Consider the following 57,671-nt stretch of genomic DNA (forward strand, 5'->3'; position numbering starts at 1 on the left):
TGGGTGTTCTCCCACGTTGTGTCGATGGCCTCGCTGTCGGTGGGGGCGGAGTGGGCGCTGGGGTGGGGGGGCTGGGGGACGGCCGCTTCTGTTTCTGCTTGCCCTCTGTCTCTGCCCCGGCCGGGGTCAGCAGCTCTTCTTCGCGGTGGGTGCGGGCTTGTTGGGGGCGTTCAGCGCGGCGAGGGTCCGGTCGGCGTCCGCCTCGGCCGTCAGCCGGGTGAAGGCGTCGCCGATGATCAGGTCGATCTCGCCGCCCTTGCGGGATGCCTCGGTGCGGCGTTCGGCGTCGGCGAACTGGGCGCCGAGCACCGGCAGCGAGGTCTTGAGAGCGGACGCGGGGCCGAGGAGCACTCCGGTGCCCTTGACCTTCTTGTCGTACTCCTTGGCCGCGTTGCCGACGTCGCCGATCTTGAAGCCGCGCTTCTTCAGCTCGTCGGCGGTCTTCTTGGCCAGGCCGGACCTGGTCGTGGCGTTGAGGACGTTGACCGTGATCCGGCCGGGTTCGGGGAGCGCGACACCGGGGCTCGGGCCGGGCGAGGGGCTCGCCCCGGTGACGCAGCCCGCCTTGACGCCGACCGCGGAGGCGGGGTTGCCGCCCCCGGTGAAGACATCGAAGAGCTGCAGCGTGCCCCAGCCGGCCACGCCGAGCGCCGCGACGGAGGTGATGGCCAGGACGACGAGCCTGCCGCGGCGTCGGGGTCGGCGCATCCGCGGGTACTTGTCACCCCGGATCTGGTACTGGCCGCCCATGCCGGGAGGAGTCAGCATGCTCATGGGCGCAGCGTAATGCGCTCCGGCGACTATGCCTACTAGATGATCATTCGATAGGGCGCAGTCCAACCCGAAAGGGTCAACCCCTGTGTCGGCAGGGGGGCGTCCGGCGGGAGCGAAGGGACCCGCCGCCGTACTGGCGTGCCGGCAGGCGTCCGGGCCGCAGGACCACGGGCGGGGAGTGTCAGCCCAGTTCGAGGACGCGGGCGTGCAGCACCTGACGCTGCTGGAGCGCCGCCCGTACCGCGCGGTGCAGCCCGTCCTCCAGGTACAGATCGCCCTGCCATTTCACGACGTGCGCGAAGAGGTCGCCGTAGAAGGTCGAGTCCTCGGCGAGGAGGGTCTCGAGGTCGAGCTGCTGCTTCGTCGTGACGAGCTGATCGAGGCGGACCGGGCGCGGTGCGACGTCCGCCCACGACCGGGTGCTTTCCCGGCCGTGGTCGGGGTACGGCCGGCCGTTTCCGATGCGCTTGAAGATCACACGGGAAGCCTACCGGCCCAGACGTTCCGGGCGCAGCCTCCTGGCTGTGGCGGCACGGGCAAGTGCGTACAGATCTTGACCGATTTCAATGAAAGGGGGCGCGTGTGTCCGGATTCGGGTGCGGCCGGTTCGGTCGGGTCCGTGCGGGCACCACGCGCGGCCTGTCGTGCGGAGGCGTCGTCCCGTGACCATCGGTGCGTGGGCGGGTGCCGAGCGGTGCGTGGGCGGGTGCCGGGCGTCGGCGGTCAGCTCGCGCGCCAGTACCCCAGGGCATGCATCCGCTGCCTGGGCACGCCCAGTTCCTTGCGCAGGAACGCCGACAGCGTCCGGGTGGTCGCGGTGTCGCAGGCGACCCAGACGTACGGGTCGGGGTGGGCCCGCAGCAGCCCGGGCAGGTCCGCCCGGACCCGCTCGACGAGGTGGGTGCCGGAGCCGAGGCGCGGAACCTCGCGCACCTCGTGCCGCTCCGGGTCGGCGAGGCAGGGCAGTCCGTCCAGGGTGCCCTCGAACCAGATGGTCGCCGGTGCGGATCCCAGGGCGCCCAGCAGGGAGTTGATCGCCGGGAGGGAGGCCGGGTCGCCCACCGCGAAGACGTGCGAGGGGTCGGGGGCGGGCACGTCGAAGCCCGTGCCCTGCACGGTCGCCTCGATGGTGTCGCCGGGCTTCGCCGCCCGCGCCCAGTCGCTGGCGCACCCCTCGTGCAGGGCGAACTCCAGGCCGAAGGTGCCGGCCGCCGGGTCGGGGTCGACGAGGGTGTACGCCCGCTGGTGCGGCCTGCCCGCGTTGTCGAACCACAGCCGCACCCACATCGTCGGGTGGACGCCGGTCGCGGCGAGCATGCCGCCGTCGGTGAAGCGCAGCCGCCGGTAGCCGGGGGTGATGTCCTCGGCGCGCGTCACCGTGAACCCGAAGTCCTTGGCGCGCATCAGCTTGAGGACCGCGCCCTCCCAGCCCCGCCCCTGCCCCATCGTCCGTTCACCTTTCGCGTACGATTCCGCCACGGCTTACTTAGGGGAGCCTAACCTGAAATGAATGGGGGGCGCAGTGACCGGTGAGATCTTCCGGGACGCCTGGGGCATTCCGCATCTGCGGGCGGGTGACGCCGTCGAACTCGCCCGCGTCCAGGGCCGCGTCACCGCCCTCGACCGGGCCTGGCAGCTGGAGACCGAACGACACAGGGCGCAGGGCACCTCGGCGTCCTTCCTCGGCCCCGAGGCCCTCCCCTGGGACCGCTTCGCCCGCCGTGTCCGCCTGGCCGACACGGCCCGCCGCTGCCTCGCCGAACTGGACCGGCGGGACCCGGAGACGGGGCAGTGGCTCCGGGCGTACGTGGAGGGGGTCAACGAAGGGCTGGCCCCGGCCCCGGGCACCTCCCGCTCCCCGGCCCCCGAGTTCGCCCGTGCCGCCCTCGTGCCCGGCCGTTGGGAGCCCTGGACGCCGCTCGCGGTGTGGCTCGCCACGCACATCCTGTTCGCCGGGTTCCCCGCGAAGCTCTGGCGCGAGCAGGTCGTGGAGCGGCTCGGCCCGGACGCCGTGGGGCTGTTCGCCGCAGACGGTCCCGGCACCTCCGGAAGCAACGGCTGGCTGGTCGCCGGGGAGCGGACGGCGACCGGGCAGGCGGTGATCGCGGGGGACCCGCACCGCTTCATCGAGGATCCCGGCGTCTACCAGCAGATCCACCTGTCCTGCCCGGAGTTCGATGTCGTCGGCATCGCCGTTCCCGGCGTTCCCGGCATCGCCCACTTCGGCCACACCGGCACGGTCGCCTGGGCGATCACCAACGCCATGGCCGACTACCAGGACCTCTACCGGGAGCGGTTGCGCCGCACCGACGGGGGCGCCCCGTGCGCATGGGGGTCCCCCCGCTCGAGCGAAGCCGAGAGTGGGGGAGGAGCCGAGAGCTCGGGGGGCGGGGTGGAGGCGCTCGGCCCGGACGGAATCTGGCACCGGGCCGCGCGGCACACCGAGACCATCGAGGTCGCCGGCGAGGACCCGGTCGAGGTCGAGGTGATCGAGACCGACCGGGGGCCGGTGATCATCGGCGGCCCCGAGGGCCTCGACGACGGAGTGCCCGAGCCCGGCGCGCCCCCGGTCGCCGTCGCCCTGCGTCACCCGCCCCGCGTCACCGGCGACCTGGGTTTCGGCGCCCTGCTGCCGCTGCTGCGGGCCCGCCGGGTCGCCGACGTGGACCGGGCCCTCGACCTGTGGGCCGAGCCGGTCAACGTGGTCCAGGCCGCCGACACCGAGGGCGGCACGCTGCACCGGGTGGCCGGCCGGGTGCCGGTCCGGGCCGAGGCCAACCGGATCCGTCCGGTGCCCGCGTGGGAACCCGGCCACGACTGGGACGGCTGGCACGAGGCGCCGCGCGCCGGGCTGACCGACGGCGTCGCCGTGATGGCGAACCAGAGCGGCCCGGCGGCCCCGCTCGGCGTCGAGTTCGCCGCGCCGCACCGTGCGGACCGTATCGCCGCGCTGCTCGCAGGGCGGGAACGCTGGTCGGCCGCCGAGATGCCCGCCCTCCACACCGACACCCACCTCGCCTCCGCCGCCGCCCTCCTCGATCACGTCGCCGCCCTCGACGGCCTGACCGGTGCGGCGGCCGGCCTGCGCGACCGACTGCTGGCCTGGGACCGGCACATGGACGCGGACAGCGCCGGTGCGGCGCTCTACGCGGCGGTGCGCGGCGCGCTCGTACGACGGTTGGCGGCGCACCCCGCGTTCGCCGGGCTGACCTCGCCCCCGGCCTACCCGGAGGTGTTCCGGCCCTGGCTCGCGCTGGTACCGCGGATCGGCTACGCGCTCGAACACCTCCTGACCGCGAAGGAGTTGTACGGCATCGACCGACCGGCGGCGGTACGCGCGGCGCTGGAGGAGGCGGCCGCCCGGCACCCGGCCGGTACCTCGAGCGGAACCTGGGGCGACACCCACCGGCTGGCACCCTGGCGGGCCCTGCCGCCCACGACGCCGTACGACGGACCCGCGCTGTCCGGCGACCACGACTGCGTGCTGTGCACTTCCTCCGTGCCCGGTCTCACCGACCTCGCGGCACGCGGTCCGGCCGCCCGCTACGTCTGGGACCTGGCCCGCCGCGAGGACAGCCGCTGGGTGGTGCCGCTCGGCGCCTCGGGCCTCCCCGGCTCGCCGCACCACCGCGACCAGCTGCCGTTGTGGCTGGCGGGGGACCTGGTCCCGGTCGTCACCGACTGGGACGGGCTCCGCAGGGAGGACGTGGTCCGGGCCCCGCACGGAGAGACCGGGAAGCACGAAGAGCGTGAAGAGACGACCGACGAGCTTCAGGAGGAGACCGATGCCTGACCCGTACGCCCCGTCCGGCCCGTACGCGTCCCGCGTGGCCGTTCACGAGCACGTGGCCGACGGCTTCGGCTCCGTACGCGTGCTGCCGCTCGACCCGTCGGCGGACGCGCCCGTACTGCACCGCTGGGTGAGCGGCGAACGTGCCGTCTTCTGGGGCATGAACGGCCTCACCGAGCAGCAGGTGGCCGAGATCTACGCCCACATGGACACGCTCGGCACCCACCACGCGTATCTCGCCGTCAAGGACGGCGAGCCGGCCGCGCTGCTCCAGACGTACGAGCCGGAGGCCGACCGGGTCGGCGACTGCTACCCCGTCGAGCCCGGCGACATCGGCGTCCACCTGCTGCTCGCTCCGGCCGGCCCGGAGGGGGCGCGTTCCGGGTGGACCGCCACGCTGGTGGCGGCGCTCATGGGGTTCGTCCTGCTGGGCCTGGACCGCAGGCGTGTGGTGGTCGACCCGGACGTGGCCAACGAGAAGGCGGTCGCCCGCTTCCTGCGGCAGGGTTTCACGGCCGGCCCCGAGGTCGTCCTGCCCGAGATCGATCTGCCGGACGTGTACCTGCCGGAGAAGAAGGCCCGGCTCGCGTTCCTCACACGGGAGGCGGCCTTCGGCGACAGGTGATGCGGACCGGCCCGGCGGATCGTCGTCCCGCCGGGCGGTGAGCATTTCGCGCCCGACGTCCGTACCCCATCCGAAGCCGGATTGCCGGATGACCGGGAGGCGGGAACGACGTGCAGCGGCGGCGCAGTGGGGCGGCGGGCGGTGTCGGACGAGGTGCGGGCCCCGGGGCGACGGGCCGCGGAGCGGCGAGCCCCGGAACCCGGCGACTTCAGGGGCTGGTGCTGCTGGGCACCTTGCTGGTCCTGCTCCTCCTCGGCAGCGCGGGCCCGGCGAGCGCCCACGCGGCGCTCCGCGGAGCCGACCCCGAGGACGGCAGCGTCGTCCGGTCCGCCCCCCGGCACGTCACCCTGACCTTCACGGAGTCCGTCGCCCTGCTCGACGACTCCTTCCGGATCTACAGCCCCGACAACCACCGGGTGCCGCTGGGCGAGCCGGAGCACGCCGACGGCAGGTCCGACACCGCGCGCGTCGGCCTGCCCGGCGGGCTCGACGACGGCACCTACACGGTCGCCTGGCGGGTGGTCTCCGCGGACAGCCACCCCGTCTCCGGGGCCTTCACCTTCTCCATCGGCGAACCCTCGCCCACCGCGGCCGCGGTGCCCGCGCCACCGGCGGAGCACCCGGTCACCGCGAGCCTCTACGACACCGGCCGCTATCTCGCGTACATCGCCGCCGCGCTGCTCATCGGTACGGTGGCGTTCGCGGCCCTGTGCCGGCCGCCGGACACGGCCCCGCTGCGGATGCCGCTCGTCACGGGCTGGTGGACGCTGCTGACGTCCACCGTGGTCCTCCTCGTCCTGCGGGCTCCGTACGAGAACGGCACCTCCCCGGCGACCGCGTTCGACCTCATGGCCTTCACCGGCGTCCTCACCGAGCGGCCGGGCATCGCGCTGCTGACCCGGGTCGCCCTGCTGGTGCCGGCGGCGGCGATCCTCCTGCGCCTGCCCCGCCTGCCCCGCCCGCCTCTGCTGCGGCGGGGCGAGGGTGAGCAGGACGGCCGGACGCCGCCCGTCCTGCTCGCCGCGGGCACCGTCCTGGCCGTCGCCCTCGCGTTGACGTGGGCGTCGGCCGAGCACGCCTCGGCCGGTATCCAGGTCCCGCTGGCGATGACGTCGTCCGTACTGCACCTGCTGGCGATGTCCTGCTGGCTCGGTGGCCTCGCGGCCCTGCTCATCACCCTGTTCCGCGCCGCCACCCCGCCGCCCGTCGCCACGGTCACCCGCTTCTCCCGCCTCGCCTTCCTCTCGGTGACGGTCCTCGTCGTCACCGGCGTCTACCAGTCCTGGCGGGGCCTCGGCTCCTGGTCGGCGCTCGTGGACTCGTCGTACGGGAGGACCCTGACCGTCAAGCTCGTGCTGACGGCCGCACTGCTGTCGGCGGCGGGCCTGTCCCGCCGCCTGACGCTCCGTCCGGCGACGACGGCTTCGGCGGCTTCGGCGGCCGCAGCCGCGGGTACAGCCGCGGATACGGATACGGATGCGGATACGGAGAAGTCCGCGGAAAGGACCTCGGCGGCCGTGCGGGAACGGATCCCGGAACTGGTGGCCTCCGCCACCCCGGACAAGCCCTCACCGGTCGCCCCCACCCGGCCCACCGCCCCCGCACAGCCCGCCTCGGACGACGGCGCCCCGGGCCCCCGGTCGCCCGCCCCGGACCCGTCCGGGGTGCCCGACCCCGACGACCCGGCCCTCGACCGCCACCGCCGCGCCCTGCGCGTCTCCGTGCTGGTGGAAGCGGCGGTGGCGGTCGTGGTGCTGCTGGTCACGACGGTGCTGACCAGCACCCTCCCGGCCCGGGCCGAGGCCGAGGCCTCGGCGACCGGGACGGCCCCGGTCGCCGGACTGCCCGCGGCGACGGTGGTCACGATCCCGTACGCCGTCGACGTCCCCGGCGGGAAGGGCGGCGTGCAGATCACCCTGGACCCGGGCCGGGTGGGCGAGAACGGCGTCCAGGCGGTGGCGTTCGACTCCGCCGGCGCCCTGGACTCGATCCCGGAACTCCGTCTCTCCTTCACCCTCACCGAGAAGGACGTCGGCCCGATCGACGCCGACCTGACCGACCGCGGCGGCTACTGGGCCACCAGCGACCTCACCCTCCCCCTGCCGGGCACCTGGACGATGAAGGCGACGATCAGGGTCTCGGACGTGGACCAGGTGACCGAGTCCCGCCCCGTGCGCATCGAACCCTGAGCCGCAGAGATCAGACGCCCGTCGGCTTCTTCGTGTGCGGCGACCGTGGCTGCGGCGGCCAGCTGGGCGGCGGTTCCGCCGACCAGGGGCTGTGATCCGGCGGGCGGTTCCAGCGTGCGTACCGCCTCGACCAGGTTCTGGGCCTCGTCGGGTTTCGGCGGCAGGGCGCCCACCACGCTGATGCGCTGTGCGTCGGGCCGGGTGAGGCCGGCGTCGCCGGGACCGGCCGGTGCCGTGAGCCGTCCGTCGGCGTAGGTGCCCGTGCCGGACTCCACGCGTTCCACGCCGTCGAGCGCGGACAGGCCGGCCGTGTACGTGGCCAGGGTGCCTCGGCGACGGCCCGGTCGATGACGACGTGGACGACAGGTCGTCCCGGCGGTGCCGGCTGTCGTGCCCGTTCCGCGTCTGGTGGTCGCGGTCGGGGGCTACCGCGGCTGGGCCATCGCCCACCCCGAGCGGTTCCAGCTCCTCCACGGGGCACCGCTGCGGGACTACGCGGCGCCCGTCAGGGGTTCCACGACCCGGGCGATGCTCCGGATGAGCGCGATCTTCCAGCGCGAGCTGTTCGCCGGGTCACCGCGGAACAACCGGCCGCGGCCCTCGTCCCCGAGCCCTCGTCCCCGAGCCCTCGTCCCCGTTCCGGGCCCACCTGGAACTCCTGGGATCCGACGGACCCGACGCTCTGCCGTCTTCCGCGACCTCGCTCCTCCTGAGTGCCTGGGGACACATGCACGGCCTCGTCGTCCTGGAGGTCTTCGGCCCCACGTCCTTCATCGGCGACCACCGGGCCGAACTGTTCCGCACCTCGATGCGCACCATGCTCGCCGACCTCCACCGGCGCATCCCGGCCGCCGGACCGGGCTGATGTCCCGTGTGCGGCAGGGACATGCCGAGGACCCCGGTGGCCGCTCGGCGGTCCGGGGTCCTGTCGTGCCTGTTCACGCGGCTGCGGGCTAGCGCGCCCCGCGGCGGGGTGTACCCGTGCTCAGGTCCGGGAAGGGCGACGCCCCCGCATCCTCGAACGGGAAGGTCTCGTCCTCCCCGAAGTCCGGGGCCTGGAAGGGGTCCGCCGCCGGGGGTGGCGATGCCGCGGTGGTCCGGCGCGGTGCCCCTTCCGGGGCGGAGAACAGCGAGGTTTCGATGAGAGGTCTCCGATTCGATGCGGGGCCATGAATGGGTCTGGCGTGTCGTGACCGGGCCCGGCGGTTCCGGAGCCGCTGCCACGACTGTGACGCAGGTCGCAGCGGCAACTTCGGCCCCAGCCACAGTTACAGGTGCGACCGGTACTGCTACAGCTTGCTCATCTTGGAGTACGGGCTCAGGATCCGCTGCTGCGCCGAACCGAAATCCACGAGTACCGCGATTCCGTCCTCGATGCCGATCACCCGGCCGAGACCGTACATGTCGTGCGTGACCTGGTCGCCCACGGCGAAGTGCTTGGGCGGCGGTGCGACCGGGGCCTTGAAGGGGCTGGTGGGCAGAATGCGCTTCGATGCAAGTGGCTTTGTCATTGTCACCAGTATGGGCCTGCGGGCGCCGCTTGCTACCGTCCTCCACAGTCCACTACTCCCGGCTCCATGGGAAACTCGGGGTGTGATCGTCGAACGTGCGTACGTATCCGGTGTCTCGCCCGATGAGGAAGAGGGGGAATGGCCGTGGTCCGTGCCCTGTGTGCGGGGGCTCGCGGCGGACGGGCTGCGCCTCACCGCGTCGGTGACCTATCTGGTCGGTGAGAACGGCTCGGGCAAGTCGACGCTGGTCGAGGCGCTCGCCGAAGGCTTCGGTCTGGACTCCTGGGGCGGTTCGCACGACTGGCGCTATGCCACTCACCGTCCGAAGTCGGTGCTGGGCGAGCGGATCCGCTTCGACGCGGCGCCGCGAGGACGCCACATGCTGGGCAGCTGGCGTGCCCGCAAGGGTTTCTTCCTGCGCGCCGAGACGGCGCTGGACGCGCTGGACCGAGAAGGGTTCGCACCGGATTCGGTCAGCCACGGCGAGGGCTTCCTCGCGGCGTTCCGGGGGAAGTTCCTCCATCCCGGGCTGTACGTGATGGACGAGCCGGAGGCGGCGCTGTCGTTCACGTCGTGCCTGGAGCTGCTCGGCCACATCGACCAGCTGGTGAAGCGCGGTGGCCAGGTCATCTGCGCCACGCACTCTCCGCTGCTGACCGCCCTGCCCGGCGCGGACATCATCGAGGTCGGCGACCACGGCATGCGCCGGACGGCCTGGGACGAACTCGCCCTGGTCGAGCACTGGCGCCGCTACCTCGCCGACCCGCGCTCCTACCTGCGGCACGTCCTGGACTGAGCGCGGAGGGCCCCGCCGTTCGCCGTCCGGTACGCCGATCCCGTTCGGCGGGGCCCACGAGGCCGCAGCGTGGCGGGTCAGCGCTTGATGTCGAAGGTGGCGGCGGAGGATACGAACAGGGTGTCCCCGTCCTTGGCCGTCGCCAGTGCCGAGACCTGCCAGGCGCCCGGGTCGAGCGCCGCCGCTTCCTTCTCGGTGACCTTCAGCGTGCAGGTGCAGCGGGAGGTCTCGTCCGAGGTGCTCCGGCACGTGGCGGTGTCCACCTCGCGGAGCTCCGCCTCGGTCGGGTTCAGCTTCGAAGCCGTGGGCCACACCAGGACGTTGAGGTTCTCGACGCCCGAGTCGTCACTCACGTCAGTGGTGAAGGTGAACGCGCCCGCCCTGTCGCCGGACGGAGCGGTGTAGTGGGCCGAGCCGTCCTTCAGGGACAGCTTCTCGGGCGCCGAGGCCGCGGCGAAGCCGGCGGCGACTCCGCCGACGAGGACGGCACCGGCGAAGGATCCGATGAGAACGCGCTTGAACATGGTGAACCCCCTGAATGTGGGCGAATTCGCTGGAACTCGCTCGGTTGGCCGGCGGGAGCGGGCGAGGTCGCGCCTGCCGGCTCGGACAGCGGGAAAGTGATGCTCCGGAGGAAGTCCGCTGGCCGTAACCGCTGGTTGTAACCGCTGGTTGTAACCGGTGGTGGAGCCGGTGGTGGGCCGCTTTCCCGATGTGATCGAGACTATGGCCGGGGGCGCCCCCGCTCCTCGGGCCGCAGGATGATTGCCGTGTGGAACCGGAGGCAGAGGAGGGCTTCGGCGTCTCCACCGGGCGGGTGGCACTGTGCCTGCAACCCAGGTAAGAGAAGGGGATCCGTCTCCAGCCGGAGTCGGGCGGCCCGCCTGCGGTCATAGCCTTGACGCCTCATGAAGCGAACCGACGACCGGCTGCTCCCGGTCCTGCTGATCTGCGTCCAGGCCGTGGTGTGGCCGGGGGCGGCGCTGGCGCGCGGGACCGTCCCGCCCGCGTCCGCCCTCCTCGTGGCGATCCTGGTCGCAGGGCCCGTCACGGCCGCACTCGCCCTGCGCCGTACCCGCCCGGTGACCACCCTCGTCCTGGTCGCCGCCGCCTGTGCGCTGGGTGCCGGGCCGCTGCCCACCGGGGCGATGGCGGTACTCGGGACCGCGGGTGTCGCACTGGCGCTGTTCACCGTGGCGACCGAACGCGACGCCTTCACCTCGGTGATGTGCACGATGGCGCTCGCCGCCTGGCAGTTCCTGCACATGATCGGCCTGCACGGGCTCAGCGACCAGGACGGGCTCGACCTCGTCCTCACCGCCCTGCTGTACGCCACCGCGTGCGGCGCAGGCCTGTTCGTACGGCGGGCCCGGTGCGCACGGCGGGCGGCCGAACAGCTGCTGAAACGTGCCGAGTCCGAACGCCATCGCCTTCCGGCGGCCGAACTACGGCGCATGGAAAGGGAGTTGCATGACGTCAGCGCCCACCATCTGACGGCCGTGGTGGTCACGGCGGGCGCGGCGCTCGGCCTGCGTGAGGCTCGCCCCGAACTGGCCGACGAGGCACTCAGGTTCGCCGTCGGCACCGGCCACGAGGTGACCCGAGCGCTCGGCGCGGTACGGGCGCCCTCGCCCTCGCGCGAGGAACTTTCCTCGCCCGAGGACCGGTTGCTGGACCTGGTCGAGGGATTCCGGCGGCTGGGCCAACAAGTGGACTACGAGATAGGTCCCTTGCCGGACGGCTCCGTCGCCGACGCGGCCTTCGGCATCGTGCGTGAGGCATTGACCAACGTGGCCCGGCACGCCCCCGGCGCGCACACGAGGGTGCGGTGCCGGTACGGCGACACGCGTACGGACGTCGTGGTCACGAGCTCGGCACCGCCGGCCGGGGCGACGGCGCACGGCGCGGATCTCGGCGGGGGGCGCGGCACGGCCTTCCTGCGGTCCCGGGCGCGGGAGGCGGGAGGCACGCTGACCAGCGGCCCGACGGCGGACGGCGGCTGGGAGGTGTCCGCGGCCCTGCCCGGCCGGACCGCGGCCCCGGTGGAGCGGTCCGTCCCCCGCGGCTACCGGCTCGCGCAGCTGACGGCCGCGGCCGGCCTCGTCCTGCAGCCGCTCCTCCCCGTCCTGGTCATCAGGGCGGAGGACATGCCGAGCGGGTCGCAGGTGTCCGCCGGCGCGCTTTTCGCGCTGCTGGCCGCGGCACAGGCGGTCACGCTGCTGTGGCTGCGCCGGGCGCCCCGTGCGGCCACCGGCGTCCTGCTCGCGCTGGCCCCGCTGTGGCCGGTGGCGATGGCGGTGGGCGACTACACCGGGCCGGTCGTCCTGCCGCCCGCGCTGAGCATGCTCGCCACCTGTGGGGCGCTCGTCGCACACGCGGCGCAGGCGTCCCGTACCGCCGCCGGCCCGCCCCCCGCCGGGAACCGCGCGCACCTGTCGCCCCGGTGGCTCCGCCCGGTCGCAGCAGCGACGGCGACGGCAGTGACACTGGCTGTGGCGGTGCACGCGGCGGCCGCGACCGCCGCCGTCCTGGGCCGGGGCACCACGGCCCCCGTCTGGGCCGTCGCCGCGTCGGCGACGGCCGGGGCGTCCGTGGCGGTCGGCGCGGCCCTGTGGGGCGGAACCCTGCGCGGCCGGCGCGACCGGTTCGTCCAGGGCACCCGGGACGAACGTCTCGCCGCCTGGACCGAGGAGGCCGTCCGGGACGCGTGGGCCGAGCGCCGCCGGATCGCCGCCGGGCTGGAGACCACCGTGCTGGCACGCACCGCCGACATGGTCGCGGAGGCGGAGGCGGGCCGGCTCGACGGGACCGCGGAACGCGCCCGCGAGGCCCTGACCGCGATGCGCGCCCTCCTCGACACGGTCGGAGAGGGCGGGACGGAGGTCGCGCGGCGGCCGCAGCCCACCCTCCAGGCCCTCGACCTGCTCGCCCACCAGTGCCGGGCCACCGGCCGTGACGTGGAGATACGGCTGACCGGCAGGGTGCCCGAGCGGCTGCCCACCGCGGTGGACCTGACCGCATACCATGCGGCCGAGACCGTGCTCGCGGCGAGCGGTGAGGGACCCACGGTCCTGGAACTCGACGCGCGCGACGACATGTTGACGCTCACGGTCACCGGGGTGCCGGGCGCCGCCCACGGCATCGTGCGGGAACGGCTCGTGGCGAGGGTCGCGGCGCTCGACGGTACGGTGACCACCGGCCCTGCGGACACCGTCCACCTCCGGCTGCCCCTGACTCCGGGCACGGAGGCTCCGGGCACGGAGGCCGGCGGCACGCCCGGGGCGACCGGCGCGCCGGTCGCCGGGCAGGGGGACGAGGGGGAGAGGGAACGATGAGCCTCAGGGTGCTGGTCGTCGACGACCAGGGCATCGTACGGGCGGGGTTCACCGCCGTGATCGGGGCCGAGGAGGACATGACGGTCGTCGGCGAGGCCGCCGACGGCGCCGCCGCGGTGCGGCTCGCGGAGGAACTGGCCCCCGATGTCGTCGTCATGGACGTCCGGATGCCCGAACTGGACGGCATCGCCGCCACCCGGATCATCACCGGCAAGGAGAACGCGCCCCGCGTCCTGGTGCTGACCACCTTCGACCTCGACGTGTACGTCTTCGACGCGCTGCGCGCCGGCGCCTCCGGCTTCCTGCTCAAGGACGTGCACCCCGCCGAACTGCTCCAGGGCATCCGGGTGGTGGCCGCCGGCGAGAGCGTGCTCTCCCCGTCCGCGACCCGCAGGCTCATCGGCCACTACGCGTCCGGTGCGCCCACCCGGATCCACACCGGGGGCACCCACCCCGAGCTGGACACCCTGACCGCGCGGGAACGTTACGTCCTGACCCTGGTGGCGTCCGGACTCACCAACCTGGAGATCGGCGCCGAACTCGGGATCACCGTCGGCACGGTGAAGTCCCATGTGAACGCGCTGCTGCGCAAGCTCGGACTGCGCGACCGGGTACAGGCGACGATCCTCGCCTACGACGTCGGCCTCGCCCGCCCGCATCCGCCGGGCGCCCACCTCTGACGTCCCTGATCACGTCCGGCACCGAAAGACAGAGGCCCACCACCATGACCGATCCCGGCGGATCCACCAGTCCTGCCAGTCCTGCCAGTCCTGCCAGTCCTGCCAGTCCTGGCCGGCTTGCCAGATCCCTTTCCCGTCGGTTGCGCCACCTCTTCGGCGATGTGTTCGCCCTCGTCTACCTCGGGGGCTGTGCCGCCCTGCTCGTGTGGGCGCTCGTGGTGAGCGCCACCGGCGACGGCTCGGACGCGTCCTTCGCGGGCGTCATCCCGCTGCTGGCCACGGCCCCGGTGAGCATCGTGCTGCTCCTGCTGCCGGGCGGCCCCATGACGCTCCTCGTCGCGATCGTCGGCGGCGCGCTGGCCAACGCCGCGGTCATCGGCTGGTGCGCCCGCGCGCTCCGCCGCGGCGGCCGCCCGGACCCGGCCGGCTGAGCAGCCGGGTGTGGGGCTGCCGGGTGCCGCGCGCCCCCGGGGATTCCGGCAGGTTCCGTCAGGAGTCGAAGCGTTGACGGGCGGCGTCGATGTGGCCGAGGTACTGGTGGGTCCAGCCGCACATGCCGTCGACCATGGCGCGCAGGGCCCGGCCCGGTTCGGTGAGGGTGTACTCGACCCGCGGCGGCACGGTGGGGTGCACCGTGCGCTCGACCAGGCCGTAGCGCTCCAGCATGCGCAGGTTCTGGGTGAGCATCTTGTGGCTGATGCCCTCGACCGCGTCCCGCAACTCGCTGAAGCGCAGAGTCCGGTCACCGAGTCCCTCGATGATCAGCAGTGCCCACTTGTTGGCGACGTCCGAGAAGATCTCCCGCGCCAGAGAATCCGCGCGCCTCAGGTCCGCATCCTCGGGCGAGCCCGTGTACTGCTTGGTTCCCATCTGGTTCCCCAGTCACCGAAAAGTGCGTTCTTCCAGGTCGGCAGCCACTCTCCTGCAGTTCCTGGGTAACCACAAGAGAGCGTGCGTGCGCGCCCTCACCGAAGGACAATCAACATGGCCACCACCGACGTCTTCCACCACCACGTCCCGGCCGAGAGCGGCTTCGGCTACACGCAGGCGATCAGGTCCGGCGACCTGATCCACGTGTCCGGTCAGCTCTCGCTCGACAGGAGGGCGCGTTCCGTCACGCCGAAGACCTCGCCGCCCAGCTCAAGCCGACCTACACCGACGTCGACAAGGTCCTGGACCACTACGGCGTCACCCGCAACCAGGTCGTCTCGCAGACCCCGTACGTGGTGAACCTGTTGCGGAACGCCGACACGGTGGCGGAGGGCAACCGGGCGTACCTCGGCGGCCACCACCCGGTCAGCACCGTCGTCGGCGTTGGCGAACTGACGTTCCCCGGCCAGGTCGTCGAGACCGGCTGCGTCGTCGGCACGGGGCCGGCGGCGTACTTCCGGGAGCCGCATCCACGGACCCGCGCGGCCAGGGGACCCGTTGGTGCTGCGGCATCGACGGCACGGGCGAGCCCTACGGTCCGGGAGGCGTCCCGGTGCTCTCGTCGGGGGTGCCGGCCTTGCCGAGTTCCGCCGTGAACTGCGCGCCGGTGAGCAGCGCGAGGTTGGACAGCCAGAGCCAGACGAGGAACACGACGACGCCGGCGAGGGAGCCGTAGAGCCTGCTGTACGTGCTCAGGGTGGAGGCGTACAGCGTGAACCCCGTGGAGACGGCCAGCCAGAGCGCGGCGGCCAGCATGCCGCCCGGCACGCTGTGCCCGCGCCGACGGGCCGGGACGGGCCCGGTGTGGAAGACCACGACGACCAGCAGTGCCACCAGGCACAGCAGCAGCGGCCAGCGCAGCAGGTTCCAGCCCCAGGCCGCTGTGGTGCCCAGGCCGATGACCCGGCCCACGGCCTGCGCCAGCGGCCCGGTCAGCAGCAGGGCGAGGGAGCCGGCCAGGAGCAGGGCGAGCAGGGCGAGGGCGGTGAGCACGATGCGGTGCGCCGTGCGCCAGGGCGAACGGCGGTCCTCGACCCGGTGCATGCGGTGCAGGGCACGGCGGAAGACGGCGAGGTAGCTGGAGGCGGACCACAACGCGCTGACGGTACCGGCCACCAGCAGCGGCCAGGCGCTCCCGTCCGTGCCCAGCACGCGGGACAGGACGGCGTGCAGGGCGTCGGCGGACTCGGCGGGGGCGTACGCGGTGACGTGGGTGACGAACTCCTCGGCCGTGCTCGGGCTGAACGTGCCGAACGCCAGGACGGTCACCAGCATCGCCGGCATCACCGCCAGGATCGCGTAGTACGTCAGGGCCGCGGCGTAGTCGGAGATGTCGTCGTTCCACAGGGACGCCGGGGTGCGCCGCAGCGCCGGCCCCCACGCGGCGGGCAGCCTCGGCCGGGCGGCGCGGCGGAGGGCGCGGCGGGCGCCGCCGGCGTGCGGGTCAGCGGACACGGGGTCTGCCGTGCGGGGCCGCGCCGGTACGGTTGCGGGTGCGCGCGCGATACGGAGCGGCCGACGTCTCTGCCTCGGCCGTCCCCGCGCACAGGGCGGGCGGGGCGGCGTCCGCGGACGCCGCCGTGGTCGCCTGCGCCGCGCCGCCGGTGCGTGGCGCCGCCAGGCCCTTCGGATCCCTCGTGGTGACTGCGGTCTGCGTGGTCATGGCATGCCCCCTCTCCGCGTCGGATGACGTGCCTCCGTCTGTGGGGACCGCCGCGGTCGCGGTTGTGACGCGGATGCCCGCAAACGTCGGCGGAACACCGGCGGGGCCGGGGCACTTGCGGCCCCGGCCCCGTTCCCCCGCACCGTCAGGCAGCGGGCATGAGGACGGTGTCGATGGTGTGGTCCTCGGCGTCGACGGTCCTGACGCTGCCGCGGACGACCTTGGCGGAGTCGTTCACGGTGTGGTCCTCGCCGCTCTGTCCCCCGAGGGGCCCACGGCACGGGTGACCGTGACGGTCACAGGCCTCGTCCGACCCGTCCACCCACACCGGCCCACCCGTACCGGCCCGCCCGTACCGGGCCACCCACACCGGCCCACCCACACCGGCCCGCCCGTACCGGGCCGCCCGTACCGGGCCGCCCGTACCGGGCCGCCCGTACCGGGCCGCCCGTACCGGGCCGCCCGTACCGGGGCGGACGTGGCAGACGTGGCGGACGTGGCAGACGTAAGGGTTTCGTCATCCGTCGGGCGGCCCCGGACGGCCGCTCGGCCCATTGAATGGGGGGAGACGAGCGGTTCTTACGAGGAGGCGGAAATGGGACGGGTGCGGAGCGCGTCGAGCAGGCCGCGGACGGTCGGTGCGGTGCTGGTGGTGGCGGCCGTCGTGGTCGGCTTCGGGCTGTACTGGTTCCAGCCGTGGAAGCTGTGGCAGGACGAGACGGTGCGGGAGGCACTGCCCGGGACCGTGGCCGCCTCGACGGCGCCCGCCGAGGCGCCGGCCGGTGAGCCTTCCGGAGAGCCCTCCGGGGCGGATGCGGCGACGGCCGGACCGGTGACCGTGGCGAGCGGCGAGCTGATCAGCCACGAGCACGCGACGTCCGGCACGGTGAAGCTCGTCCAACTGGCCGACGGCTCCCACGTGGTGCGCCTGGAGCGGCTCGACACCAGCAACGGACCCGACCTGCGCGTGTGGCTGACCGACGCGCCGGTGAAGGAGGGAACCGCCGGCTGGCGCGTCTTCGACGACGGGGAGTACGTCAGCCTCGGCAAGCTCAAGGGCAACAAGGGCAGCCACAACTACGCCCTGCCCGAAGACGTCGACCCGGCCCGGTTCAGCAGCGTCAGCATCTGGTGCGACCGCTTCGACGTCTCCTTCGGCGCCGCCGAACTGGCCCGGGCCTGACGCGAACGGCGGGGTTCCCGCGCGGGCCGTTTCCCGGCGAGCCGGCCGGTGACGGGCCGACTGCACCCATGCGGCCCCAAGAGGGCGGCACATCTGAGTAGTTGTGCTCATGCGCGGCGCCCACGACGGCAGCATGCTGGACGGTATGCGATCAGCAGGCTTTCACCCGTGTACGGGACGGGGGCGGGGATGAGGCCCGGCGGCGGGCCGTCGACCGGTGCGCAGGTCGGGGTCGGCGTGGCGCTGCTCGTTGTCGACCTGATGGCCGTCACCTGGTTGGTGTTCGGGTACGGGATGACGGGCTGGGCCGACAGCCACGACGACGGCAACGCGCCCGACGCGCCCGGGGAAGCGTTGCGGGGGATGTGGCTCCTGGCCGGCGGCGCCGTGGTGACGGGCGGCGGTCTTCTTGCCCTGCGATGGCGGATTCCCGGCCTCGTGCAGCTGGTCGTCCTGGGAGCCGGAGCAGCACTGCTCGCCCACCTCGCCGCCCGTGGATAGCGCGTAGCGGAATCCGCCCCGACCCACCGTCCTCTCGAGGTCCCGTGGTCGAGGCCGAACACGGTCCGGCCCGTCCGCCGCGCCTTCATGGACATCGACTGTCCCGCGAGCCCTGTCCGGATCAACGCATGTCCGAAGGGTGCCGCAGCCGATCGAAGGGCGGCCCGGCCCGCCCCGGTGGTGTCCGGGCCGATGGCGCTCCGGGTGCCGATGTGCTCGCGCTGCGGTGTTTTCGGCGGAAAGTCACGGGCTGTGCTTGTTGAGCACCAGAGTTCCGCTGTGCATTGGGTGAGCCGCACGTCACGCGGGGTGCCAGCCGTCCGGTGGGGCGTTACGCGTCTGACGTGCGCTGTTGGGGGCCCATGCATGGGTTGACCAAGGGTGCGAACGCAGGTCGTGGCGGCGATGGAGCGTCTGATGACGGCGAACCGGGCGGAGATCGGACGGGCGGATACGAAAGCTGCCGTCCTGCTCGGGGTGACGGGAGCCGTGCTCGGTGCCTTCGTCAGCGTCTCCCCGAACCCCGAGGCCCTGCGGTTGAGCGCGGCCGGAACCTCGCTCCTGGCCATCCTCTGCTTCGTGTGCGCCATCGCGCCGCGCCACCGGGCCGGCAGGCGGCACGGCACCGCAGGCCCCGGGTACTTCGGACACATCACAGCGGGGATGGGCACCCAGGGGCTGAGCCGCGCCCTCACGCGTGCCTCGAGCGATCCTGCCGGACCCCTGCTCGCCTCCCTGCTGGTCACCAGCGAGATCGTCCGCAGGAAGTACCGCTGGGTGGAGCGGGGCACCTTCATGCTGGTCGTGGCGCTCCCCCAGTTCGCAGCCGCCCTGTACGCCGCGTGATGCCCACCGGGCGCCCGCGCCCGTCGGGTGCCACGGATGCCGCGACCGCCCGGACCCACCGGTGGCTTCGACGGGTTCGGGCGTGCCGGGCAACGGTCCGTTCGCGAGGTCAGTTCACGGTGAAGAAGTAGTCGTAGGAGGCCAGTTGAATGCCGGAGCGAGTCGTCGCGTAGACCGTGAGGTAGTGGAAACCGTCCGTGTCCGGGATCCATTCGGTGCTCGCGGTGTGGTCGGGGCCCGCAGCGACCGCGACCTCGGGGCCCCCGTCGAAGGAGTACGTGTAGTTCACGACGTCCTCCACCTTCGGCGCGAACGTGAACGTGCCCGGGACGCCGGCGCCGCCGCTCGATCCGTTCTCGGGGTAGACGTCCGAAGTGACGGTGGGCGTCGTGTCGTAGCTGATGTTCCACGATGCCGCGTCGCTGACCCAGCCGTTCGCGCTCCTGCTGGTCACCTGGAGCAATTCGCCGTAGATGCCGTCGAGCGTGAGCTCCACCTGCGCTGTGCCGTCCTCCGCCGCCGTGACGTCGACGGTCCTGGTGCCGCCCTGGCCGTCGCCGGTCTGTACGGAGTAACCGACGACCGGGCTCGTCGACTGGAGCGCCGCGTCGGGCCGGAGCGTGAACGTGGTCTTCCTGCCGAACTCGGGTGACGGGACGGCCGGGGTGACAGTCGGAGCCGTGGAACCGACGCGGAACGTGTAGCTGGTGACCGCCGAGCCGTTGAAGGCCCGGTCCAGGCTGCGCACCCACAAAGTCATCACGCCGGCACCGCGCGGCGGAATCAGGCTGAGCGTTGCCGAACCACCGGGGGTGTCGGCGCGCTTGAAGTACTCGGGGTCCGAGTACGGGTCGACGGGCTGCGGGATGCCGTAGTCGCCGATGCTGGTGCCGATGACCGAAAGGTCCTGATGCCAGGAGAACTGGAACCCGGTGACATCGTCGGCGCCGTTGGCGTTCAGCGTGAACGTGACCGGCCGGCCGCCCTGGTTCCACCCGTCCGGGAGGTAGTTCGGCGAGGAGAGGGTGGGCGCGTTCGCGGGGCGGGTGTTGTCGATCGTGACGTAGCAGGGAGCAGACCACTCCGAGGCCGCGTTCCCGGCCACTGTCTGTGCCTGCCAGGCGTAGGTCTGCCCATCGGTGAGCGCGGCGGCGGGCACGGTGGCGGGAGCCTCGAACCGGGGTCTGGCCCGGTCGCGGGTAACCGTGGTGATCTGCTCCGGGTCGGTGGTCGGCCAGATCTGATACCGCGCAGTCACCAGGGAGTCGCCGGTGGTGCCGGGGATGCCCGTGATGACCAGGCCGTCGCGGGCCCAGAGGTGGGTGGGCCGGTTCACGTCGGCCGAGCAGTGCCGGTTGCCGTTGAACAGCTGAGTGGGTGCGGTGGGCGTTCCGTCAGCGGCGCTCGCGGGCGATGCGACGGCGGCCAGCGTCAGGCCGAGGACTCCCAGAGAAGCGAGGACGGCACGTAATCCCGCGCCGAAGGACATGGTCAAGTGGTCCCTCCCTGTCGAATGCCCGTACACCGGTGCCCCGATGCGCACTGGTGTACGGGCGGCGAGGGGATCGTACGCGGACGCCGCAGACGGACGCAGAGAATAAAGAAGGACCGACCGAGCGGCCGCGTGGATCCTCGTGGCCGTGGGGGACTTTGGCGACCGTCGCCTCCAGGAACAGCAAGCGGAGAGCCTCCCGCTCGAAGGGCTGCGGTGCCCGCATCGGGTAGCGCCGAGGTAAGCCCAAAAGCCGCCAGTACTTGATTTTGGCGCCCTGTGCAGTAGTGGCCGTCACCCATTCGGCCGAAGGTCGTTGATGCTGATACTGACCGATCTCTGGGCCTGGGGCGGGACTTGTGACCTCGATCGAGCGGACCGCGTACCCGCGGTTCAAGCGGCTGATCACCGCGCATGAGCTGCATCTCTTCTTCGCGCCGACGCGGGAGGAGGCGGCGTGGGCCGCCGAGCGGATGGACTCCGACGGGCATCAGCTCGCGCTGCTGCTGGCGCTGAAGTCGTATCAGCGGATGGGCCGGTTCCCGAAGCCGGACGAGTATCCGGAAATGGTGGTCGACTTCGTCCGCCGTACGGTCGAGCTGCCGGAGGGCACGCTCCCGTTGTACGAGACGGGCCGCACCGCTGAGCGGCAGCGTACGGAGGTGCGCCAGCGGGTGGGGACGAAGTACCAGCAATCCCAGGCCCGGCAGATCGCTGAGGCGGCGATCCGCAAGGAGGCCGCTGCGAAGAACCGCCCCGCCGACCTGATCAATATCGCGCTGGAGAAGGTGGTGGCGGCCGGGCTGGAACTGCCGGCGTTCTCCACCTTCGACACGATGACCTCCACGGTCCGCACCGAGGTGAACGCCTCGATCTGCTGCGGCATCCATGACCGGATGAGCCTCGCCGAGCAGGCGGGGATGCTGCGGCTGCTGGAAGAGCGCGACAGCGACGGCACCACGCAGTTCAACCGGCTGAAGCAGAGGGCCCAGGGCCCGAGCTGGTCGCACTTCAAGCGCCTGTTCACGCACCTGGAGTGGCTGGATGAGCTCGGCGACACCGCGGTGTGGGTGGACGGCGTCGCGGCGCCGAAGGTCACCGACTTCGCCGGGGAAGCGGACGCGGCAGACGCCTCCGAATTGCGGGACTACGCGGCCGTCAAGCGGATCGCGCTGCTGGCCTGCCTCGCCCACAAGGCACGGATGCGGGTACGGGACGATCTGGCGACGATGTTCTGCAAGCGGGTCGCCATGAAGATCAAGAAGGCCAAGGAGGAGCTGGAGGAGATCCGGCGCGCCGAGCGGGAGATCGTCGAGGCCCTGATCGGGAACTACCGCACTGTGCTCAAGAACCTCGACGACGGCGGCCCCGCCCAGGAGGCGCTGGCGAAGGCCGCGGCGATGACCGTCGAGGCCGTGAAGGCCCTGGAAGGGCTGGACGAGGCAGCGCCGGTGGAGGAGGTTGCCCGGCGCCTGGGCGGGGAGGTCTCCCCTGCCGTGCTTGCCCTGGCCAAGGCCCAGCTGGTGCAGGCCGGCGGCCTGGGGGCGGTCACCAAGGCGGTCGAGAGCTTCGGCGGGTTCGCGGGGCAGTACGAGCAGATCGAGAAGGTCTCCGCGCATCACGGCAACTTCTGGGAAGTGCTGCTGTACGGACAGCTCGGCCGGGACCGGTCGGTGATGTTCGACCTGGCGGAGAAGCTGGAGTTCACCACCACGTCCGAGGACGGGCGGGTGCTGACCGCGCTCACGCACGCGATGCGGCACGAGAGCGCCCGCGGCGAGTACATCACCGCGCTCGGCGAGAACGGCAAGACCATCGACATCTCCTTCGCCACGCAGAACTGGCGCAAGGCCGTACTCGACAAGACGCGGCCGGGCCGGTTCGTCCGCAAGCACTTCGAAGCGATGGTCTTCACCCACCTCGCCGAGGAGCTGCGCACCGGCGACGTCGCGGTGGCCGGCTCGGAGGAGTACGCCGACTGGTCCGAGCAGCTGCTCGCGTGGGAGGACATCCAGGAGAAACTGGCCGACTACCTGGTGGAGGTCGGGCTGTGCGAGGAGGGCGAGGCCCGTGCCTTCGACGCGGCGTCCTTCCGCCGGCAGCTGGAAGACAAGCTGCGGAATGCTGCCGCGGCGGCGGATGCCGGGTACCCGGACAACGAGGGCCTGGTCATCGACCCCGAGACCGGCATTCCGTCACTCAAGCCGCACCGCTCCAAGGGGCAGCGGCCCTCGGCGAAGCGCCTGGAGCAGGAGGTCAAGGCCCGGATGCCGGAGCGCACACTGATGGGGATCGTGGCCCGCACCGCGTACTGGGTGGAGTGGTGGCGCCGCTTCGGGCCTCCCTCGGGCAACGACCCGAAGCTGAAGGACCCGTTCGGCCGGTACGTGCTCACCACCTTCGTCAAGGGCACCAACATGGGCCCGTACGAGGCGGCCAAGCACATCCCCGGGGTGTCCGGGCACGAGCTGTCGTACGTGGCCAACCGGCACTTCTCCATCGCGTTGCTGAACGAGGCCGTCGCCGACCTGGTCAACGCGCACGCCCGCCTCGACATCTCCCAGGCGTGGGGCGACGGCACCGCCGTGGCGGCGGACGGCACCCACATGGACACGTACCTCAACAACCTGCTCGCCGAGACGAGCGTGCGGTACGGCAAGGCGGGCGGGATCGCCTACCACCACATCTCGGACACCTATATCGCGCTGTTCACGCACTTCATCCCGTGCGGGGTGTGGGAGGCCGTCTACATCATCGAGGGCCTCCTCAAGAACACCTCCGAGGTCAAGCCGACCACCGTGCACGCCGACACCCAGGGCCAGAGCGTGCCCGTTTTCGCCCTGGCGCATCTGCTGGGCTTCGATCTGATGCCCAGGATCAGGAACTGGAAGGGCCTGACCTTCTACCGTCCGTCCAAGCAGAGCGAGTACGTCCACATCGACTCCCTGTTCGGCGAGCCGGGCAAGAACGTCATCGACTGGGATCTGATCGAGTCCCAGTTCCGGCACCTGATGAAGGTGGCCGTGTCCGTGCGGGAGGGCGCCATCTCGTCCTCGACGCTGCTCAAGCGGCTGCGGTCGGGCTCGCACAAGAACTCCACCTACACCGCCTTCCGTGAGGTCGGCCGCGTGATCCGCACGGTGCAGCTGCTGCGCTACCTCTCGGACGCGCCGCTGCGCCGGCGGGTGACCGCGGCGACGAACAAGGTCGAGTCGTTCAACCGGTTCTCCCAGTGGGTCGGCTTCGGCAACCAGGGCGTCCTCGCCGACAACGACCCCATCGAGCAGGAGAAGGCGATGAAGTTCAACGCCCTGCTCACAAACGCGGTGATCTTCCACAACGCCCTGGACATCGCGGAGATCGTCCGACAGCTCCTTCAGGAGGGCTGGGAGATCGACCCGGAGGACCTGGCGCATATCTCGCCGTACCTGACGGAGCACATCAAACGGTTCGGCGAGTACTCCACCCACGAACTCGGAATCCAGCCCGAGGCGTACAAGACGAAACTCGATGTCGACTTCACCCAGTTCCGCGAGCAGGACCTGACCGCTGCGGGCCTCGGCCAGGCCGCCTGAGACGGCCACAGCCGAGGCGACATCCGCTCGGTCGCTTACACGGGATCAGTCGGTGGTGAAGTTGGTCATCGCCGCAGCCGGGTAGCGGCTGCCCGCCGAGCCGTGGGGAAGGATCTCGGTGATGCGGGCCAGGTCGGCGTCAGTGAGCTGGACGCTGTCCGCGCCGGCGTTCTCTTCGAGACGCTTGGCACTGCGGGTGCCGGGGATGGGCACGATGTCCTGACCCTGGGCGAGGAGCCAGGCCAGCGCGAGTTGGGCGGTGGTGATGCCCTTGGCCGCGGCGAGTTCCTTGAGCTGTTCGGTGGCGCGGAGGTTATAGGTGTAGTTCTCGCCCTGCCAGCGCTCGTCCCAGCTGCGCATGTCGTCCGCAGGGTATTCGCTCGCGGGCTTGACCGCACCGGTCAGGAAGCCTCGGCCGAGCGGGGAGTAAGGCACCAGGCCGATGCCGAGCTCCCGCAGGACGGGGAGGATCGCCTCCTGCACCTCGCGCTCGAAGAGGGAGTACTCGTACTGAAGGGCGGAGACCGGGGTGACGGCATGGGCGCGGTGGATGTACTGGGGTCCGACGTTGCTCAGGCCGAAGTACCTGACCTTCCCCTCGGTGATCAGTTCACCGACTACGCCCGCGACTTCCTCGGCGGGGACGTCGGGGTCGGAGATGTGCTGGTAGAACAGGTCGATGTGGTCGCTCTGCAGGTAGCGCAAGCTGTTCTCGGCGACCTTGCGGATGTTCTCGGGGCGGCTGTCGAAGCCGGAGCCGAGCGGCTGGGCGGTCATGTCGAAGCCGAACTTGGTGGCCAGGACCACCTCGTCACGGAAGCCCCGGACCGCCTTGCCCAGCAGGATCTCGTTGCTGCCGGTACCGGCGCCGTACAGCTCGGCGGTGTCGAAGAAGTCGATCCCGAGTTCGTGCGCGCGGTGGATGGTGGCGGTGCCCTCGTCATCGTTCGACGCGCCGTAAGCCATGGACATGCCCATGATGCCGAGACCGAGCGCCGAGACGCGCAGGCCTTGAGAGCCCAGGTTGCGCTGCTGCATAAGTTCACTTCCTCCGTGCTTGTCGGTCCCACCCCGAACGGATCGAACCGAACTGTTCGGTTTTAACTCTACGGGCAGGCATCCCGCAACGCCAAACCAAACCGTTCGGTGCTTTACCCTGGGGTTATGTCCCATTCCCTCGACGCCGGCCAGACCTCAGCACCCGCAACTGTTTCTGACGGCGGCGACACCACGCGTGAACGGATACTCGCCGCCGCCATGGAGGAGTTCGCCCGCCACGGCATCGCCGGTGCCCGCGTCGACCGCATCGCCAAACGCGCTCGGACCAGCAAGGAGCGGGTCTACGCCTACTTCCGCAGCAAGGAGGCGCTCTACGCCCATGTCGCCGGGCGAGAGTTCTCCGTCATTGCCGAAGCCGTCCAGATAGACCCGTCCGACCTTCCCGGCTACGCGGGCCGCCTGTTCGACTACTTCACCGCCCGTCCGGACCATCACCGCCTGATCACCTGGGGTCGCCTCGAACTGGCTGACGCCGCGGCCACCGAAGACGATCCCACCCGGGCGGCCATCGTCCGCAAGCTCGACCAGCTCAGCCAGGCTCAGCAGGCCGGGCAACTCAGTCCCGCCTGGGACCCGGCCGACGTCCTCGCCCTGGTCAACCAGATCGCCACTACGTGGGCAGCCCAACCCGAACTCGCCGAAGCCGCGGCCGAGCACGCCACAGACTCCTCCACCGCAGCCCGCCGCGACGCCGTGGTGACCGCAGTCGAGCAGCTCTTCCCCCGAGAGGTCTGAGCGCACCCACACCAGGCGGGAACCCGCACGGGGGCACATGCGCTGGTGACCGGAATGGGGGTTCTCGTGGCAAGGCTCCGGCCACCCGGTCCTACTCGTCCTGATCGCGCGGGAAAGTCCCGAGGTTCGCACTCGTAGAAATGAGCAGTTTCGCCACAGGGGCGCAGGCCACGCGAACGCGCAAGAACCCCCGGGCACGGGTCGGGGACTCCGCGGGGCCCAGGAGAACTCGGGGAACGTCGCACACCAAGTACCGCCCCTTCGTGTCGTCAAACGATCGTTTGACGACAGGCAGCCGGCGCGACCAATGAACCCGTGCAATCCGGGGGTTTGCGGCGGCGCCAATCCAATCGGATCCGATGACGGCTGATGACAGGGTTTGCTGACAGCTAGGGTCGAATGCGAGCACCGACACGAGGAGCGGCATGGCCAACCTGGTCTACAAACGGGTGTCGACCGACCAGCAATCGACCGACCGCCAGAACCTCGTCCTGGCCGAGGCCGGGATCGAGGACCCGGTCGCCTTCGAGGAAGCCGCGGGCACCTCCAGCCGCCTCCACCCGCTCCAGCGCCCGAAGTTCGCCGAACTGCTCGTGTACGCGCGGCCGGGCGACACCGTGCACATCTCCGAGATGTTCCGCCTCGTGCGCGGCACCGGGCACATCCTCGACGTGCTCGACGTCCTGCACCGCGACCAGGTGGCGCTGCGCATTCACGACGGCGCGTTCTCCGCGATGGATCTCACCGCCCGCCACCCGCGCACGGGCGAACTGCTGTCCACCGTGAAGTTCATGGTCCAGACCCTCGCCGCAGCCGGCGAACTCCAACGCGACCTCCAGCGCGAGCTGACGTACGACGGACTGCGAGCCGCCGAGGCGAAGGGCAACAAGGGCGGGCGCCGCCCGGCCGTCACGGCCGGGAAGACCGACTACGTGCGTGCCGCGTACCTGGAAGGCCGTTCCCTCGCGGCCCTCGCCCGCGACCACGACGTCAGCCGGGGCGCCATCCGCACCGCCGTCGCCGACCTCCTGCCCGACTACACGGCCACCGAGCCGAGCACCCCGGCCCCGGAACTCCCCGTCGTCCTCGACATGCCGGGCAAGGTCGCCGACTTCCTCCGCGCGGCCGAGCTGGAGCCCGCCGAGCGCGCCACGCTCAACCAAGGGGTGACCGTACGGCGCGGCCAGGGCTACACCCTGCGCGTCACCGCCGTGCCCGCGCTCCACCACCGGCTCCTCGGCCTCTGCCAGGCCCTCGACGGCGCCGCGGCGGTCCCGGCCCAGCGCAAGGCCCGCCGTGAGTACGAGAACCGCGTCAACGCGCTCCCGGTTGCCAGCCTGCGCTGAACGGACCGAGCACCACACCCACCAAGATCAAGTACTGGCGGCTTTTGGGCTTACCTCGGCGCTACCCCCGCATCGGACGCCTGCGATTCGTGGCTGACGCCGCGGCCGGTCCGTCCGCTCGTACGAGACCGGACAGCCGCCTGCGCGTGCGGTTCCCGATCTCCCTCGAGCCCCTGCCCGGTCGGCTCACAGGCGGGTGGCCCAGGGTTGAACCATGAGCCGATCCACCGTGAACGGTGGGAGGCCGGAGGCGGGGTGCGTTTCATGAGCGGACTGGTACTCGGCGCCTTCGGCCTTGTCGCCCTCGCTGTCCTCGCCTTCGGGGTGTACTTTCCGCGTCACCACCGCCGGGACCTGGTCGCGGCCTTCCCCGGCGCGAACGTCGGGGTCCTCGCCGTCGCGATGATGCCCGGCTCCGCATCGGTGGGGCCCGGGCTGGGGACGGGACCGTCCGGGATGTACGCACATGCCCACGATCTGGAACGCGGTACCGCCGTCACCGATGATCCGCCCCGTGCCGACGGCCCTTCCGTGCCGACGGCCCTTCCGTGCCGACGGCCCTTCCGTGCCGACGGCCCTTCCGTGCCGACGGCCCTTCCGTGCCGACGGCCCCTCCGTGCCGTCGGCCGGACGGCGTCCTTCGTTTGCCGACCTTCTGCGGGAATACCCCCTGGGGGTATGTGGTTCCGTGGCGTGAGGCCCGGTAACGGGGCACACTGGACGGGAATGGGGATGACGGTCATGGACCACGGCACGCAACACACCGGCACCGCGCACGACCACGCAGCCCACGAGCATCGCGCCGAGGGCCACGGCTCGCCCACGCCGGGCGCGTCCTGGTCCACGGCGGTGAGGGCGACCCTGCACTGCCTGACCGGCTGCGCCATCGGTGAGATCCTCGGCATGGTCATCGGTACCGCCCTGATGTGGGGCAACGTCGAGACCATGGTCCTGGCGATCTCGCTCGCCTTCCTGTTCGGCTACTCGTTCACGCTGTTCGCGGTCCGCCGGGCGGGCCTGGGCTTCAAGGCCGCCGTCAAGGTCGCCCTGGCCGCCGACACCGTGTCCATCGCCGTGATGGAACTCGTCGACAACGGCATCATCGCGCTCACCCCCGGGGCGATGGACGCCCACCTGTCCGACGGGCTGTTCTGGTCCGCCCTCCTGGGCGGCTTCGTCGTCGCCTTCCTGATCACCACCCCGATCAACAAGTGGATGATCGGCCGCGGCAAGGGCCACGCCGTCGTCCACGCCCACCACTGACCCGGCGTCCACCGGGGGCGCCGGCTCCCGGGCGATCAGCCCAGGCGAACGGCAGGCGTTTTGCGGAGGGACGGCGTCGTCCGACGTCCTCACGTACACACACGTCGTGTGCTCGGGCGGCTGGTCGGGCGGTCGGCCTCCGCGTACACGCCTCGCGTCATTCCCGTGATTCCTCCTACACTCACCGTGACGCGACGCGCCGACGTCAGGGGGCCGGATGGTGCTGAACGGAATGGCCGCGCAGGGGGACGCCGCCGCACCGGGGCCGACGCTGGAGAGACTGCTGTCGGTCATGGGCGCCGGTGTGCTGGAGCCGTGCGTGGCTCCGCGTGGCCTGGGGGTCGTGGTCGAGGGAGTCACGGTACTGGACCCGCTGGAGTCGGGGCTGCCGCGGGGACAGGCGTTGCTGGCGGTGGGCATCGATCCGCAGTCGGCCGCCGCCGTCGACGTCGTGCGCGATGCCGCCGGATCGGGAGCGGCCGCGGTGGTCTTCGGGCCGGGCCGGTCGGGGCGGCTCCCGGACGCGCTGCGGGCGGCCGCCGAGGACGCCGGTACGGCGGTGCTCTTCCGGACGGCGTGGTGCGGCTGGACCGAGCTGGTCGGCGCACTGCGGGCCGGTCTGGTCCTGTCCGGAGTCCCCGCCGATCCGGCTGTGGCGGCTGTGACGCCGGGCGACCTGAACGGGCTGGCCGACGCGGTGGCGGTCCTGATCGGCGGCGCGGTGACGATCGAGGACGTGGAGTCCCGGGTCCTGGCGTACTCGTCCACGAAGGAGGACGTGGACGAGTTGCGCCGACTGACGATCCTCGGCCGCCGGGTGCCGGAGTGGCGCGTGGCCGCCATGCGGGAGGCCGGGTTCTTCCGGGCGTTGTGGGGTTCGGGGGACGTCATCCACCGGCCGGCGCACGGGGAGAATCCCGAACGCCTGGTGGTGGCCGTCCGGGCGGGCGGAGAGATCCTGGGATCGATCTGGGTGGCGGCCGCGGGCGGTGACCTCCCGCCGCACGCTTCCGACACCCTGCGGTCGGCGGCTCGGGTGGCGGCCGCGCATCTGCTCCACCACCGGTCGCACCGCACGCACGCCCGGCTGGTCGAGGACGCGGCCCGTGCGCTGCTCGACGGACGGGGGTCCGCCGACGTGCTGAGCGAACGCACCGGGATTCCGGCGCGCGGGCACTGCGCCGTCCTGGCGGTACGCCCCGGAGCCTCCTACAAGGGGGAGGAAACCGGAAGGCTGGGCGCCCTGCTGGCGGTGCGCTGCGGCGCGAACGACCTCACGCCGGTGGTGGTGCCGGTCGCCCAGGGGGCCCTGGTCCTGGTGGGCGCGCTGCACCAGGACACGCGGCGGGCCGTCGAACAGGTCGCACGTCTGGGGAAGTCGCTGGTCCGGCAGGTGGCCGACGCGTTCGGGCCGGAAGCGAGAATCGGTCTGGGCACGGTGTCCGAAACACTGGCGGACCTGCCCGAGTCCCGCCGGTCGGCGGACCAGGCACTGAGAGCCCTGCTCTCGGCGGGAGAGCACCGCACCGTCGCCTTCGCGAGCGAGGTGGCCGAGGCGATCGCCCTGAACCAGATGCTGGACACGCTGACGGGGCCGGCCCTGGCACCGGAGACACCGGTGGCACGCCTGGTGGCGTTCGACGCCGGGCACGGCGGGGGCACCATGGTGCAGACCCTGCGGGCGTACCTCGACCACTTCGGTCACGTGCCGGACACCGCCCGGGCGCTGGGTGTGCACGCCAACAGCCTGCGGCACCGGATCGGCCGGCTCACCGAGGTGTCCGGGCTCGACCTTCGCAGTCCGGACGCCCGGCTCCTCGCCCAGTTGCAACTGCGTCTTCTGGAGCGCGGCGGCCGGGAGGCGTGAGCGTTCGGGCGCCGCCACGAAGGAAGGGCGGCTTCTTCGTGCCCGAGCACAAGGGTGGCTGTGCCCCGTCCGCGGTTTCGCTCCACGGTGAGAACCGCGCGGCGGAACACCGGGGCTCCCGACGAAGACACCCGAACCGCTCCGACGAGAGTCTGGTGGTCCGCCCACGGCAGCCGTGGGCGGTGAGACCCCGGCTCAGGGAGGGTGCACGATGAGTGGTTCCGGCAAGGCCGACCGGCGTGAACGGATTCTGCGGGCAGCCGTACAGCAAGGACTCCTGGAACCCGAGACGGCCGTACTGGCCGGGTTCGTCGACCTCGACGGCGTCAACGAAACCGTCACGTCCCTGCGGAGCGCGTTCCCCGACTCCCTCCGGGTCCTGCACGCGTTCGCGGCCAAGGCGAACTGCCTGGTCCCCGTACTCGAGGAACTGCGCCTGAGCGGCATGGGCTGCGAGGTCGCCAGTGCCGGCGAGCTCGCCCGGGCGCTGGAGGCGGGCTTCGACCCCGCACACATCGTGTTCGACTCCCCGGCCAAGACGCGGGCCGAACTGGTCCGGGCGCTGAGCCTGGGGGTCGCGGTGAACGCGGACAGCTTCCAGGAACTCTCGCGGCTGGACGAGATCCTGGCGACCCGCCGTTCCGGCTCCCGGATCGGCGTGCGCGTCAACCCCCAGGTCGGCGCCGGCTCGATCACCGCCATGAGCACGGCCACCGCGACCTCGAAGTTCGGTATCCCCTTGGAGGACGAGGGCAACCGGCAACGACTGCTCCGGGCCTACCGGGACCGTCCCTGGCTCACCCGGGTGCACACGCACGTCGGCTCGCAGGGCTGCCCCCTGGACCTCATCGCCCGGGGTATCGCGAAGGCGGTGGGGTTCGCCGAGGAGATCAACGCACACCTCGGCCGCCGACAGGTCACCGGCATCGACATCGGAGGAGGACTGCCGGTCAATTTCGACAGCGACGAGACGACGCCCGGCTTCGACATCTACGTGGAGCACCTGCGCGAGCACGCGCCGGCCCTGTTCTCGGGCGAGTACGAGATCGTCACCGAGTTCGGCCGCTCCGTGCTGGCCAAGAACGGGTTCACCGCCGCGTACGTCGAGTACACCAAGACCGTCGGCGGGCGTCCCGTCGCGATCACCCACGCCGGCGCACAGGTCGCCACGCGGACGGTGTTCGCCCCCGACGAGTGGCCCCTGCGGATCGAGGCCCACGACCCCCGCGGCCGGGCCAAGCACGGCCGGCCCGTGCCGCAGGACATCGCGGGCCCGTGCTGCTTCGCCGGCGACCTGCTGGCGCGCGACCGTGCGCTGCCCCTCCTGGACGCCGGCGACCTCGTCGTCGTCCCGGACACCGGCGCCTACTACTTCTCCACGCCCTTCCACTACAACAGCCTGCCCGAACCCGCCGTGCACGGCGCCCGCGTCGACGCCGACGGCCGGGTCACCTTCCGGCTGCTCCGCCCCGCACAGGAGGCCCACCCGGTCCCGGCCCTTGCCGGACGGTGACCCCCGTTCTCCCGCGTGACCCCATCAGAACGCCGATGGCAGCCACTCGGGCCGGCGCGGCCCGAGCGAGCGCGCCCGGATGCCCGGAGAGAACCACAACGCCACGGAAGGCAGGTGCAATCGCCATGAAAGTACGGTGCGCCCGGTCAGGGTGCTCCACGGAGAAAGCGACACCCCCGGGCCGGTGGAGGGCCGTCGGACAACGGCTGTCCGCCACGAGGGTGCGCTGCGGCCGGGCGACGTGTGATGTCGCGCGGTGGATCTCACGACGTCGGCGCATCGCGGCCGACCAGTTCCTCCGGGGCGCGTGCTACGGGGCGGGTACGGCCGTAGTGGGTCTGCTGGCGGTGTGGGCGCAGACGCGCTGACGACGAAGAAGTCCCGGACCACTGGTCCGGGGCTCTCTTCGGTGGAGCGGGTGACGAGAACCGGACTCGCGCTCTCGGCCGGGGAAGCGACGGCACCTGCCGGGCGGTGGCCCGAACGAGGGAGGGCGGACGGCATGATGTCCGTCGAACCGTCAGCACGGGGGATGCGGCAGAGTGGAACTTCGGGACATCGAGGTCTTTCCGACCCTTGCCGAGGAGTTGCACTTCGGCCGCACCGCCGAGCGGCTGCATGTCTCCCAGGCGCGGGTCGGCCAGGCCATCACCAAGCAGGAACGCCGTATCGGAGCGGCCCTGTTCGAGCGGACGAGCCGACGGGTGGTCCTCACGTCGATCGGCGCCCGCCTCCGGGACCCCGCCTCCGGGACGACCTCGCAGCCGGATACGCGCGGATCCGTGACGGCCTCGACACCGCGGCCGGCGCGGCCCGTGGTGTCCAGGGGGCCCTCACACTCGCGACGATGGGCGCGCTCGCCCATGACATCACCGATGTCACGGGTCGGTTCAGGGCGCGCTACCCCACGTGCGAACTCCGGTTCCGCGAGGCGCAGACAACCGATCCCTTCCGGCAGCTGCGCTCCGGCGACGTCGACCTCGCGCTCATCTGGCTCCCGGTCCGCGAACCCGACCTCACCGTGGGACCGGTGCTGTGCGCCAGACCGCTCGTCCTGATGGCGGGCGCGTCACATCCGCTCGCCCGGCGCTCGTCCGTGTGCATGGAGGACCTGGGTGACCGCATCGTGCTGATGCCGCGCGAACCGGTGCCCGACTACTGGTACGAGGCCCTCGTTCCCACCCACACCCCCGGCGGGCGCCCGATCCGACGCGGTCCGCAAGTGGCCACCTGGCAGGGAGGGCTGGCCGAGTACGAGTGGCGGCAACGCTGGAATGCCGGACGCTGGTTCCTCCAGGCAGACGGGGAGTCGGAAAAGCGTTTCGGGAACGAGACCATCCGCGTCAGCTCCGACGGCGAGGTCAGCATCAAGCTCCCGGCTCCGCTGGCGCACCTGGCCAGCGCCCCGCGTGGCCGGTACGTGCTCGACGGCCGGATCAGTTTCCGCCACCGCGGCGAAGAGTGGGCCGACCGCGTATCGGCGAACCGTGCTGTCGCCTACCGCATCCACCTGGACGTGGACCGGGGCCGCTGGTACCTCACCGCGTCGTGGACGATCCCGCCGGTCCAGACCGTTCCCCTGACCGCGGCCAGGGCGAACGGGCTCATCGGTGTGGACACCAACGCCGACCACTTCGCAGCGTGGCGTCTGGATGAGCACGGCAACCCGATGGGTGAGCCCCGCCGGTTCCTCTACGACCTCGACGGGCCGGCCACCTACCGGGACGCCCAGGTGAGGCACGCCCTCACCCGCCTCCTTCGCTGGGCACGGCGCGAAGGCGTCTCCATCGCGATCGAGGACCTGGACTTCGGCGCGGAGAAGACGCGGGAGAAGCACGGCCGCAGGAAGCGGTTCCGCAAGCTGATCTCCGGCATGCCCGTCGCCAAACTGCGGGCACGGCTCGTGTCCATGGCCACCGAACTCGGCATTACCATCGTCGTCGTCGACCCCGCCTACACCTCCCGCTGGGGCGCCGAGCACTGGCAGAAGCCCCTCAGCAGCAAGAACCGCAAGACCACCCGCCACGACGCCGCCGGCGTCGCGATCGGGCGACGCGCTCTCGGGCACCGCGTCCGGCGACGGACGGCGCCACCCCCACACGACCAGAGCGATCGTGTGGGGCATCGGACCGCCCAGGCCGGACACGGCACCCGTGGGCGTGGGGAAACCCACCCCCGCATCCCGGACCACGGACACGATCCGTGTCGCCGGACGCGGAGCGAACGCGGGTGACCAGCGCATCCACAACCGTTCGGGATGCGCCAGTCGACCAGGTTCGGGTCCAAGACTCACTCCTGCTCACTGATTAGGAACGGTTCCGTGACCGGCACGCGGCCGGACCGATCGTCGCCTTCACCGTCGACGACCTGCATGCCGAGCACGACCGGCTCAGGGCCGAGGGCGTCGCCATCACCATGCCACTGCGTGAAGAGCCCTGGGGAGAGCGGCTCTTCCAGGTCACGGATCCCAACGGGATCGTGATCCAGTTCGTCGAGTGGGCCGTGCCGGAGAACGGATCGGCCGGCTGAGCCGTCCGGGACCGGGACCGGGGCCGGGGCCGGGGCCGGGGCCGGACGGAGCTGAGCCCATGGCACCCAACGCCTCCGTGGTCCATCCGCCGCCCGAGAGGGAATTCCGGGTACTTCTCCCCGGGCGAGCTGCCGCGTCGGCGTGGCGATGTGGGCGACAGCGGCGGGAGCCCGCCTGGCGTCCGCGGTGCCGCGGCCGGCCGCACCGCGCCCCCCGGTGAAGGCGGGACGCCCGGTGCGGCCGGCGGCTGTGCCGTGGGACGCCGGGTGGTTACCAGGAGAGGGCGTCCGCCGGGTTGTCCTGCCAGTAGGTGACAGTGGCGGCGCTGTTGAAGAAGACACCGCCGTTCGGCAGCTTCAGGGTCTTCTCCCCTTCCACCGCGTTGCCCTTCTTGTCGGTGAGGAGCACGCCCAGCGTCTTCGCGTCGCTGCCCCCTTCGCCGTCGGGGGAGTACGTCGTGATGCCCGCGTACGCGGACTGACCGGGCTCGAGCACCACCACGGCCTGCGGCGTGGTTTCCCGGGCCCACGGCAGCGGGGACCGGGCGTCGGCGCCGGCCCTCAGGTAGGGGGCGCTGTAGGCGTAGCAGGGCTTGGTGCCGGTGTTGGTGGCCTTGAGCAGCAGGTGGTTGATCGGGCGGGACGCCTCGGTGACGGTCAGCTTGGTGTTCGCCGTGGTGCAGGTGACGACCGAGGAGGCCTCCTTCGTGGCGGCGGCGGCGGTCTGCCCGGCGGCCTGGAGACCGACGAACGCGAGGGCGGCGGCGACGACCATGGAGGAGGCGGCCGTGCGGGAGGCGAAACGAGTGGCGATACGCATGAGTGGACTGCTTTCTCTGAACATCGGGAAGGCGATTCTTTGGTGGTGAACCGTGTCGGCCGGTTGGCCGGCCGACCGGTCTTGTCCTGGTCGTGCTGTGTGGGGTGCGGGTGGGCGTGCCCGCAAGAGCGGGCCGTGGAAGTGGAGTTGAGCGGGGCCGAGCACCGTGTCCGGTGAGACGCCGTGCTTGGATGGCCCAAGGCTGTGCCATGCGGCGTCCCATCCGCCATTCCATCGGGAGTTTCGGAACGCTGGGATGCGCGATCGGCTCTGACCTGGAGAAACGTGACCTTCATGGGATGCCGAACGGAATGGGGGACTGGTGGGGGCGGCTGAGGAGATTGCTGATTTCGCGGCACTGCTGCGCGAGTTGAAGCAGCGATCCGGGCTGAGTTACGAGGCTCTGGCGAAGCGGGCGCACATGAGCACCTCGACGCTGCACCGGTACTGCAAGGGGGAAGGAGTGCCGGCCGACAACGCGGTCGTCTCCCGCTTCGCCCGGGTGTGCAGGGCGACTCCCGAGGAACTGGTCGAGTTGCACCGGCGCTGGGTCCTGGCGGACGCGGCACGGGAACGCGCCCGGCGGGCCGCAGCGGATGCGGAACCGGCCTCCGCGGACCGGGCCGGAGCGTCCACGTCCGGCTCAGGCCCGGAGTTACACCCCGCGCAGGCACGCACGGACCAAACCCGGCCGGAGGCCGTGTCGGACACCCCGCCCGCCCCCGCACTCGCGCCGCCGCCCGCGCCCGCAACTGCGCCTGCGCCCGCGTCCGCACCTGCGCCCGCCTCCATGGGAGAGCCCGGGGATTCTCCCGGGTCCGTCACCGAACCGTCGCCGGAGGAGGCTGTCCTCGCTCGCCGCACGCCGACGCCCATCCGGACCGCTCGCAGGCGGTGGGCCCTGATCGCGGCGAGCACCGCTGTCGTCGTCGCCGTGTCCACCGCGCTCACGGTCGGTCTGAAGGACGGGGGGACGGACCTGGCGGAGAAGGGCCGGTCGGCCGACACCGTGACCTCCTCCGGAGAGCCGTCCGCCGCCGCCTCCACGCCGCGCCCCTCGGCGTCCACGTCCCCCTCCGTGCGTCCGAGCCGCTCCCCGGCCCCGGCCCCGGCCCCCGGAACGCCCGACGCCAGGCCGTCGGCACACAGCACCGACACGTCGGCGCACAAGGGCCGCGCCCAGGACAGCGATGAGGTCCCGCTCACGGTGAGCACCCGCGCCTATGCCTGGGACGACCCGCAGTGCGAGGGGAAGTACCTGATCGACCGGCCTGCCGGCGAAGTCTCGCCGCCGGTGATGGGGCAGGACGTGCCGGGCTGGGTGAAGGCGCACGGCGCCGTCGCCGCCGACAAACAGCGGGTGGCGCTGACCGTCCAGGGCACCGGGGACGACACCGTCGTCATCGAGTCCCTGCACGTCCGTGTGGTCAACTCGAGCGCGCCACCGGCCTGGAACGCATACCTGGGGTCGTCGGGCTGCGGCGGAGGCGTGGAGACGAGGTCGTTCGACACGGACCTCGACGCCGGGCACCCCACCATCGTGCCGAAGGCCGGCCAGCGCGGTTTCCCCTACAAGGTCAGCCAGTCCGATCCCGAGGTGCTGTACGTCACCGCCCGTGTCAGTGCCCACGATGTGAACTGGTACGTGGAGCTGCAGTGGTCCAGCGGCGGCCGTCAGGGAACCATACGGATCGACGACCACGGAAAACCGTTCCGCACCAGCGGCAGCCAGGGGCGTCCCGTCTACGAGCACCTGGTCGGCGGCACCGAGTGGTACAGGGTGACGGAGAACTGATCCCCGGAGTCCCGGCACCTTCGTCAAGACCGTCGACGACAAGAGCAGCCCGGCCGGTCACGCGCTGCACCGCCGCCAGGTGTGGAAGTCGCCGGACGGCACCAAGGGCCGGCTGATCGACCCCGCGGTCAACGACAGCCCCGAGGGCGAAACCCTGAGCCTTCCCGACGAGCAGGGCAACACGCCGGAGGCGTACCTGAACAGTCCGTCGTCGTCGTACGACTGTCCGACCAAGCCGACCGCCAACCCCGACGCCCTTCCGGCCAGGATCTACAAGGGGACGAAGGGGACGAAGGGGGCGGACAACTCCTCCGACCGGCAGGCGTTCACCACCATCGGCGACCTGCTCGGCGAGACCTGCCCTCCGGCGGAGCTGTACTCGGCCCTGTTCAGGGCCGCCGCGAAGATCCCAGGTGTCGTCGTGGTCGACGACGCGGTGGACGCGGCGGGCCGACACGGTGTGGCAGTGGCCCGGCTGGACGAGACCAGCGGTCAGCGCGAGGAGCGGATCCTCGACAAGAAGACCCATGTCCTCCTGGGTGAGCGCTCGGTCCAGGTGAACGAGAACAGCGGAGATGACGCCCTGGTCAAGCCCGGTACGGTCACCTTCGCCGGCGCCGTCATGAACCGCGCCGTCGTCGACGGCGCGAAGCAGGCTTCGTCGCAGACCGGCTGACGACGGTCATGCGTCACTGGAGCACCTCGGCACCTCGGCACCTCGGCACCTCGGCGCTTCGGCCGGCCGTGACCACCGTGCGGAGGGGGAACGCGATGAACGATGTGGTCGCGACGAGTAGCGACCCATCAGGGACACCGGCGGTCGTGGCCACCGTTGCGCCTGACAACAGCACGGCCGGCGCACGTCCTTCCTGTCCGACGGAACCCCCTGGCGTCACCGGCGAGGACGAGGCCGGAACCCGGACTGTGCTCTTTCCGTCTTGTCCCCGACGGGCTGCTCCTCGTGAGGAGGATGCAATTCTGATCGGAAGACGATGAACGATATCCGCTCCGACGTGGGCGAAATACGGCAAAGCTGACACAAATTGAGACACATACCACCGCAGAACTTTTCGCGAATAAGTGGGAGACCCGCGTTCTCCAAATGGCGTCAACCACGGTTCGGACTCTGGGCCGTGGCCGCTGCCGTGGCCCTCGGATTCCTCATCGCGCTGGAGCTCGCCGCGCGTCGCCACGGCCTGCCGGGGCCGATCACCAACCAGGTACGGGAGGTGATATTCGCCCCCAAGTCGGGCGGTCTGCTGTACGCCGCCATGGCGTTGACGATGGTGGTGCTCACCTGGCGGGAACGATTCATCGCAGTGGGTACGGCGATCGGTGTCGACGTCGCCTTCCTGGTGGTCCGGTGGGCGGCCGACGCCAGGACGACCGGTGGCCACCCCTTCGGCAACGGCGCCTTGTGGGTGATCCTGGGCTGTGCGGTCATCGCTGTCACTCGCCGCACCGGCCGGGAGCGAGTCCTGCTGCTGAAAGGCGTCGGCCTGGGTCTGCTGCTGGTGGCCGGCCGCAAGACCGGCGACACCTGGCTGCTCATCACCTCGAAGACCCGCCCGGCGGTGCTCGACCAGTACGTGGCAACCGCCGATCACGCGCTGGGCAACCCGTCGTGGCTGGTTGGCCGGATCGTGACGGCCACCGGCCCCATCGGCTTCAACTTCCTCGACTTCGTCTACGGCCAGCTCGCGGTGGCCGCGGTCATCGCCGCGCTGTACCAACTGCGCGACGTGGCGGTCGAGCGCCGCTTCCCGCGCCACCACCTGGTGCGCACGTTTCTGGTGATCGGCCTCCTCGGACCGGCCTTCTACATGATCTTCCCGGTGGTCGGACCGGTCTTCGCCTACGGCACGGGCGCCGAGCACTGGTCGACGGTCAGCCTGTGGGCGCCGGACATGCCGCCCAGTGAGCCCTGGGCCGTGGCCACCCTGTGGCCGCAGACGCCGCCGCCGATCAGTACCCCGCACCCCATGCCGTTCGACGAGATCACCCCACGGAACTGCATGCCCAGCCTGCACACGGCGTGGGCGACCGCGATCTTCATACATTCCCGCAAGGGCCCACGGCTTCTGCGCTATGCAGGAACGTTCTGGCTGATCGCCACGCTCTGCGCAACGCTGGGATTCGGCTACCACTACGGCGCGGACCTCATCGCCGGCGTGGTGTTCACGCTCACGATCGAAGCGGCTCTGCGCTCGCTCGACCGCGGCTGGGACCGACCGGGGATCCGGCTGGTCGCCTACGGCGCATCGGTCTTCGCCGCGCTCCTGGTGTCATACCGCTGGCTGCCCTTGCAGATGGCCGAGCATCCGTGGGTGTCCGGACCACTGCTCATGCTGGCGATGACCTCAGTAATCCACGGCTACGTGCGGACCACCGCACTGTGGTCACGGAGGGCCGCACCGGCGCGGCAACCCGAACCGCAACCCGAACCGCAACCCGAACTGATCTGAATCGTGTTGCATCCGGTTGTCGCCCGGGTGCTGCCCGAGTGAGGCCGGGATACCGCACTGCTCAGTTTCGGCAAGGCGCTCTGGAAGACGGGCCGGTTCGAGGAGGGCGGCTTGTGGCGCATCGAGGCCGTACCCGACCGCGGCGAGTTGATCGTCACCAAGCAGGCCGAGCTGACGTCGACCGGCCGACTTCACCGATATGACTGGGAGCACCTGGAGGATGGGCACGGCTTCCTGACAGACCGAGCGATCGCCCCTGAAGAGGATCCGCTGGAGAGCATCCCGGCCGAAGAGTTCCAGCGGGTGTGGACTCGGTGAGCGGGCTGGACACGCATCGATGTCGCCTGCTTCCGCGCCCACCGCGTCGATCCGGCGCGCCGCCTTCTTCGGCACCGCGCACTCCGGCCGGCCCGTGTCCGGGGCGCCCCCGGGACGGTGGGGCCCCGCACCAAGGCGCAGGGGCCATCCACCGGCTCGCCGTGGGGATGCGGCTCAGTGGTCGTCGCGGATGGTGGTCGCGATGCCGTTGCTGATCACGACCTCGGCGCTGAAGCCCTTGGGCGGTCGGCGCTCCTCCCGGCTCACCAGGTCTTGCCGGCCTGCTCCCGGACGGTGCGGTTGATCCGGTTGAAGAAGTTGGTCATCGCGATCTCCAGGGTGATCGCGGACAGTTGCTCCTCGCTGAAGTGGCCGGCGACGGCGTCCCAGATCTCGTCGGTCACGCCCGCCGCGCCGTCCTGGAGCCGGGTGGCGGCCTCGGTCAGCTCGAGCGCCGCCCGCTCCTGCTCGGTGAAGAAGGGCGTCTCGCGCCACGTGACCACGTTGTGCAGCCGCTCCTCGGTCTCTCCGTGCTTCTTCGCCGCCTCGATGCCGGCAAAGACGCACGGGCTGCAGCCGTTGATCTGGCTGGCCCGCAGGTGGACCAGCCCCAGCAGGCGCGGGTCGACGCCACCGGCGTGGATCGCCTTGGTGAGGTGCTGAATCGCGGTGATCACGTCGGGATTCGCCGGGCTCTTCACACGTGCTTCCATCGGTCCTGCTCCTCTGCATCGGTTACCTGCGCCCGTCCGGGCACGTCATCACCCATGACGGAGCAGAGCCGAGGAAGGTAACAGCATGTCCGAGACCAACCCGACGGACCCGGTGGCCGAGGCGTTCGAGGCCCAGCGCGACCGGCTGCGCGCGGTCGCCCACCGCATGCTCGGCTCGCATGCCGACGCCGAGGACGTCGTCCAGGAGGCATGGCTGCGGCTCTCCCGCCAGGACGCGGCGACCATCCACAACCTCGCCGGCTGGCTGACCACGGTGGTCGGCCGGATCAGTCTCGACGTCCTGCGTTCGCGTCAGTCCCACCCACAGGCGTCCTACGACGACCGGCTGCCCGAGCTCGTGGTGACGGTCGACGAGGGCCCTGCGCCCGAGGACGACGTGGCGCTCGCCGACTCGGTCGGGCTCGCACTCCTCGTCGTCCTCGAGGCGCTCGGGCCGAGCGAACGGCTGGCGTTCGTGCTGCACGACCTGTTCGCGGTGCCGTTCGACGAGATCGGCCAGATCCTCGGCAAGTCCACCAACGCCACCAAGATGCTCGCCAGCCGCGCACGCAGGAAGGTGCAGGCGACCAAGAGGCCGACGGTCGCCGGACGGGAGCAGCGAGAGGTGGTCCGAGTCTTCCTGGCGGCGGCTCGCCGGGGTGACTTCGAAGGGCTGCTGCGCGTGCTCGACCCCGAGGTGAAGCGGACCGTCGACACCTCCGATGGCATGATCGTCACTCTCGGCGCCACCGAGGTCGCCGCCGGCGCGAAACTGTCCGCCGGCGCAGCCGCGCGGGGGCGGCCGGTGCTTGTCAACGGCCTCCCGGGGATCATGTCGTGGCGCGAGGACGGCACCCCCCTCTCGGTCGTCGCCTTCACCGTCACCGACGGCCGGATCACCGACATCGCAGTCGTGACCGACCCGGCCAGGCTGGCATCGATCAACCTGCCGCATCCTGGGTGAGCCACTACCGAGGCAGGCGCGGCCGGCGAGCGTGGGCAAGGTCTGCGGATCAGTTGGCCGATTTCATCATGGGTCGTTCCCTCCTGATTCGAGGGTGCTTCGCAAGTGCGCCGACACTGAGCATCGTGCAGGTTTCCATAGCCGCACTCACCGGTACCGGCCTCGATGTCACCGTGCGGAAGGCTCGGGCCGCCGCTGCCCAGAAGGCCGCTGAGGAGCGTTCTGGCACGGATCTGGCACGAGGCGGCTGATCGGTAGACATAACAACAGGGCCCAGGTCGCTGACCTGAACCTTCAGCCTGGAGCGGGTGACGGGAAGCGGACTCGCGCTCTCAGCTGGGGAAGCGACGGCGCTTGGGCGGCCGGATGGCTTCTGACCTGGTCATACGCCTCCCGGTGTGGCGCCCGAACGTGCAGGACCGCGCCGCTGTGGACCGTGGCTGACCGGTCTTACGGGCACGCTGTGGGCACGCCGTCCGATGGGATTCGCCCGGACCCTCTCTCAGCGGTTGAGGAGATGCCGAGCCTTGGAAGCGAGCGCTGGGCGGATGGGCGCCATTGCAGGAGCACACGGAGGGTCTGCCCCCATGCGCGCTCGCCTCGTCCTCGTCGACCTCTCTCATGTCGATCCAGAGAGCGCCTTCGCCATCGGCGACGGGTTTCCTGCACGCGTCACAGATGGCGAGAAGTCCGTGCGTCATCGGTGCGGCCTCCTGCGGTGAATGCCTGGTGCGCAGGCACCAGGCACGTCAGTGGCTGGTCCGGGCGCACCAGGGGAAGACGGCGCCGGGAGACGATGCCCGGCCGGGACGCCGAAGGGAAGCGTGGGAGGCGCGTGAATCCCGCGCATTCCCCTTGTCCGAACGGTGTCTGGAGTGATCAACAGGTGGCGACGTTTCTTTACCGGATCGGACGGTGGGCCTTCCGGCGGCGCCGGCTCGTGAGTGGTACGTGGCTGGGTGTCTTGGTGCTGGCCGGGATCGCCGCCGCCGTGGCGCCGGCCGGGGAGGAAGAGGACCTCTCCATGCCCGGCACCGAGTCGCAGAAGGCATTCGACCTCCTGGACGAGCGCTTCCCCCGGAGCAACTCCCAGGGCGCCGAGGCCCGCCTGGTGTTCCAGGCCCCGGACGGGCAGCGGGTGACGGCCAGGGAGAACAAGGCGGCCGTCGAGGACACGCTCGACTCGCTGGACGGGGGCGATCAGGTCGCGTCGATCACCGACCCCTATGAGACCGGCGCTGTCAGCGAGGACGGCACCATCGCCTACTCCGCGATCACCTACACCGCGGACGCCGTCGACCTGACCGAGCCGACGAAGGGCGCCCTCGAGGACGCCGCGAGCCAGGCCCGGGGCGCGGGGCTGACCGTGGAGATCGGCGGCTCGGCCCTGGATGCGGAAGTGTCACCGGGCGGTACGACGGAGATCATCGGTGTGGTGGTGGCGGCGGTGGTGCTGGTCCTCACCCTGGGGTCGCTGGCCGCGGCCGGACTGTCGCTGCTGACTGCCCTCCTGGGCGTGGCCATCGCCTTCGGTCTGGTCTCCGCGCTGGCCGTTCCGCTGGGCCTGACGTCCACCGTCGCCATCCTGGCGCTGATGCTGGGGCTGGCGGTCGGCATCGACTACGCGCTCTTCATCACCTCCCGCTTCCGCGACGAGCGCGCCCGGGGCAGCGAGCCCGAGGAGGCCGTCGGCAGGGCGGTGGGAACGGCCGGATCCGCCGTTGTTTTCGCCGGCGCGACCGTCATCATCGCCCTGGCCGGGCTGGGAGTCGTCGGAATCCCCGAACTCACCAAGATGGGCATGGGCGGCGCGGGTGCCGTGGCCCTTGCCGTACTCGTCGCACTGACCCTGGTCCCCGCGCTGTTCGGCTTCTTCGGCCGGCGGATACTGTCCCGCGCCGTCCGCAAGGCCACCCGGCCGGGAAGCGAGCGCCCGCACCCGGTGCCCACCGCGGCCGGCCGTCCTGGGCTCGGCACCCGCTGGGCGCGGTTCGTGCTGCGCCGGCCGGTGGCCGTGCTGGCGATCGCCGTACTCGGTCTCGGCGCCGTCGCCCTACCGGCGCTGAGCCTCGAACTCGGGCTGCCCGGAGACGAGTCCAAACCGGTGGAGACCACCCAGCGCCGTGCCTACGACCTGCTGTCAGAAGGCTTCGGTCCCGGCTTCAACGGCCCTTTGACCGTGGTCGTGGACACGTCGGAGTCCGCAGACACCCGGGCCACCACGGACCTGGTCGTCAAGACCGTACGGGCAGTGGACGGGGTCGCGTCGGTCGGTGATCCGGTTCTCAGCCGGACCAAGGACACGGCCGTCCTCGGCGCCGTCCCGCAGACCGCGCCGAACAGCGGCGAGACCAAGGACCTGGTGCACGCGATCCGGGGCGCGGTCTCCGGCGTCGCGGCCGACACGGGCGCCGACATCCTGGTGACCGGCACCACCGCGCTGAACATCGACATTTCCGAAGCCATGTCCGATGCCCTCCTCCCCTATCTGACCGTGGTCATCGGTCTGGCGGTGCTCCTGCTGTCGGTGGTCTTCCGCTCGGTCCTGGTCCCGATCAAGGCCGCGCTCGGCTTCCTGCTGTCGGTGGGTGCTGCCTTCGGCGTCCTCGTCGCCGTCTTCCAGTGGGGCTGGGCGGCAGACCTGGTCGGCATCGAGCAGACCGGGCCGGTCATGTCGCTGATGCCGCTTCTCATCATCGGAATAGTGTTCGGCCTCGCCATGGATTACGAGGTCTTCCTCCTCACCCGGATGCGGGAGGCCTACGTCCATGGCGCGTCCCCCGGCGAGGCAGTCGTCAACGGTTTCCGGCACAGCGGACGTGTGGTGGCCGCGGCGGCGATCATCATGATCAGTGTGTTCGCCGGATTCATCGGGATGAGCAGCCCGACCATCCAGACGATGGGCGTCGGCCTGGCCTCCGCCGTCGCCTTCGACGCCTTCGTGGTCCGGATGGCGATCGCCCCCGCGGTCCTGGCACTGCTCGGCCACCGGGCCTGGTGGCTGCCCCGTATTCTCAACCGTGTGCTGCCGAATGTTGACATCGAGGGTGAGACACTGAGCAGGTATGTCCCGGCCTCCGCGACCGAGCCGGACGCAGCGGTGCGGCGGCTCCCCGCCGGCCGGGGCTGAGCCGGCCATGACGAACGCGGGTGGCGGTGGCCCGCGACCACGCGGCACGTGGTGGCGGGAGGGAGCGATCACGGCGACGGGGTTCGCGCTCTGTCTGCTCGGCGGCGTGGTGCAGGTCGACGACACGCTGTCACCGCCGCCTGCCGCCGCCTACTTCATCGCCGTCGTGTCCTGTGCCGTGCTGCCGGTGCGGCACCGGGCGCCCCTGGCCGCCCTGGTGGCCACGACCGCGGCCGGCGTGCTGGTGCAGCCCTTGGGCCTCCTGCTGAGCCCGCTCATCATGGCGCCCGCCGTGATCACCGCCTACTCCTACTCGCTCGCCGCGCGCACCGAACGGCGCGCGGCGAGCGCGGTGTCACTCAGCTCCGCGGCCCTGCTGGTCGCCTCCACCCCCTTGTCCGGGGACCTCTCGTGGCAGGACGCGAGCAGGATGGGAGCGGTGGCGGCGTTCCCGCTGGTGGCCGGCGTACTCGGTCACTCGGTGCGGAACCGACGGGCCTACCTGGCGGCCGTGGAGGAGCGGGCCCGGCGGGCCGAGGAGAGCCGGGACCGCGAGGCGCGCCGGAGAGTGGCCGAGGAACGGGTGCGCATCGCCCGGGAACTGCACGACCTCGTGGCCCATCAGATCACCCTGGCCAACGCGCAGGCCACGGTTGCCGACCACCTCTTCGACGCCCGTCCGGAGCAGACCCGCAAGAGCCTGAAGGAGCTCGTCGAGACCACCGGCCACGCGCTCGACGAACTGCGGGCCACGGTCGGTCTGCTGCGTCAGTCCGGGGACGCGTCCGCGCCCGCCGAACCGGCGCCCGGGCTGTCCCGGCTTCCCACGCTCCTCGAGTCCTTCCGCCGCGCGGGTCTGGAGGTGTCGGTGCACCAGGAGGGCACGGCCAGGCCGCTGCCGCCGGGAGTGGACCTCACCGCCTACCGCATCGTCCAGGAGGCACTGACCAACGTGACCAAGCATGCCGGTACCGGTAGCGCACGGGTGTGCCTCGCCTGGAACCGCGATCGTGTGACCATCACCGTCGCCGACGACGGAGGGGGCGCCCGTACGGCGCCGACCGCGTCCACAGGACCGGGGGCGTCCGCGGTGCCGGACCGTCCGCCCGGTTACGGTCTGATCGGGATGCGTGAACGTGCCACCGCGGTCGGGGGACACCTCTCCGCGGGCAGGCGCCCGGAGGGCGGTTTCCTCGTCTCCACCCAACTGCCCCTCCCGCCCGTCAAGGACACGACACGGAGCACTGACGGAGTGACAGACACCGAGGAGGGACGGATGGCCGGTGGAGCGACAGGCGACGGACGGACGGGTGACGGAGAGGCCGGGGACGCGCCGTGACGCTCAGGGTGCTGCTCGCCGACGATCAGGCCCTGCTGCGCGGTGCCTTCCGGATGCTTCTCGACAGCGCCGACGACATCACCGTGGTCGGCGAGGCCGGTGACGGCAGGGAGGCGGTGAGACTCACCCGGGAGCTGCGCCCGGACGTGGTGGTCATGGACATCCGTATGCCCGAGGTGGACGGTCTCACCGCCACGGCGGAGATCTGCGCGGACCCGGAACTGCGTGCCAGCCGCATCCTGATCCTCACCACGTACGAGACCGACGAGTACGTCGCTCAGGCGCTGCGCGCGGGGGCCGGCGGCTTCATCGGCAAGGGCATCGGGGCCGAGGACCTGGCGGACGCCGTCCGTACGATCGCCGACGGCGACACCCTTCTGTCCCCCGCCGCGACCCGCTCCTTGGTCGCCCGTTTCCTGGCCACACCGGACGAAGCCCCGCCGCACCACCCCGAACAGCTCGCCGTGCTCACCCCGCGCGAACGCGAGATGGTGGCTCTGGTCGCGACCGGCCTGTCCAACCAGGAGATCGCCGAGCGGATGTTCCTCAGCCCCTTCACCGTCCGCGCCCACGTGCAGCGCGCCATGACGAAGCTGGAGGCCCGTGACCGGGCGCAACTCGTCGTCATCGCCTACCGGACGGGCCTGGTCCACGCCGCCCCCGCCGGCGGCACCGACCGCCCGTCGTAGTCCGGCACCGGGGCCCTCCGGCGGCTCCGCGCGGCCGGCCGCGCGCACCCCGCTGCCGGAGAGGGAACCCGTGCCGGACAAGATCACCGCATCGGGGCGAATCTGGGCAGCGCAAGGGCCGAGTGGGCCGGTCGTGCTGTCGCGAAGGGCATGGTGGCGAGGTCACGCAGCATGGTGTTGCGTTGTTCCAGGGCCCGCACCGTGGTGGGGAAGAGCGTGGCCGCACCGTTGTCGACCAGTGCCTGATTCATGGCCACGAACTCGCGAACATCGCGTTCGTAGGCGGCGAAGGCCGCGGTGTGGTCCCGGTTCGTGGCCAGGGCGTGGGCGAGCATGTAGGCACCGACCAGCGCGAGGCTCGAGCCTTGTCCGGTGAGGAACGAGGGGGCGTACGCGGCGTCGCCCACGAGCACGACGCGGCCGCTGGACCAGTGGGGCATGCGGATCTGACCGGCCGTGTCGAAGAACAGGTCGTCCGCGTCGCGCATGGCGTCGACCATGCCGGGGACCTCCCATCCCGCGCATGCGAAGACAGTGGCGACCAGATCCCGCTGGGCGTCGGGATTCCGGAGGGCGTAGAACGGCGGTTCCGGTTGGTGGAAGTTCAGGAAGGCGTGCAGCTCGTCGTTGTCCCCGACGGCGTAGAGGGCCGCGGCTCTCCCCGGGGTGTTCCACATCACCAGCTCGCGGGAGAGCCCGAAGGTGTTCGGCATGGTGAATATGGCGAAGCAGTAGCCGAGGTAGCGGTGGAACCGTTCTTCGGGACCGAACAGGGACTCCCGGGTATGCGAGTGCATACCGTCGGCGCCGACCACCAGGTCGAACGCGCGCCGTCGCCCACTGTGGAAAGTAACGTCGACCCCTCGCTCGGACTGGTCGAGGGTGTCGATGGAGTCGTCGAACAGGAACTCCACGTCGTCGCGAACCGCCGCGTGGAGAGTCGTGGCCAGATCCCCACGACGCACCTCGAGGTCCTGTCCCTCGACACCGCCGGCAACGGCGTGCGCCTCGACCGAGGCCACTTCACCGCCATCGGCGTCGAGGAAAGTGCAGCGCCGCGAGTCGATGTGCGCGTCCTGCAGCTGCGGCAGTACCCCCATCCGCCGGACCACCTCTGTCGCGGTACCGCGGATGTCGATCGGATAACCGCCACCGCGTAGTGCGCCCGCCTTCTCCACCACTGTGACCGCGAATCCGGACCGGTGCAGCCAGTACGCCAGCGCGGGTCCGGAGATACTGGCCCCGGAGATCAGAACTTTGCGCTTCGCGGTGGTACTCGTGTCCATCGACGGACCGGTAGGTGTCATGCCTGGGCTCCATTTCTCGTGAATCGGACGACGAGCAGTGACAACGCGGCGGCGAGACCGGCGACGGTGAAGCCTGTGGCGAAGGCCGATTCGGTCGGCAGGCCCGTCATCGGGTGGGTCCCGGCGTCGAGGATCGCGCCGGCGACCTGGGCGCCCAGGGCGACGCCGATCACGCGTGTCACCACGAGCAGGCTGGTGGCGATGCCGGTGTCCCGGGCCTCGACGGCGGTGGCGGTGCCGGCGAGCAGTGCCGTGGTACCGACGCCCGCGGCGAACGCGGTCAGCACCTTCGCGAGGACGAGCTGCCATGCCGCGGTGTGCAGCGACGCCAGAGCGATCATCGTGGCGGCCGTGACGACGGTGCCCACGACGACCACGGCACGCGGACCGAAACGCCGCGCCGCGATCCCGCCGACCGAATCGCTCACCGCCCCGGCGATGGCGCCGGGCAGCAGGAACAGTCCGATGTCGGTGGTGCCGGCTCCGAAGCCGTACCCGTCAGCCGATACCGCGAACAGCTGCGGGAGCAGAAAGGCCACCATCCCGAAAGTGGTGGTGATGACGAAGGTGAGCACGCACGAATTCCACATCGCGGGCTTTGCCAGCATGCGCAGATCGACCATCGGCGCGGCTGCCCGGCGCTCGACGACGACCCATCCGGTCGCGAGGGCGGCCACGACCACCGCGAGGGCACCGACCGCGAGTGGCGGCAGGCCGGCGCTCGTCACCGTCACGAGCCCGAGCATGAACGCGAGCAACGTGCCGCTCAGCAGAACCACGCCAGGCCAGTCGATCCTGTTGTCCGACCGGATCGGCGGATCATCCGGCATCAGCCGAGTCACGACCAACGTCGTCGCGATGATCGCGACCGTCGGCAGCGCGAACATCCAGTGCCAGGACAGTCCTTCCGCGATCGGCCCGGCAAACAGCGTTCCCAGCATGCCGCCGCCCGTGAACAGCGCGACGACCAGCCCGATCGCCGCCTGTGACTCTCCTGTCGTGAGGTGTTTGCGCACCAGGATGAATGAGAGGGGCAGCGCACCCACCATGACGCCCTGCAACACCTGACCGAGCAACAACACCGGCAGGTTCGGCGCCAGGCCGGCCAACAGACCACCGGCCGAGACCACGGCCATCAGCCGGACCAGCACCCGCTTTCCGCCATAGCGGTCACCGAGTGTGCCCGCGACGGGTGTGACGACCGCGCCGGTGATGAGCAACGTGCTGCCGACCAATGCCCCTTCGCCGGGACTCACCCCCAGCTCACGTTGCAACAGCGGGAGCGCGGGCTCCACCACTGACTGCAGGGTGCCGAGGGCGAGTGCCAGGATGCCAAGGGCACCGATCGCCGGCCTCCCGATGCGGACCGGGGAAATCACGGCTTCGGACACGGAAGCCCTTTTCATCGGCGCTCGTCCGGGAGGTCGAATGCCTTCTGTGGCCCGGTGCCGGGCACGGAGGGGTTCCGGTAAAGAAATATCGCCACCTGTTGATCACTCCAGACACCGTTCGGACAAGGGGAATGCGCGGGATTCACGCGCCTCCCACACTTCCCTTCGGCGTCCCGGCCGGGCATCGTCTCCCGGCGCCGTCTTCCCCTGGTGCGCAGGCACCAGCCACTGACGTGCCTGGTGCCTGCGCACCACGGGCCGGCTTGGGCCGGGGTTTGACCTGGAGTTCAGTGACCTGGGCTGCAGCCGGCTCCAACTGTCACGCCCCGGGCGGGCGAGCGGCGGGCCGCCTCCACAAGGGTGAGGGCGACGGCCGCGCCGAGGGCCGGGACCGGGTCGGGCCCACCGGCGGTGCCCCGAAGGGCTCGGGCCCCACCCCCACCCCCGCTCGGTCGCCGCCTGCCTGCCCGCACAGAGCGCCGCCCTCTAGGGGGGCAGGGCTGTGCTTGACGTCACCGGCCCGCGGGCCGAGCACCCGGAACCGCGGCCCGAACTGCGCGGTCGTCGCCGACCTGTACAGGGGGGAGCGGACCCCGCCCGCGCGGGTGAGCGCGATGAACATGTCGTCGTCGGCCGCCGTACCCGTCCTGCGTACGTCGGTCTCCGCATACACCCGCACCGCCGCGCCGAACAGGACGAGTGCCTGGTCGACCACATGCCTGCCCAGGTCGTACAGGAGACCTTCGGGAAGTCGCTGTCCCCTCGGCGGTTCCCCGACCGGGGCCTGTCGTGGACGTCGCCCTTCACTGTGCGCGGGGAGACCTCTCGCAGGCGGACGCTGTACTGCGCCGGGGGATGCGGTCACGCGCGGCACAACCTGCCGGATCCGCCACGGGACGCAACCTGAGGCGACTTCTTGCCCCGGTTCTTGCCGGAAATCTCGGTGAGCTGGGTTTTTGCCGGTCAGGAGCGGTGGGTTGGTGCGCCTGATGGTCGTCGTTGGCCGCCATTGGCCACTGTCGAGCGACGTCGGACGGCCCAGGAACGGCCCAGCTGTGGGATCGTATGAACGGCCTCAGTCGACGGACGCAGCCCGCCACTGTGCGGTGATGCACCCCTCTTCCATGTCCCACCGCTCCTTGGCTACGCCATGGTTGAGCAGCTTCTGCACCTTGGTGAGATCGGCGGTGGGCGGGACGTCCAGGGCGACCGCGCGGAACCGTTCCATGCCCTCGCCGCAGACTCCGAGTTCGTGAAACGCGTTGATCACGCTCTGTCGTGCAGCTCCAGAGCCGCCGCCACGGATCACGATGAGGCGAATGGTGCAGTTCTCGGAACGCCGAACCACCTCGCCGGCCCATCGCACGCCCTCCTCGTCGGGCTCGGTGGCCACGATGTCCCCGCAGGCAATGCCTCGGACAAACCAAGGAATGTTGTCGAGCCGTGCGGTGCCGTCGCCTTGGTCGACCGCCCACGGACTCTCAACCGACGCCGGGGGCCAGTCGTCTTCGTTCTCAAGCCGGAAGTGCACCTCCACATAAGGGCTTTCAGGATTCCTCATAGTGCCCAGGATCCACAGCCCTGCTGCGCCCGGCCGCAGGCGGGTGACCGGAACCGTCAACTCAAAACCGAATACGGGGTCGTCTGAGCCTCAGCCGACGACAGCCGGCCACGACGGCGGGTGCACCGACCGACCAGGCACGCGTATGCCTCGCTGCACTCCCACCGGCCTCCGCCACGCTGCCAGTGCCGTCGACCAGAGCAAGCCGCGACGGCCGACCCACACCCGTTTCCGGGTCCTCCACGAACTGAGCCGGGTGGGACGGCGTGGGTGACGGAATCCGGGGACGGACTCACCGAAGATTCATCCGGAACGCTTCTACGACGCGGCCGACGACACGCTTCCGCGGTCACGCGGGACCGGAGGAACCACCATGCAGCCGGACGACCAGATCATGCGGGGCCCCGGGGAACGACGAGTCGCCGAGGCCGCGGAACGAATCGTGGCCGAGGGCCGGCCGCGGCTGCACCGCACCTGGACATCGCTGGTGGCCACCTCGTTGCTCGGCGGCATCGATGTGGGTGTCGGCATCATGGTATTGCTGTTCGTGCGGCACGAGACCGGCAGTGAACTGCTGGCCGGACTGGCCTTCTCCGTGGGGCTCATCGCCCTGCTGCTCGGCCACAGCGAGCTCTTCACGGAGGGCTTCCTGGTGCCCGTCGCCACCGTGATCGCCGGCGCGGCCACCTGGCTCGACCTGGCGCGGATGTGGGCGACGGTCCTGGTGATGAACCTGATCGGCGGATGGGTCTTCACCTGGATCGTCATGCAGGCATTCCCCGGCCTGCACCGCACCGCGGCCACGACGGGCGCACACTTCGTCGACGGGGGGTACACACTGAGCACCTTCTGCCTGACCGTGCTGGGCGGCAGCGTCATCACGCTCATGACCCGTATGCACCACGGCACGGATTCCATGACCGGGAAGATCACCGCATCGATCATCGCCGCGTTCGTCCTGGCCGGACTCGGACTGTGGCACTCGATCCTGGACTCCCTGATCGCGTTCGCCGGCCTGCACACCGGCAGGACGGCATACGGTTACGCGGACTGGCTGGTGTGGCTGGCCTGGGCGGTCCTGGGCAACATCGTCGGCGGCCTCCTGCTGACGACGGCACTGCGTCTGGTGCGCAGTGCCCCGGTGCTGCACGAGGGCGGGCCACCGGCCGAAGCCGGCTCCTGAAGGCCGCCGGACGGGCGTGAGGCGCCCGGCCCACGCACGCGGCCTGCACATCGGGCCAGACGACCAAGAAGGCCCGAGTCGATGACCTGGACCTTGTCCATGGAGCGGGTGGTAGCGCGCGAGTTCCAGGAATCTGAGCGGCCCTTGGCCGCGAACCTGCGCGCAAGTCGCGGTTTCGCTGTCCTGTCGGAACGGGTTCCGGAGCCTACGGCTGCGCTTCGCGGCCGGCCTGGGCGCGATCCGGCCGGCGGTTCCCGCGGCCGACGGCCGGAGGGGTGCGCAGCCGTAGGCGCTCGCCCTGGGGCCCGAACATGATCAGGTACTCAACAGGCCCACCGGAGCCGGCGTTCACCACCCCATGCGGGGTGCGGGTGTCGAGCTCGGCGACGTCCCCGGCAGTCAGGACGAGGTCCTGGTCGCCGAGCGCGAGCCACAGCCGCCCGTACAGGACGCACAGCCACTCGTAGCCCTCGTGGGAGACCTGCCGCGGTCGTGCGGGCGGACCCTCGACAGCGGGCAGGACGTGCTTGTGGGCGTGCAGGCCGCCGACGTACCGGGTCAACGGCAGCACCGCCTTGTCATCCCCGAAGCTCAGCGGCGCCGTAGCGCGCGGCTCGGCCGCGGGGGCGGGCGCGGTGCCGGCCAGTTCGTCCAGGGAGACGCCGTACTCCTTCGACAGCTGCAGCAGCACCTCCAGGGTGGGCTTGCGCCGGCCGGTCTCGATCCGGGACAGCGTGCTGGTCGAGATGCCGGTCGCGCAGCTGACACCGGCGAGCGTCGCGTTGTGGTGCTCGCGCGCGGCCCGCAACCGGGGCCCCATCGCGGCCGGCGTGCCGTCCACGTCGTCGACTGCCACCTTTCCCGCTCCTTCTTGCCGTGCCGTTCCACCGTTCTGTCCTGCGAGTTTGCCAGAAGGGCAAGGCTGATCGCGTCGGTCGGGTGCCACGCCGCATGATCGACGGGTAGCCGCGTCCGTCCGCGAATCGAGGAGAAGCCCATGCAGCCCGAGCCGACCGCCGAGCTCCGCCACCGCACCGTCGAGACCCCGGCCGGGCGCCTCCACCTGGTCGAGCAGGGCACCGGCCCGCTGGTCCTGCTCGTCCACGGCTTCCCCGAGTCCTGGTACTCCTGGCGCCGCCAGCTCCCGGCCCTCGCCGAGGCCGGCTACCGGGCGGTGGCGATCGACGTGCGCGGCTACGGCCGTTCCTCCAAGCCGGAGGCGACCGACGCCTACCGGATGCTCGACCTGGTGGAGGACAACGTTGCCGTCGTGCGTGCCCTCGGCGAGGAGAGCGCGGTGGTGGTCGGCCATGACTGGGGCGCCAACATCGCCTCCGTCTCGGCCCTGCTCCGCCCCGAGGTCTTCCGTGCGGTCGGCCTGCTGAGCGTCCCCTACGCGCCGCCCGGCGGCCCGCGCCCGACCGACATCTTCGGCCAGATCGGCGGCCCCGAGCAGGAGTTCTACGTCTCCTACTTCCAGAAGCCCGGCCGCGCCGAGGCGGAGATCGAGCCCGACGTCCGGGGCTGGCTCGCGGGCTTCTACGCGGCCCTGTCCGCCGACACCATGCCCGCCCAGGGCGAGCCCGACCCCCACTTCGTTGCCCGCGCCGGCGGCCGGCTGCGCGACCGCTTCCCCACGGGGGTCCTCCCGGCCTGGCTGAGCAAGGACGACCTCGACGTCTACGCCGGGGAGTTCGAGCGCACCGGCCTGACCGGCGCCCTCAACCGCTACCGCAACATGGACCGCGACTGGGAAGAACTCGCCCCGCACCGCGGAGCCCCGATCAAGCAGCCGTCCTTGTTCATCGGCGGCGCCCTGGACGCCTCCACCACCTGGATGTCCGACGCCATCGACGCCTACCCCACCACCCTCCCCGGCCTGTCGGCCTCCCACCTCTTGGACGCCTGCGGCCACTGGATCCAGCAGGAGCGCCCCGACGAGGTCAACCGCCTGCTGACCGACTGGCTCGCCACCCTCCAGGGCTGAACCAGGCAGGCTGCCTGGGCGGCTTGGCGGTTCGTCCGGGGTGGGCGGCGGTGACGTAGCGCGTGGCGGTCTGCGCGGTGATGCCGAACAGCCGCATCAGCCTGAGCGGATCGCCCTCGCGGGGGCCCTGCTCGCGCAGGACCTTCACCCAGGTGCGTACTTCGCTCGCGACCGGCCCCGGCAGAGCGGGCAGGGCCGACCCGCTCCACACCTGATCCCCGTCCCGGTGCGGGGCGGGATCACGGCCAGGGCGAGTCGGACCATCTCGGCGACCTTGCGGCGCCAGCCCGCGGTCATTCCGTGCTCGGCCTCGATCGCCTCGATCACTGGGCGGGCCTCCTCCCATCCGTCGACTGGCCGGCCGACGATCGCACTGACCGTGGCGTCGCCCAGCACTCGGGGCACCGTGAAGAGCGGGATCTGACCGCGGACCTGTGCCTCAAGCACCGGCGGGCCGGCGGGAGCGGCCCGCTGCCTCCGGAGCTTGGCCCACCACTCCACCCCCACCTTCGAACCGCTCTTGGTGGGCCGGCGCAGCGGTCGGGACGACACCGGCCGGTCGCCGTACGTGCCGCCGACCGTGAGCTGGACCGCCCGCGCCCGCGCCTCCTCCAGGCCCAGAGCCCACTCGGCGTCATCCTCGGCCCGGATCGCAGAGAGGCACGGCTTGCACAACCCGTCCGTGTTGAGGTGTGCCTCGTGCCGGCATCGCGGGCACACCCCGCGCTCCGGGTACTTCTTCGCCCAGGGCCGGCACACCTCGCACACCCGGTACCAGTGCACCACCAGCCATCCCAGACACACCGGGCAACTCCGCGCCAGCCCTTCCCCACGATCCACCGCCACCGGCCATCCCCTCAGCTCGGCGGAAGCGAGCGCGGACCCGCACCACGACGGCCGCGCGGCACCGGCCGAACCGGGCCCGCCGACGGCTGTTCCTCAGTGCCGACCGCGCGCTGGTCGGACTCCGGCGCGGCCCGGCCCGCCCCGAGCGGCTCGGCCTGCAGCAGGTCGGCGACCGTGCGGTTCAGCGCGGCGCACATCTTGTCCAAGTCATCGAGGCGCACCGTGACCGGCGTGCCGCTCCACAGTGCGGCCACCTTGCTCAGCGACGGGTTGAACCCGACCTGCTGAAAGGCGGCGAGCACCTCCGTCGGCCGCCACAGGTCCCGCTGGGCGGCCACCATCCGCAGATTCCACTTCACCGAAGGTTCCCCTTGTCCCTCACCAGTCGCTGGGCCGCCCGGGAGCTGGCCGCCAGATTCGCGAGCTCCGGGTCGGCGGGCGCCGTCGCCATGTACCGAAGAGTCGTCGTTGTCCAGTCGTGTCCGAGGACCTCCTGGAACAGGTACGCCACCCTCGGACGGGGACCGGAGCCCCGGACGCCCTTGCCCAAGACGACGAACCGGCCCCACTGGCCGTGCTCCCAGTGGATGTCGCCCAGGCACACCCCGCACAGCTCCGCCGCCCGGACACGGAGAGGTAGGCGACCTTCGTCATCACGTAGTCACGGCAGGCGACCGCGTACTTCCGCGCGTTCGGCAAGTCCTCGCACCACCGGCCGAAGAAGTCCTTCATCGCCGTCTGGGAGGGCGGGATACGCAGCCCGAAGTCTTGGCGGTGACGCGGCCGGTTGAACGGGTCGATCGGCGACTCGACGGAGGCACCGAAGCGGCGCATGATCTCGCCGGCGTATCGCTGCTCCAGGAACGCGAAGTACGCGTCGAGCTTGTTGATCTTGCCGCGCAGGGTCGACTGGGCTCGCTTACCCGGCCCGGCGAAGTACCGGTCGACCTCGCGGGAGGTCAGCTGCCACGGAACGGTGCCGTAGAACTCGCAGACCTCGATCACCGGCTTGATCAGCCCGTCCAGTGTCGTGGGTGCAAGACCTGCCGCGTCGCGCGCCCACTGGCACTCGGACAGTGTGTCGAGGAAGAAGCTCTCCTCGTCGTGCACCGAGATCCGTGCCTGGCGCCGCCGTTGCAGGGTGACCACGTCCGCGAGCCCGGTCTCCACCGACACGCCGGCCGGGTCCATCACGGCCGTCTGATCCGGAGCCGGGCGCACGAGGGTCAGCACGCGACTTCCAGAATCTGACACGAGAACGCATATTACTGTGATAATTCGCAGATTTTGCGAGTTACTGCAGAGATTCCACACGAGGGATCGAGGGCGCAAGGCACCCTCATCGACCTGCTGAGATGCGCGTTCTCAGGCTGTCGGCACTCCTCCGGAACCCGCGCGTACTCCACTGACGAGAATCGAACTCGCGCTCTCAGCTTGGGAAGCTGCGGCTCTTTGCGGTCGGGTCGGTTGCTGAGCTGGGCGAACGGCCGGGGTGCCGTCCCGTCGGGCTCGGCTGCTTTCACCGTGATTCCCTGGTGTTCCCCGTTCGATCTGGTGCGCTTGTGGTGCGGTCATGCTGGTGTGGGGCTGTTTCCGGACATGCTAGGAAGGGGTGCGTCCGGAGGCGCCTCAAAGATGTTTCTTCGCTGCTCTGACGATTCGGCTGATGTCGTCACGGGTCTGTGCTCGGCGCTGGTCGAGCTGGCTTCTGGTCTCCGTCTTGGCCAGTGCCGTGACGTCGGCGAGGACGGCCTCTGCGGCCTGACCCAAGGTCTCGTCGTCCGTAAGCATCTGGACCCGGAACAGGGCCTCTTGTGCGCTGGACCGCAGATCGTACGCGCGGATCCGGGCGGCATCAGGGTCTTCGGGGGGTGGTTGTTCGTGCTCACAGAACCACAGGTGCACCAGGCAGCGGCGGTAGTTGATCAGCGTGCCGGCGTAGGTGGAGTAGGCGTCGAGTCGTTCTTGCCGGAGCTTCTCGCGGCGGGTGAACTGGTGGCTTCTGTCGGTGGTGCGGTGCTGAAACGCCAGTGTGATTCCCGAGCCGAGCAGGGTTCCGAGGACGGCTATGGCACTGGCGATGATGGTCTCCACATCCCAAGCCGACCACGTGTCGTGGATCCAGGTGTGACGCTTGGCCAACTCGACCGTCACCCAACACGCTTTCCAAGCCTGTTGGTGGCCTCGAGGACTGGGAACGGGGCCGTTCACCTGCGTTCATGAGCGGTCGGTCGTGGTAGCGGCTGCCGTCCTCGGTCTCGTCTGAACGGCCGTGAACGGCCGTGAACGGCGCTGAATGAGAAGGAAACCGAGACGGACGGTGAGGCAGGGCTCGCTAGCATTCTCGCTGTTGAAGGAGAAGTCATGGCTCTGGTCCGCAAGGGATCACGACGGATCGTTGTCGACGGCACGGCCTACCGCTGGCGACTGCGAGGCAGACCGACGTACTTCCAGGGGATGGCCTGGTCGCCGTGTACGTTCGCGGTCGAGCATGCGGACACCCCAGGTACGGTCCTCGTGGTGACAACCAACCAGCCGCATACGAGGAACTGGATAGGTCGTGAGGCCGAGCCCGTGTTGCCCTCTGGTGTTGCTACGGCCATTCGGTCGGCCCTGTGTGAGGGGTGGACTCCGACGACTTTGGGCTCTGTGTTCCACATCGACGAGTCAACCGGCTTCACACCCGGGTTCTGAACGCAGCAGGGAAGAGCCGGGGCCTGGGCCTCAGCCGACGACAGTCAGCCACGATGGCGGGTGCGTCGACCGGTCAGGCGCGCGTGTGCCTCGCTGCACCCCCACCGGCCTCCGAAGCGCATCAGTCGGCGGTTGATCAACCACCGTAGCGGCTGCGCAAATCCTCGGTGATCCTCGACATCAGCTCTATCGCGCCTTGCGGTTGCATCTCCGCCAGCGGGCGTTCCGTCTGAGGGTCGTAGGCAGTCAGTCCCGTTTCCTTCTCGA

Annotated in this window: 45 protein-coding genes, 1 tRNA gene and 9 pseudogenes (1 of these 55 running past the window's edge); 32 read left to right on the forward strand and 23 right to left on the reverse strand. The window is 71.0% G+C overall.

The window, feature by feature from the left end; genetic code table 11:
• Nucleotides 1-126: 126 nt before the first annotated feature.
• From ACFWVE_RS17215 to ACFWVE_RS17225, 3 genes are all read right to left on the reverse strand, one after another.
• Entirely contained in the window at nt 127-750 is a 624-nt protein-coding gene (locus ACFWVE_RS17215; RefSeq protein ID WP_384014541.1) for a LytR C-terminal domain-containing protein, read from the reverse strand.
• Nucleotides 751-955: 205 nt separating this feature from the next.
• Nucleotides 956-1,252: a type II toxin-antitoxin system VapB family antitoxin gene (locus ACFWVE_RS17220; RefSeq protein WP_381208455.1), complete on the reverse strand. Its 297-nt coding sequence runs from the start codon at nt 1,250-1,252 to the stop codon at nt 956-958.
• 245 nt (nt 1,253-1,497) lie between these two features.
• Entirely contained in the window at nt 1,498-2,220 is a 723-nt protein-coding gene (locus tag ACFWVE_RS17225) for a siderophore-interacting protein (RefSeq protein WP_384014408.1), read from the reverse strand.
• Nucleotides 2,221-2,296: 76 nt separating this feature from the next.
• On the opposite strand from ACFWVE_RS17225, the gene ACFWVE_RS17230 reads away from it, so the two are divergent.
• From ACFWVE_RS17230 to ACFWVE_RS17245, 4 genes and pseudogenes are all read left to right on the forward strand, one after another.
• Complete coding sequence (locus tag ACFWVE_RS17230) at nt 2,297-4,567, forward strand: penicillin acylase family protein (RefSeq protein ID WP_384014544.1); 2,271 nt, start codon at nt 2,297-2,299, stop codon at nt 4,565-4,567.
• Nucleotides 4,560-5,189, forward strand: coding sequence for a GNAT family N-acetyltransferase (locus tag ACFWVE_RS17235; RefSeq protein WP_384014411.1), 630 nt, complete (start codon nt 4,560-4,562; stop codon nt 5,187-5,189). The genes ACFWVE_RS17230 and ACFWVE_RS17235 overlap by 8 nt, the downstream gene beginning before the upstream one ends.
• 218 nt (nt 5,190-5,407) lie before the next feature.
• Nucleotides 5,408-7,378, forward strand: coding sequence for a copper resistance protein CopC (locus ACFWVE_RS17240; RefSeq protein ID WP_384014414.1), 1,971 nt, complete (start codon nt 5,408-5,410; stop codon nt 7,376-7,378).
• Between the two features lie 396 nt (nt 7,379-7,774).
• Nucleotides 7,775-8,243: pseudogene (locus ACFWVE_RS17245) on the forward strand (TetR-like C-terminal domain-containing protein); the annotation flags it as partial.
• Between the two features lie 424 nt (nt 8,244-8,667).
• On the opposite strand, the gene ACFWVE_RS17250 reads toward ACFWVE_RS17245, so the two are convergent.
• Complete coding sequence (locus ACFWVE_RS17250) at nt 8,668-8,889, reverse strand: hypothetical protein (protein ID WP_384014417.1); 222 nt, start codon at nt 8,887-8,889, stop codon at nt 8,668-8,670.
• 82 nt (nt 8,890-8,971) lie between these two features.
• On the opposite strand from ACFWVE_RS17250, the gene ACFWVE_RS17255 reads away from it, so the two are divergent.
• Entirely contained in the window at nt 8,972-9,685 is a 714-nt protein-coding gene (locus ACFWVE_RS17255; RefSeq protein ID WP_384014419.1) for an ABC transporter, read from the forward strand.
• Nucleotides 9,686-9,762: 77 nt separating this feature from the next.
• Here the strand turns inward: ACFWVE_RS17255 and ACFWVE_RS17260 are convergent, their stop codons facing one another.
• Nucleotides 9,763-10,209, reverse strand: coding sequence for a DUF5707 domain-containing protein (locus tag ACFWVE_RS17260; RefSeq protein WP_384014420.1), 447 nt, complete (start codon nt 10,207-10,209; stop codon nt 9,763-9,765).
• A gap of 384 nt (nt 10,210-10,593) precedes the next feature.
• Here ACFWVE_RS17260 and ACFWVE_RS17265 point away from each other — a divergent pair, with 384 nt between their 5' ends.
• From ACFWVE_RS17265 to ACFWVE_RS17275, 3 genes are all read left to right on the forward strand, one after another.
• Entirely contained in the window at nt 10,594-13,020 is a 2,427-nt protein-coding gene (locus ACFWVE_RS17265) for a histidine kinase (RefSeq protein WP_384014423.1), read from the forward strand.
• Entirely contained in the window at nt 13,017-13,700 is a 684-nt protein-coding gene (locus ACFWVE_RS17270) for a response regulator (RefSeq protein WP_384014426.1), read from the forward strand. Before ACFWVE_RS17265 ends, ACFWVE_RS17270 begins: the two co-directional genes overlap by 4 nt.
• A gap of 140 nt (nt 13,701-13,840) precedes the next feature.
• Nucleotides 13,841-14,131: an SCO4225 family membrane protein gene (locus ACFWVE_RS17275; protein WP_384014429.1), complete on the forward strand. Its 291-nt coding sequence runs from the start codon at nt 13,841-13,843 to the stop codon at nt 14,129-14,131.
• A gap of 58 nt (nt 14,132-14,189) precedes the next feature.
• Here the strand turns inward: ACFWVE_RS17275 and ACFWVE_RS17280 are convergent, their stop codons facing one another.
• Entirely contained in the window at nt 14,190-14,570 is a 381-nt protein-coding gene (locus ACFWVE_RS17280) for a winged helix-turn-helix transcriptional regulator (RefSeq protein WP_384014432.1), read from the reverse strand.
• A 114-nt stretch (nt 14,571-14,684) separates the two neighbouring features.
• On the opposite strand from ACFWVE_RS17280, the pseudogene ACFWVE_RS17285 reads away from it, so the two are divergent.
• Nucleotides 14,685-15,070, forward strand: a pseudogene (locus tag ACFWVE_RS17285) (RidA family protein); the annotation flags it as partial.
• Between the two features lie 91 nt (nt 15,071-15,161).
• Here the strand turns inward: ACFWVE_RS17285 and ACFWVE_RS17290 are convergent.
• On the reverse strand, nt 15,162-16,085 hold the full coding sequence (locus tag ACFWVE_RS17290) for a YihY/virulence factor BrkB family protein (protein ID WP_384014435.1): 924 nt from the start codon (nt 16,083-16,085) through the stop codon (nt 15,162-15,164).
• On the reverse strand, nt 16,075-16,293 hold the full coding sequence (locus tag ACFWVE_RS17295; protein ID WP_384014437.1) for a hypothetical protein: 219 nt from the start codon (nt 16,291-16,293) through the stop codon (nt 16,075-16,077). The genes ACFWVE_RS17290 and ACFWVE_RS17295 overlap by 11 nt, the downstream gene beginning before the upstream one ends.
• A 595-nt stretch (nt 16,294-16,888) precedes the next feature.
• Between ACFWVE_RS17295 and ACFWVE_RS17300 the strand changes: the two genes are divergently transcribed.
• The 3 genes from ACFWVE_RS17300 (at nt 16,889) to ACFWVE_RS17310 (ending at nt 18,823) form a co-directional block, all read left to right on the forward strand.
• Nucleotides 16,889-17,476: a DM13 domain-containing protein gene (locus ACFWVE_RS17300; RefSeq protein WP_384014440.1), complete on the forward strand. Its 588-nt coding sequence runs from the start codon at nt 16,889-16,891 to the stop codon at nt 17,474-17,476.
• Nucleotides 17,477-17,713: 237 nt separating this feature from the next.
• Nucleotides 17,714-17,977 (forward strand): hypothetical protein, encoded by a 264-nt coding sequence (locus tag ACFWVE_RS17305; RefSeq protein ID WP_384014443.1) that lies wholly within the window; start codon nt 17,714-17,716, stop codon nt 17,975-17,977.
• Between the two features lie 417 nt (nt 17,978-18,394).
• Entirely contained in the window at nt 18,395-18,823 is a 429-nt protein-coding gene (locus ACFWVE_RS17310) for a Pycsar system effector family protein (protein ID WP_384014446.1), read from the forward strand.
• 109 nt (nt 18,824-18,932) lie between these two features.
• On the opposite strand, the gene ACFWVE_RS17315 is transcribed toward ACFWVE_RS17310, so the two are convergent.
• A complete protein-coding gene (locus ACFWVE_RS17315; RefSeq protein WP_384014547.1) occupies nt 18,933-20,312 on the reverse strand; it encodes a hypothetical protein in 1,380 nt (459 codons plus the stop codon).
• A gap of 362 nt (nt 20,313-20,674) precedes the next feature.
• On the opposite strand from ACFWVE_RS17315, the gene ACFWVE_RS17320 reads away from it, so the two are divergent.
• Nucleotides 20,675-23,890: a Tn3 family transposase gene (locus ACFWVE_RS17320; RefSeq protein WP_384014449.1), complete on the forward strand. Its 3,216-nt coding sequence runs from the start codon at nt 20,675-20,677 to the stop codon at nt 23,888-23,890.
• A 45-nt stretch (nt 23,891-23,935) separates the two neighbouring features.
• Here ACFWVE_RS17320 and ACFWVE_RS17325 read toward each other — a convergent pair whose 3' ends face one another.
• Nucleotides 23,936-24,928, reverse strand: a complete 993-nt coding sequence (locus ACFWVE_RS17325; protein WP_384014452.1) for an aldo/keto reductase — start codon at nt 24,926-24,928, stop codon at nt 23,936-23,938.
• 126 nt (nt 24,929-25,054) lie between these two features.
• Here ACFWVE_RS17325 and ACFWVE_RS17330 point away from each other — a divergent pair, with 126 nt between their 5' ends.
• The 9 genes and pseudogenes from ACFWVE_RS17330 to ACFWVE_RS17370 all read left to right on the forward strand — a co-directional run.
• Entirely contained in the window at nt 25,055-25,684 is a 630-nt protein-coding gene (locus ACFWVE_RS17330) for a TetR family transcriptional regulator (protein WP_384014455.1), read from the forward strand.
• Between the two features lie 425 nt (nt 25,685-26,109).
• The gene (locus ACFWVE_RS17335; protein WP_384014458.1) at nt 26,110-27,030 is read left to right on the forward strand and encodes a recombinase family protein; all 921 of its coding nucleotides are present in this window, start codon (nt 26,110-26,112) and stop codon (nt 27,028-27,030) included.
• Nucleotides 27,031-27,294: 264 nt separating this feature from the next.
• Nucleotides 27,295-27,465 (forward strand): annotated as a pseudogene (locus ACFWVE_RS17340) (DUF4956 domain-containing protein); the annotation flags it as partial.
• A gap of 297 nt (nt 27,466-27,762) precedes the next feature.
• The gene (locus ACFWVE_RS17345; protein ID WP_384014550.1) at nt 27,763-28,293 is read left to right on the forward strand and encodes a DUF4396 domain-containing protein; all 531 of its coding nucleotides are present in this window, start codon (nt 27,763-27,765) and stop codon (nt 28,291-28,293) included.
• A 217-nt stretch (nt 28,294-28,510) separates the two neighbouring features.
• On the forward strand, nt 28,511-30,160 hold the full coding sequence (locus ACFWVE_RS17350) for a PucR family transcriptional regulator (protein ID WP_384014461.1): 1,650 nt from the start codon (nt 28,511-28,513) through the stop codon (nt 30,158-30,160).
• A gap of 211 nt (nt 30,161-30,371) precedes the next feature.
• Nucleotides 30,372-31,673: a diaminopimelate decarboxylase gene (locus ACFWVE_RS17355; RefSeq protein WP_384014464.1), complete on the forward strand. Its 1,302-nt coding sequence runs from the start codon at nt 30,372-30,374 to the stop codon at nt 31,671-31,673.
• Between the two features lie 542 nt (nt 31,674-32,215).
• Nucleotides 32,216-32,338 (forward strand): annotated as a pseudogene (locus ACFWVE_RS17360) (LysR family transcriptional regulator); the annotation flags it as partial.
• A gap of 182 nt (nt 32,339-32,520) precedes the next feature.
• Nucleotides 32,521-33,983, forward strand: a pseudogene (locus tag ACFWVE_RS17365) (LysR substrate-binding domain-containing protein).
• A 9-nt stretch (nt 33,984-33,992) separates the two neighbouring features.
• Nucleotides 33,993-34,202 (forward strand): annotated as a pseudogene (locus ACFWVE_RS17370) (VOC family protein); the annotation flags it as partial.
• A 271-nt stretch (nt 34,203-34,473) separates the two neighbouring features.
• Here ACFWVE_RS17370 and ACFWVE_RS17375 read toward each other — a convergent pair.
• On the reverse strand, nt 34,474-35,022 hold the full coding sequence (locus ACFWVE_RS17375) for a DUF4232 domain-containing protein (protein ID WP_384014467.1): 549 nt from the start codon (nt 35,020-35,022) through the stop codon (nt 34,474-34,476).
• 322 nt (nt 35,023-35,344) lie between these two features.
• On the opposite strand from ACFWVE_RS17375, the gene ACFWVE_RS17380 reads away from it, so the two are divergent.
• From ACFWVE_RS17380 to ACFWVE_RS17395, 4 genes and pseudogenes are all read left to right on the forward strand, one after another.
• Complete coding sequence (locus tag ACFWVE_RS17380) at nt 35,345-36,817, forward strand: helix-turn-helix domain-containing protein (RefSeq protein ID WP_384014470.1); 1,473 nt, start codon at nt 35,345-35,347, stop codon at nt 36,815-36,817.
• Between the two features lie 37 nt (nt 36,818-36,854).
• Nucleotides 36,855-37,493, forward strand: a pseudogene (locus ACFWVE_RS17385) (CU044_5270 family protein); the annotation flags it as partial.
• 457 nt (nt 37,494-37,950) lie between these two features.
• Complete coding sequence (locus ACFWVE_RS17390; protein ID WP_384014473.1) at nt 37,951-39,282, forward strand: phosphatase PAP2 family protein; 1,332 nt, start codon at nt 37,951-37,953, stop codon at nt 39,280-39,282.
• A gap of 111 nt (nt 39,283-39,393) precedes the next feature.
• The gene (locus ACFWVE_RS17395; protein WP_384014476.1) at nt 39,394-39,600 is read left to right on the forward strand and encodes a hypothetical protein; all 207 of its coding nucleotides are present in this window, start codon (nt 39,394-39,396) and stop codon (nt 39,598-39,600) included.
• A 263-nt stretch (nt 39,601-39,863) separates the two neighbouring features.
• Here ACFWVE_RS17395 and ACFWVE_RS17400 read toward each other — a convergent pair whose 3' ends face one another.
• Nucleotides 39,864-40,313, reverse strand: a complete 450-nt coding sequence (locus ACFWVE_RS17400) for a carboxymuconolactone decarboxylase family protein (RefSeq protein WP_384014478.1) — start codon at nt 40,311-40,313, stop codon at nt 39,864-39,866.
• An 85-nt stretch (nt 40,314-40,398) separates the two neighbouring features.
• On the opposite strand from ACFWVE_RS17400, the gene ACFWVE_RS17405 reads away from it, so the two are divergent.
• The 4 genes from ACFWVE_RS17405 (at nt 40,399) to ACFWVE_RS17420 (ending at nt 46,435) form a co-directional block, all read left to right on the forward strand.
• Entirely contained in the window at nt 40,399-41,277 is an 879-nt protein-coding gene (locus ACFWVE_RS17405) for a sigma-70 family RNA polymerase sigma factor (RefSeq protein ID WP_384014481.1), read from the forward strand.
• An 886-nt stretch (nt 41,278-42,163) separates the two neighbouring features.
• A complete protein-coding gene (locus ACFWVE_RS17410; RefSeq protein WP_384014487.1) occupies nt 42,164-44,407 on the forward strand; it encodes an MMPL family transporter in 2,244 nt (747 codons plus the stop codon).
• A gap of 7 nt (nt 44,408-44,414) precedes the next feature.
• The gene (locus ACFWVE_RS17415) at nt 44,415-45,746 is read left to right on the forward strand and encodes a sensor histidine kinase (protein ID WP_384014491.1); all 1,332 of its coding nucleotides are present in this window, start codon (nt 44,415-44,417) and stop codon (nt 45,744-45,746) included.
• Nucleotides 45,743-46,435, forward strand: a complete 693-nt coding sequence (locus ACFWVE_RS17420) for a response regulator (protein ID WP_384014494.1) — start codon at nt 45,743-45,745, stop codon at nt 46,433-46,435. The genes ACFWVE_RS17415 and ACFWVE_RS17420 overlap by 4 nt, the downstream gene beginning before the upstream one ends.
• An 83-nt stretch (nt 46,436-46,518) precedes the next feature.
• Here ACFWVE_RS17420 and ACFWVE_RS17425 read toward each other — a convergent pair whose 3' ends face one another.
• The 4 genes and pseudogenes from ACFWVE_RS17425 to ACFWVE_RS17440 all read right to left on the reverse strand — a co-directional run bounded on the left by ACFWVE_RS17425 (nt 46,519) and on the right by ACFWVE_RS17440 (nt 50,694).
• Entirely contained in the window at nt 46,519-47,742 is a 1,224-nt protein-coding gene (locus ACFWVE_RS17425) for an FAD-dependent monooxygenase (RefSeq protein ID WP_384014497.1), read from the reverse strand.
• Nucleotides 47,739-49,133 carry an MFS transporter gene (locus ACFWVE_RS17430; RefSeq protein WP_384014500.1) on the reverse strand — a complete coding sequence of 465 codons (1,395 nt, stop codon included), beginning with the start codon at nt 49,131-49,133 and terminating at the stop codon, nt 47,739-47,741. Before ACFWVE_RS17430 ends, ACFWVE_RS17425 begins: the two co-directional genes overlap by 4 nt.
• A gap of 287 nt (nt 49,134-49,420) precedes the next feature.
• Nucleotides 49,421-49,875, reverse strand: a pseudogene (locus ACFWVE_RS17435) (oxidoreductase); the annotation flags it as partial.
• 333 nt (nt 49,876-50,208) lie between these two features.
• Complete coding sequence (locus ACFWVE_RS17440; protein ID WP_384014502.1) at nt 50,209-50,694, reverse strand: DUF4265 domain-containing protein; 486 nt, start codon at nt 50,692-50,694, stop codon at nt 50,209-50,211.
• A 373-nt stretch (nt 50,695-51,067) separates the two neighbouring features.
• Between ACFWVE_RS17440 and ACFWVE_RS17445 the strand changes: the two genes are divergently transcribed.
• Complete coding sequence (locus ACFWVE_RS17445; protein ID WP_384014505.1) at nt 51,068-51,877, forward strand: formate/nitrite transporter family protein; 810 nt, start codon at nt 51,068-51,070, stop codon at nt 51,875-51,877.
• Between the two features lie 205 nt (nt 51,878-52,082).
• Here ACFWVE_RS17445 and ACFWVE_RS17450 read toward each other — a convergent pair whose 3' ends face one another.
• On the reverse strand, nt 52,083-52,733 hold the full coding sequence (locus ACFWVE_RS17450; protein WP_384014508.1) for a helix-turn-helix domain-containing protein: 651 nt from the start codon (nt 52,731-52,733) through the stop codon (nt 52,083-52,085).
• Between the two features lie 141 nt (nt 52,734-52,874).
• Here ACFWVE_RS17450 and ACFWVE_RS17455 point away from each other — a divergent pair, with 141 nt between their 5' ends.
• Nucleotides 52,875-53,864 (forward strand): alpha/beta fold hydrolase, encoded by a 990-nt coding sequence (locus ACFWVE_RS17455; RefSeq protein ID WP_384014511.1) that lies wholly within the window; start codon nt 52,875-52,877, stop codon nt 53,862-53,864.
• Between the two features lie 144 nt (nt 53,865-54,008).
• On the opposite strand, the gene ACFWVE_RS17460 is transcribed toward ACFWVE_RS17455, so the two are convergent.
• The 6 genes and pseudogenes from ACFWVE_RS17460 to ACFWVE_RS17485 all read right to left on the reverse strand — a co-directional run.
• Complete coding sequence (locus ACFWVE_RS17460) at nt 54,009-54,710, reverse strand: hypothetical protein (protein ID WP_384014514.1); 702 nt, start codon at nt 54,708-54,710, stop codon at nt 54,009-54,011.
• 11 nt (nt 54,711-54,721) lie between these two features.
• Nucleotides 54,722-55,069, reverse strand: a complete 348-nt coding sequence (locus tag ACFWVE_RS17465) for a helix-turn-helix domain-containing protein (protein WP_384014517.1) — start codon at nt 55,067-55,069, stop codon at nt 54,722-54,724.
• Nucleotides 55,066-55,901, reverse strand: a pseudogene (locus tag ACFWVE_RS17470) (hypothetical protein). The gene ACFWVE_RS17465 and the pseudogene ACFWVE_RS17470 overlap by 4 nt, the downstream one beginning before the upstream one ends.
• Before the next feature lie 209 nt (nt 55,902-56,110).
• Nucleotides 56,111-56,190 (reverse strand) — tRNA-Gly (locus ACFWVE_RS17475).
• Between the two features lie 149 nt (nt 56,191-56,339).
• Nucleotides 56,340-56,804, reverse strand: a complete 465-nt coding sequence (locus ACFWVE_RS17480) for a hypothetical protein (protein ID WP_384014552.1) — start codon at nt 56,802-56,804, stop codon at nt 56,340-56,342.
• Between the two features lie 736 nt (nt 56,805-57,540).
• On the reverse strand, nt 57,541-57,671 hold the final stretch of the coding sequence (locus ACFWVE_RS17485; protein ID WP_384014519.1) for a hypothetical protein. Its footprint extends 328 nt past the window's final position; only the last 131 of its 459 coding nucleotides appear in the window; its start codon lies off the right edge, out of view — the gene reads right to left on this strand; it ends in the stop codon at nt 57,541-57,543.

Source organism: Streptomyces sp. NPDC058632 (assembly GCF_042717095.1).
GTDB lineage: Bacteria > Actinomycetota > Actinomycetes > Streptomycetales > Streptomycetaceae > Streptomyces.

What these genes read in the sequence shown, in the direction of transcription:
- ACFWVE_RS17215 (WP_384014541.1), bottom strand. Translation starts at nt 750, where the DNA reads ATGGGCGGCCAGTACCAGATCCGGGGTGACAAGTACCCGCGGATGCGC.
- ACFWVE_RS17225 (WP_384014408.1), bottom strand. Translation starts at nt 2,220, where the DNA reads ATGGGGCAGGGGCGGGGCTGGGAGGGCGCGGTCCTCAAGCTGATGCGC.
- ACFWVE_RS17235 (WP_384014411.1), top strand. Translation starts at nt 4,560, where the DNA reads ATGCCTGACCCGTACGCCCCGTCCGGCCCGTACGCGTCCCGCGTGGCC.
- ACFWVE_RS17250 (WP_384014417.1), bottom strand. Translation starts at nt 8,889, where the DNA reads ATGACAAAGCCACTTGCATCGAAGCGCATTCTGCCCACCAGCCCCTTC.
- ACFWVE_RS17260 (WP_384014420.1), bottom strand. Translation starts at nt 10,209, where the DNA reads ATGTTCAAGCGCGTTCTCATCGGATCCTTCGCCGGTGCCGTCCTCGTC.
- ACFWVE_RS17265 (WP_384014423.1), top strand. Translation starts at nt 10,594, where the DNA reads ATGAAGCGAACCGACGACCGGCTGCTCCCGGTCCTGCTGATCTGCGTC.
- ACFWVE_RS17270 (WP_384014426.1), top strand. Translation starts at nt 13,017, where the DNA reads ATGAGCCTCAGGGTGCTGGTCGTCGACGACCAGGGCATCGTACGGGCG.
- ACFWVE_RS17280 (WP_384014432.1), bottom strand. Translation starts at nt 14,570, where the DNA reads ATGGGAACCAAGCAGTACACGGGCTCGCCCGAGGATGCGGACCTGAGG.
- ACFWVE_RS17295 (WP_384014437.1), bottom strand. Translation starts at nt 16,293, where the DNA reads ATGACCACGCAGACCGCAGTCACCACGAGGGATCCGAAGGGCCTGGCG.
- ACFWVE_RS17300 (WP_384014440.1), top strand. Translation starts at nt 16,889, where the DNA reads ATGGGACGGGTGCGGAGCGCGTCGAGCAGGCCGCGGACGGTCGGTGCG.
- ACFWVE_RS17310 (WP_384014446.1), top strand. Translation starts at nt 18,395, where the DNA reads ATGACGGCGAACCGGGCGGAGATCGGACGGGCGGATACGAAAGCTGCC.
- ACFWVE_RS17315 (WP_384014547.1), bottom strand. Translation starts at nt 20,312, where the DNA reads ATGTCCTTCGGCGCGGGATTACGTGCCGTCCTCGCTTCTCTGGGAGTC.
- ACFWVE_RS17325 (WP_384014452.1), bottom strand. Translation starts at nt 24,928, where the DNA reads ATGCAGCAGCGCAACCTGGGCTCTCAAGGCCTGCGCGTCTCGGCGCTC.
- ACFWVE_RS17330 (WP_384014455.1), top strand. Translation starts at nt 25,055, where the DNA reads ATGTCCCATTCCCTCGACGCCGGCCAGACCTCAGCACCCGCAACTGTT.
- ACFWVE_RS17335 (WP_384014458.1), top strand. Translation starts at nt 26,110, where the DNA reads ATGGCCAACCTGGTCTACAAACGGGTGTCGACCGACCAGCAATCGACC.
- ACFWVE_RS17345 (WP_384014550.1), top strand. Translation starts at nt 27,763, where the DNA reads ATGACGGTCATGGACCACGGCACGCAACACACCGGCACCGCGCACGAC.
- ACFWVE_RS17350 (WP_384014461.1), top strand. Translation starts at nt 28,511, where the DNA reads ATGGTGCTGAACGGAATGGCCGCGCAGGGGGACGCCGCCGCACCGGGG.
- ACFWVE_RS17355 (WP_384014464.1), top strand. Translation starts at nt 30,372, where the DNA reads ATGAGTGGTTCCGGCAAGGCCGACCGGCGTGAACGGATTCTGCGGGCA.
- ACFWVE_RS17375 (WP_384014467.1), bottom strand. Translation starts at nt 35,022, where the DNA reads ATGCGTATCGCCACTCGTTTCGCCTCCCGCACGGCCGCCTCCTCCATG.
- ACFWVE_RS17400 (WP_384014478.1), bottom strand. Translation starts at nt 40,313, where the DNA reads ATGGAAGCACGTGTGAAGAGCCCGGCGAATCCCGACGTGATCACCGCG.
- ACFWVE_RS17405 (WP_384014481.1), top strand. Translation starts at nt 40,399, where the DNA reads ATGTCCGAGACCAACCCGACGGACCCGGTGGCCGAGGCGTTCGAGGCC.
- ACFWVE_RS17415 (WP_384014491.1), top strand. Translation starts at nt 44,415, where the DNA reads ATGACGAACGCGGGTGGCGGTGGCCCGCGACCACGCGGCACGTGGTGG.
- ACFWVE_RS17425 (WP_384014497.1), bottom strand. Translation starts at nt 47,742, where the DNA reads ATGACACCTACCGGTCCGTCGATGGACACGAGTACCACCGCGAAGCGC.
- ACFWVE_RS17440 (WP_384014502.1), bottom strand. Translation starts at nt 50,694, where the DNA reads ATGAGGAATCCTGAAAGCCCTTATGTGGAGGTGCACTTCCGGCTTGAG.
- ACFWVE_RS17445 (WP_384014505.1), top strand. Translation starts at nt 51,068, where the DNA reads ATGCAGCCGGACGACCAGATCATGCGGGGCCCCGGGGAACGACGAGTC.
- ACFWVE_RS17455 (WP_384014511.1), top strand. Translation starts at nt 52,875, where the DNA reads ATGCAGCCCGAGCCGACCGCCGAGCTCCGCCACCGCACCGTCGAGACC.